Origin of the sequence: Pelorhabdus rhamnosifermentans (genome assembly GCF_018835585.1) — a bacterium.
Classification (GTDB): Bacteria; Bacillota; Negativicutes; order UMGS1260; family UMGS1260; genus Pelorhabdus; species Pelorhabdus rhamnosifermentans.
On sequence record NZ_JAHGVE010000018.1, the window covers coordinates 1 to 57,671 of the forward strand.

A 57,671-nucleotide genomic window follows, 5' to 3' on the forward strand; every position below is an offset into this window, starting at 1 on the left:
ACTATGTTGACAGCGGGAACTGTCAATTCAACCGGAACTTTAGGTGCCGGGGTTAAGTCAGACGGCAGTCTGGGAACCACTGGCGACTTAACGGTGAACGTGACTGGCGCTACTCGTGCCACAGGCCAAAACATGGCAGCAGGTAATCTTACTGTCAAGGGCGGAGCAGTTGATTTAAGTGGCAGCAAGACCTATGCAGGCAGTAATGCTAACTTAACGTCAGTATCCGGCGACCTGAATACAACCGGAGCAGCCGTGCAAGCTGTTGGAATACTGACGGCGAAAGTTCAAGGCGCTTTGCACAACGATCAGGATGCCAAGGGAACAGCCGGACAGATTCAAGCCGGTAAGCTTACTGTTACGGCTGATGCCATCAGCAACCGGGGCGGCAAACTTGTTCAGACCGGTTCGGACAATACAGTTATCCAGGCAATTCAAGGCATTGATAATACACAAGGCCAAATCGCTACTAACGCAACAGATGTTGCGATTAACGGCAATGCCTTGAATAACAGCCAAGGCCAAATTGAGCAGGCCGGAACAGGTAACTTGAATGTGAAGTTAGCAGGCGATGCGAATAATAACGGCGGTAAAATCGGAACGAACGGGGAACTGAATGTTCAGGGTCAAAACATCGCGAATAGTCAAGGCCAGATTGTCGCACAAAAGGGTGTCAACCTTACGGTGCAGTCCGGGCTTAGTAACCGTAACGGACTGGTGTCCGGCGGAGACAAGGTCACGATAACGGTCCTAGGAACGGTAGATAACAGTCAAGGCAGTATCGAAGCCGGAAAGGGGCTGACGCTTGGCGCCCAGTCTGTCAATAATCAAAACGGACGGATAGTGAACCTCGACGGCAGTGATTTACATGTAAACGCCAGTCAGGATATTCAGAACCAGTCCGGTTTAATGGGCGGTAACGGCAATGTCGTGATTGCCAGTCAAATACTGAGCAATCAGGGCGGCAAAGTGACAAGCCAGGGCAATCTAACGATTACGGCAACTGACGGTATCGACAGCAACCTGAGCAGTAATGAAGTCAAAACTACCGGAGCCATCGCCAGCGGGAAGGATCTAACTATTACCAGCGGCGGACAAGTCGTTCTGACAGGTAGTACTACGGCTAACGGGAATATCGCCATTCAGGCGACAAGCGGCTTAAATAATCAAAGTATGCTGCTGGCAGGCGGAAATACGAACGTTGCCACGTCAGGCGAATTGGATAATAGCGGCGTATTAGCGGCAGGTCAGCAAACGACGCTGACAGCAGGAAATGTGAATTCCACAGGAACGTTGGGTGCCGGGGTCAAGGCTGACGGCAGCTTGGGAACGACTGGCAACTTAATGGTAAACGCGACTGGCGCAACTCGTGCCATCGGCCAGAACATGGCGGCAGGCAATCTTACTGTCAAGGGCGGAACAGTTGATTTAAGTGGCAGCAAGACCTATGCAGGCAGTAATGCTAGCTTAACGTCAGTATCCGGCGACCTGAATACAACCGGAGCAGCCGTGCAAGCTGTTGGAACACTTACAGCGAATGTTCAAGGCGCTTTACACAACGATCAGGACGCCAAGGGAACAGCCGGACAGATTCAAGCCGATAAGCTTATTGTTACGGCTGATTCCATCAGCAACCGTGGCGGCAAACTTGTTCAGACCGGTTCGGACAATACAGTCATCCAGGCAACCCAAGGCATTGATAATACACAAGGCCAAATCGCTACCAACGCAGCAAATGCTGCGATTAACGGCAATGCCTTGAATAACAGCCAAGGCCAAATCGTCCAGGCTGGAACGGGCATGCTGTCTGTGCACATGGCTGGCGATGTCCAAAATAGCGACGGTAAAATCGGAACGAATGGTCAACTGGAACTCAAAGGCCAAAATGTCACCAATATTCAAGGCCAGATTGTAGCACAAAAGGATGTAACCCTTCATATGCAGTCCGGGCTGATTAATCAAACCGGACTGGTGTCAGGCGGAGAGGCGGTTACGGTTAAGGCTTCGGGAACGATAGACAATAGCCAAGGCAGTATTGAAGCCGGAAAAGGGCTGACGCTTGGCGCCCAGTCTGTCCATAACCAAAACGGGCGGATAGTGAATCTTGATGGCAGTGATTTCAATGTAAACGCGAGTCAAGATATTCAAAATCAGTCCGGCCTGCTGGGCGGTAACGGGAATGTCGTGATTGCCAGTCAGACACTGGGTAATCAGGGCGGTAAAGTGACAAGCCCGGGCAATCTAACGATTACGGCAACTGTCGGTATCGATAGCAACTTGAGCAGTAATGAAGTCAAAACTACCGGAGCCATCGCCAGTGGGAAGGATCTAACCATTACCAGCGGCGGACAAGTCGGTCTGACAGGTAGTACAACGGCTAACGGGAATATCACCATTCAGGCGACAAGCGGCTTAAATAATCAAAGCCTGCTGCTGGCAGGCGGAAATACCCGTGTTGCCACGTCAGGCGAATTGGATAATAGCGGCGTATTAGCGGCGGGTCAGCAAACGACGCTGACCGCGGGCAGCGTACATTCCACAGGAACGTTGGGTGCCGGAGTGAAGGCTGACGGCAGCTTGGGAGCGACTGGCGACTTAACGGTGAACACGACGGGCATCGCGAGTGCCAACGGCCAAAACATGGCGGCAGGCAATCTGAGTGTCACCGGCGGAACAGTTGATTTAAGTGGCAGCAAGACCTATTCCGGCAGTAATGCTAACTTAACGTCAGTATCCGGCGATCTGAATACAACCGGAGCAGCCGTGCAAGCTGTTGGAACACTGACGGCGAATGCTCAGGGAACTTTGCATAACGATCAAGATATGAAGGGAACAGCCGGACAGATTCAAGCCGGTAAGTTTACTGTTACGGCTGACTCCATCAGCAACCGGGGCGGCAGCCTTGTTCAGACCGGTTCGGATAATACCGTCATCCAGGCAACCCACGACATCGACAATACACAAGGCCAAATCGCTACCAACGCAGCAAATGTTGAGATTAACGGCAATGCCTTGAATAATAGTCAGGGCCAAATCGCCCAGGCCGGAACAGGCATGCTGTCCGTGCACATGGCTGGCGATGTGAATAATAACAGCGGTAAAATCGGAACGAACGGTCAACTGGAACTCCAGGGACAGAATGTCACAAATAGTCAAGGCCAAATAGCTGCGCAAAAAGGTCTTAACCTTACCGTGCAGTCCGGGCTGAGTAACCAACACGGACTAGTGTCCGGCGGAGACAAGGTCACTATCACGGCCCAGGGAACAGTAGACAATAGTCAAGGCAGTATTGAAGCCGGAAAAGGGCTGACGTTTGGCGCCCAGTCTGTCAATAATCAAAACGGACGCATCGTGAACCTTGACGGTAATGAAATGAAAGTAACCGCTAGCCAAGATATCCAGAACCAGTCCGGTCTGATAGGCGGTAACGGCAATGTAGTCGTTGCCAGCCAGACGCTAAGCAATCAGGGCGGCAAGATTACCAGTCCAGGCAATCTAACTATTACAGCAACAGACGGCATCGACAGTAAGCTTAGCAGCCATGACGTTCAAACTACTGGAGCCATCGCAAGTGGTAAGGATCTTAATATTACCAGCGGTGGACAAGTCGTACTGACAGGCAGTACAACTGCGGGCGGGAATATCGATATTCAGGCGACAAGTGGTTTGAACAATCAAAGCATGTTGTTGGCAGGTGGCCATACGAGTGTTACCACGCAAGGCGAACTGGCGAATAGCGGCGTATTGGCAGCTGGCCAGCAAACAACGCTGACAGCAGGAACTGTAAGTTCCACCGGGACCTTGGGTGCCGGAGTCAAAGCAGACGGCAGTTTGGGAACGACTGGTGACTTAACGATAAACACGACTGACGCAACTTATGCCACAGGCCAAAACATGGCGGCAGGTAATCTGACTATTCAGGGCGGAACCGTTGATCTTAGCGGCAGCAAGACCTATGCAGGTAGTAATGCCAACCTTACGGCGGTATCAGGCGGTATCAGTACAGCCGGAGGAGTCGTACAAGTTGCCGGAACACTCACAGCCAAGGCTCAAGGCACCTTCCATAACGAAGGCGGAGCGGTTACGTCAGGCCAAATCGCCCTGACGATTGATTCCATCAGCAATGTAAGTGGCAAACTGACGCAGCTAGGTACTGAAAAAACTAAAATCTCAGCAGTTCATGATATTGATAATACACAGGGCCAAATCGCTAGTAATGGAACAGATGTAGAGATTAACGGCAGTGCTTTAAATAACAGTCAAGGCCAAATCGTTCAGGCCGGAACAGGTATGCTGTCCGTGCACATGGCTGGCGATGTGAATAATAATAGCGGTAAAATCGGAACGAACGGTCAATTGGAACTCCAGGGGCAAAATGTCACCAATAGTCAAGGCCAAATAGCTGCGCAAAAAGGTCTTAACCTTACGGTTGAGTCCGGGCTGAGTAACCAACACGGACTAGTGTCCGGCGGAGACAAGGTCACTATCACGGCCCAGGGAACAGTAGACAATAGCCAAGGCAGCATCGAAGCCGGAAAAGGGCTGATGTTTGGCGCTCAGTCTGTCAATAATCAAAACGGACGCATCGTGAACCTTGACAGCAGTGAAATGAAAGTAACCGCTAGCCAAGACATTCAGAATCAGTCCGGTCTGATAGGCGGTAACGGCAATGTAGTCGTTGCCAGTCAGACACTGAGCAATCAGGGCGGCAAGATTACCAGTCCAGGCAATCTAACTATTACGGCAACAGAAGGTATCGACAGTAAGCTTAGCAGCCATGACGTTCAAAATACCGGAGCCATCGCAAGTGGTAGGGATCTAACCATTACCAGCGGCGGACAAGTCGTACTGACAGGCAGTACAACGGCTAATGAGAATATCGATATTCAGGCGACAAGCGGCTTAAACAATCAAAGCATGTTGTTGGCGGGCGGCAACACCCATGTTACCACGCAAGGCGAATTGGATAATAGCGGCGTATTGGCGGCTGGCCAGCAAACAACGCTGACAGCAGGAACTGTGAGTTCCACCGGGACCTTGGGTGCTGGAGTCAAAGCAGACGGCAGTTTGGGAACGACTGGTGACTTAACGATAAACACGACTGACGCAACTTATGCCACAGGCCAAAACATGGCCGCAGGTAATCTGACTATTCAGGGTGGAACCGTTGATCTTAGCGGCAGCAAGACCTATGCAGGTAGTAATGCCAACCTTACGGCGGTATCAGGCGATATCAGTACAGCCGGAGGAGTCGTACAAGTTGCCGGGACACTCAACTCGAATGTTCAAGGCGCTTTTCATAATGAAGGCGGAGCGGTTACAGCAGGCCAAGTGGCCTTGACGGCGGACTCCATCAGTAACGTCAATGGCAAAATGACTCAGTTAGGTACTGAAATAACCAAAATTTCAGCAGTTCACAACATCGACAATACACAGGGACAAATCGCGACAAATGCAGCAGATGCTGAGATTAACGGCAAGGATCTGAATAACAGTCAGGGACAAATCGTCCAGGCCGGAACAGGCAACTTGAATGTGAAGTTAGTAGGCGATGTGAACAATAACGGCGGCAAGATTGGTACGAACGGTCAACTGGAACTCAAAGGACAGAATGTCACAAATAATCAGGGCCAGATTGCCGCGCAAAAAGGTGTTAACCTTACAGTGCAGTCCGGGCTGAGTAACCATAACGGACTAGTGTCCAGCGGTGAAACAGTAAATATTACGGCTCAGGGAACAGTAGACAACAGCCAAGGCAGCATCGAAGCTGGCAAAGGACTGATGCTTGGCGCTCAGTCAGTCCAGAATCAGAACGGACGCATCGTGAACCTTGACGGCAGTGATTTACATGTAACCGCCAGCCAGGATATTCAGAACCAGTCCGGTCTGATAGGCGGTAACGGCAATGTCGTGATGACCAGTCAGACACTGGGCAATCAGGGCGGCAAGGTGACGAGTCAGGGCAATACAACCATTACGGCAGCTTCAGGAATCGATAATACAGCAGGTAAAATTTTTGCTCAACAGGATCTGGCTGTTTGGCAAAAAGGTGCGGATCTTAATAATACCCAAGGACTATTGGGTGCAAGCGGAAACGTTACAGTACAAGCCGCTGATGTGAACAATCAGCAAGGCAAGTTAGTTTCTGACCATGACCTTACGCTTGTTGCGAAGAGCTTGACTGGTCTTGGTCAAACATTTGCCGGGCAAGATTTATCCATTACGTTACACGACGATTACACGCAGCAAACAGGGAATGATGTCAAGGCCAATGGTAATTTTAAGTTTATAACGGCGGGTTCCCTTATCAATCAGGGTACATTGGAAGCTGGCGGAAATATGTCAGTGTCTGCCAATAGCATTACCAATCATACGGGAGCCACGATCGCAGGCGGGTCCGGTCTCACTTTAACAACGCCAGGCCAGGTTGTCAATGACGGCCAGATGTCCGGGAGTCAGGTGGATGTTCACGCCAGCCAGCTCATCAATACCAATGCCATTATGGGCGATCATCTGACCGTTACAGCGGGTAGCATCAGCAATACGGGAGCCTCAGCCATCATTGCCGGGACACAGAATATTCAGCTCTATGCCGGAAATGTTCTTGAAAATAAAGACGGTGCTACGATTTATAGTGCGGGCAATCTGGTCTTGGCCGGTAGTGCCAAACAAGACGGCAGCGGGAATTATACAGATCGAATTGGTAATTTCCTGAATCAGTCAGCAACAGTTGAAGCCGATCAAAATATGGGGATTTTTGCAAATCAGATAACAAATAGGAAACGGGAATTTGCTACCCAACAAAAAGTAGTATTGGATGAATGGGCACCAGGTGTATCCTATCATTGTGACAATGTTCCTGGCGAGGGAATACACTCACATCTGCGGCGCGGAGGAATCAGAGTATCGCCGGATGGCGAATATCCGCCTAAATATTTGATAAAACAAACCATAACCGATACCATCATCACGAAAGATTCATCCGAAGGGAAGATTCTTGCCGGCGGCAATATGATTGTGCGAGCGGGTACGGTTGACAACAATATGAGTAAGATAATGGCAGCCGGTACACTGGACATAACTGCCGGCACCATCGATAATACGACACTGGCCTATACCCGTGTGAATAATCGTTTATTAGGAATACAGGCGCAATGGCGGGATCATCCCGACAATCTTTATGATTTTCATGATGTCGTTTATGAACAGCCTATTTCGGGGTATACCGCGATTTTAGGCGGCGGTAAGCAGGTCGTTATCAACGCCGGAAGTGTGAACAATATTAAAGTTGCTCCAAGCGATGCTTTTCAAAGTACACCCGATGGGCTAACTGCTTCCGTCTCTAATGGTGTTGCTTATTTCGAGAAAACTGCACAAGGGTATAATAAAGTAGCTGAAACAGCGGCGTTAGCCAAACAATTTGGCGTGTCAGGCGGATCAAATGTTAACAGTATTGGTTCAGCTCAACAAACCGGACAATTGAATACGAAAGTAGCGGATGGCTTGTCTTCCGGACCAACAGGCGTGTCAGGTGGATTAGCTTCTAACGGCATTAGCTCAACACAGGAAATGGGGCCAACGAATCACAGGGTGACTGACGGCTTGATCTTCGGACACACGGGAGTTGCTTCGAATCAGAATACGGATACGATTACGCAAGTTCCGATGGAAGATACTGCCGTAAAAATAACCGGTGTAGCTGCGGAAAATATGGCAGCTCTTATGCCGACGGCTTCATCGGCGGAATCGAATATACCGCGGCAGACGACAAATGGCAGTGGCCTCACATTGCCGCAGAACAGTTTGTTCAAGCTGCATCAAGAACCAAGCGCACAGTATTTAGTTGAAACAGATTCCCGGTTTACAAACTACAAAAACTTTATATCAAGCGACTATATGTTGCAACAGATATCCTCCGATCCTTCGAAAATTCAAAAACGGCTTGGCGATGGGTTCTATGAACAGCAACTAATTCGTGACCAGGTTGGTCAGCTCACGGGACGCTACTATCTCGATGGATATAGCTCAGACCAAGAAGAATATAAACAATTGATGACGAACGGTGTCGTGTATGCCAAACAATATCATCTGGATGTCGGCGTGGCCCTGACGTCAGAACAAATGGCGACCCTGACGTCAGACATGGTGTGGATGGTTGAGAAAGAAGTCCAGGGCCAGAAAGTCTTGGTGCCTGTCGTCTATCTGGCTCATACCAAAGATACGAACCTGACGCCGAGCGGGTCCATTATCGCGGCAGACAATGTTACCATTCACACCAGCGGTGACTTGAAAAATTCCGGTACGATTCAAGCCAAAGAGGGCTTGCAGGTCGATGCGCTGGATATCAACAACTATGGTGGGAAACTGGACGGTGGCCAAGGGACCCTCCTTACAGCCACCCAGGATATCGCCAATATCAGCGGGTCTATTAGTGGACAACAAATTCAGATTCAGGCCGGGCACGACTTTAAAAACGAGACAGCCAGCTTTAACGTCGAAACAGCCACAGGCACCAAAACCACAGTCGGAAATATTGCCAGTGTGAGCGCCGGACAAAATCTCGTTGTACAGGCAGGACATGATGTGAGCGTTAATGGAGCCAACCTGAAAGCCGGGGGAGATCTTTCCTTACAGGCGGGTCATAACCTTGCTATCGGAGCGGTTGAACAAAATGATCAAAGTGCCATGTCCAGAGGCAAATTTAATTTCAATACAAGTACAACGAAAAACGTGACAAGTACCCTTCAAGCCGCAGGCACTATCAATCTAGTCGCGCAAAATGATGCGACATTGCGCGGTGTACAAGTGGATGCAGGAAAAGACCTCAATCTCATCGCACTAAGTGGCAATACAACCATTGCCGCAGTCAAAGACCATACGCAAACCGAATATCAGACAAACGACAGCAAAGGCCGTGAAAAGATCTACCGACACACAGCCAATGACGATGAAACCGTCATCGGCAGCGGACTTACCGCAGGTAACAACATCAATATCGGCGCCTTTGGCCAGACAAACGGCACGGGAAATATCCTTGTTTCAGGCAGTAACATCATCAGCCAAACAGGAACCATTCAATTACAAGGAACGCATAATGTCACCATTGAAGCCGTCAATGAACATCATGAATCACTTGACGAATCGCGAATTACCAAAAAAGGATTTTTGTCATCCAAGACTACCGAAACACGCGACTACCAACTGAATAATGATGTCAAAGGCAGCACACTCTCCGGTAATGCTATTGCCATCGTATCCGGCCAAGACCTGACAGTCAAAGGCAGTAACATTGTCGGTACGAATGACGTTACCTTAGGAGCCAAAGACAACATCAACATCAGCAGTGCCGAAGAAAGCAGTGCGTCCGAACATTATCATTATGAGAAAAAATCCGGCATCTTTGGCGGCGGAAGCTTCGGCATCACCATCGGCAGCCGCAGCCAAAAAACAGACAACACCGTACTTAACATCAACCAAGTCAGCAGTACTATCGGCTCAACCAATGGCAACGTGACACTCCAAGCAGGCAAGAATGTGGATATCGCCGCATCCAACTTGATTAGCGGCAAAGATCTAAATATCGCCGGACAAAACGTCACCATTGAAACAGCCGATAATGTGACAAAGCAAAAACAAGTCTATGAATTCAAACAAAGCGGTCTGAGCTTCAGTGTAGGAAGCCCGGCGCTAAATGTGATCGGCAGCGCCGTAAACAACATCCAACGCAGCACCGAAGTCAGTGATTCTCGTCTCAAGGCACTCTACGATTACCGGGCAGCCGAAACATTAACCAAAGATGACACACTGAAAAACATCAGCAAAAATGGTGTCAAAGCCATCACAAGCGGCGGCAGTATCAGTGTTAGCCTCGGTACCAGCCAGACGCGCAGCGAAACCAACAGTGAAATCGTCACAGCGCAGTCCAGCCAGCTTACGGCAGGCCAGAACCTGAATATCGCAGCCTTCGGCGGGGACATTACCATCAAGGGTTCCCAGCTGGACGGGAAAAATATCAATCTGACAGCAGCCAAAGACGTAAACCTGGAAGCTGCACAAAACACCACGCATAACCAAACAACCACAAGCGGCAGTTCGTCTGGGATTGGCGTAGACATTAGCGCAAAAGGAGCAGGCGCATTCGTACAAGGGTCCAAAAACAAGGGCAATGAAAATGGTGACACCATTACCCACGTGGATACTAAGATTACAGCGGGTGATACACTCACCATCCATTCCGGTCAGGACGTAAACCTTGCGGGCGCCAAAACCCAAGGCGAAACAATCAAAATCGACGCCGGACGCGATTTGAATCTCAAGAGTCTGCAAGACAGTGATAACTATCATGAAACAAATAGTTCAGTCGGTGGCAAGATGGGAATTGGCACAGGAATCGATCTATCCGCAGGCAAAGGAAAAATCAACTCTAATTACAATAGCGTAACAGAACAAACCGGCATCTATGCAGGAAAAGGCGGCTTCGATATCCAAGTAGGCATGAACACCGACCTGAAGGGTGCGGTCATTGCCAGTGACGCTACGCCGGATAAGAATAAGCTGAGTACGGATACGCTGACACACTCGGATATACAGAATAAGGCGGATTACAGCGCAAGCAGTTCGGGGTATAATCTGGATACAGTTACCAATATTAAAGATGGTGGTAAAGACGTAAATGGCAAACAAGTATTGGTTGCTGAAAAGGGCCTTTCTGGTTCACCAGACATCAGTGTACCTGTTAATGGTAGTGCTAGTAGTACTACGAAATCAGCCATTGCACAAGGTACAATTATAGTTCGTTCAGGTAATACAGATTTAAGTAGCTTAAATCGTAATACTACTGATTCCCTGAACGCTTTAGGTAAGATATTCGATAAGAAAAAGGTTCAAGAACAGCAAGAATTAACGAAAGTATTTGGACAGGAAGCTTATAAAGCCATTGGTGATTTGGCTTTAAATCAATACCAAAAAGCACTTGATGATGCGGATAAAGCACAAAAAGCTGGTAATACAACAGCTTACAAAGAAGCTATGGCAAGAGCCGATTCCTGGCATGATGGCGGAGCTAATAAAATTCTCCTTCATGCAGTAGCTGGCGGTATTATGTCAGACCTTGGTGGAAGTAGTTTCACATCTGGAGCAGCCAGTGCCGGATTAAATGAAGCTGTACAGAATGAATTAGCCAAGATCAAAGACCCGGGAATTCATCAGTTAGTTAGTGCTGCTATTGGAGCTGTTGCTTCGAAGTTAGCAGGTGGTAATGCACAAGCAGGTGCTAGTATAGCAGTAAATGCTACGAAGTATAACTGGCTAGATCATTACCAGCAACAAGCAATGGCTGAGGCATTGAAAGCTGCAGGAGATGATTCGGGAAAGAGATTAGAAATTTATTCATTTTATGCAGCACTAAGTCAGTATAATGAAGATCACTATTTGACAAGGGATGAAGCAATTGAACAGTCTCTTTTAGATCAGTTACATTATGATACAGCAGATACAAAGGGCGGATTAAATCTAACCTTGAATCAAATAACTGGTTATTATCAAGGATATGATTTAGCAGGTTATTATAGGGGAATGTTGGAAGGAAATAAAGATTATCTGCCATCTTTTTTGGACCATTTTGACTATAGTCAGGGTCAACGGCAAGATATGCAAGATAATTACAAGCCAGCCCCTGCACCGGCTCCAGAAACAGTTGATAGTGTGATGAATAATGGCGGCTCATGGAACAGCGATGGACAAGCAGTAAGATCTGATGGAAAAGTATGTGATAATCTACCTAGTAGGGGAGAATATGAGTATAGTAAAACGGGAAGAATCGATGATTATTACCCGGACGGAACTGCTGCCATAAATATCGATGGCAAGAGTTATCCTATTGATTCTGCACCTAAAAAAACGGTTAGCGATGAAACTACAACACAGTCTACGACGGGACAGAATACATCCGAGCCGAAAAGCGAACAAGATTCGATGGCTGTATATTTTGCGAAAGGTTCTTTGAAGGCACAAGGTTTTGATCCAAATGATCCAACTAATGCAAAATTATTGGCAGCTGAAGTAGAAAAACAGATACAAGTAAGTAAAGAAGTCAATGATAGTGTCATGGGTTCTATCGGTGGCGGTGGTTTCAAGACGTTTAAGGAATTAAAAGCTTTCCTTGGTTCTCCTGGAGAAGGAAATCAGTGGCATCACATAGTGGAACAAGCTCAACAGAATGCATGTAGGGCTGGATTCGCGGCAGAAGAGATAAATACTGTAGAAAACATAATTGCTTTGCAATCTGGCAAGGGAAGCGTCCATAGTGAAATCAGCGGATTTTATTCAAGTAAACCCGACTTTACACATGGATTGACAGTAAGAGATTGGCTTGCGAGTCAGAGCTTTGAGGAACAGTTTAAGTTTGGAATGAATTATTTAAGGAAATTTGGAGATGTCGTTAAGGAAAATGGTAGTTGGGTTTTTAAACCGTTTGAATAATTTCGGAGGGTGAATTAATTATGAGAGCATTAGAAAAGATACTTGAAGAGTTTGTAGAGGCGTGCTTGAAGCAGGAAGACTCTATTAAACGGGGGGATTCTAAAACAGGAAATAAACAATATCGAATAATTCAGGGAATTAGACGTGATTTGAAGGAAAATCCTAATTATGGACTTGAAAAATTAATTCCTTTTCTAGAACATTCAAGTGCAAATGTTAGGTTGACTGCAGCATTTACTTTAATTCCAATATTGCCAGAACAAGCGAAAACGGTTTTGAAAGCATTGGCAATAGGCAGAGGAACAATTGCATTTAATGCAGAGATGACCTTGGCCGAATGGGAAAAAGGAAATCTAAAGTTTGATTAAAGTAATTAATGGAAATAGGCTAGTGGACGTAAAGATCCGCTGACCTAAACAAAATCAAACTAAAATCAGAAATGAGGAACATTCAATGCTAAAATTTAAAACTATCTTACTCTCAGCCTTCATGCTCTTCAGTATAGTAGCCATTACTCAGCCAACTACTACCTATGCTGCTGATGCATCACCAGTCGGAGTAGTAAACTATCAACAATTAATTAATCAGCATCCTGATATGGCTCAAGCGAATGAAACCTACAAAGTAGCAGTCAAAGTGTGTCCTGAGGAGACGATTGCGACGAGGGGAGAGTGAAAACTAGCAATCAATTCATGCTTTGTGAGAGATGATGGTAGGTCCATATCGAAATCGGCATTCAGGTGCAGGTTTCAAACCGCCTTTGGGTGCTGCAGCCAAAAGTTGTGGTGCTGAGCGCAAATGGAAAAGGCTAATACATTAGTCAGGTGAGTGCTATGAAGCTGAACGAGAGTGAAGAATTGAAGAAGCGTCGTTACTGCTTAAAATGCAGTCAAAACCAGAGGCTTTTGACACCGCTGGGATTAATCTGACGGAAACCTGATTACTGGTCAGATGGCTGTCGGCGTTGAGGTTACAGGAGCATAGCACAGGCTCTTATAAGGAACAGGAGAAATCTGGACTAACTGATGTAAAACGAAAAGTCCAAGCGATACAATGACAAGGATGAAAGTAGTGATGCAGGGTGCAGATGCGGAAGAATTCATAGTAGTGAGGAATCTGCTGTAATGGCGGAGGAGCGAAGGGATTCTGTTATCTATACTTCGGAAATTAAACAACCAGAAGTGGGAGGATTTGATGAAAGAAGGAAAGTCGTTTGAGATTTCAAAGTATCAAGTGTTAGAAGCGTACAAACGTGTAAAAGCGAATCATGGCGCTGGAGGCATTGATGAAATGGACTTTACAGAATTTGAGAAAGATTTTAAAAACAATTTATATAAGCTGTGGAATAGGATGTCATCAGGCAGTTATTTTCCTTTGCCAGTAAGAGGAGTAGAAATACCTAAGAGAAATGGAAAGAAAAGACTTCTTGGTATCCCCACTATAACGGACAGAGTGGCTCAAATGGTAGTACGAATGAATTTTGAACCGTTGGTGGAACCGAAATTTTGCTCGAATTCATATGGGTATAGGCCGGGACGTTCAGCCATAGATGCAGTAGGAATCACTCGAAAGCGATGCTGGAAAATGGCATGGGTCATTGAATTTGATATCAAGGGAATGTTTGATAATATTGACCATGAACTGATGATGAAGGCCATACAAGCGCATACAGATTGTAAATGGATACTCCTATATATTGAGAGATTATTGAAAGCCCCTATTATGATGGCGGATGGTAGTAGTGAAGAAAGAAATTCTGGTATTCCTCAAGGTGGCGTCATAAGTCCGGTACTGGCAAATCTCTTTATGCATTATACATTTGACTTATGGATGGAGAGGCAATATACGCAAAATCACGGGGTCAGATATGCAGATGATGGAGTGATACATTGCCGGACAAAAGAGACAGCAGAAAGACTTTTGGAAGCCCTAAAGAAACGAATGGTGACGTGTAAACTGGAAATACATCCAGATAAAACCCGCATCGTATATTGCAGAAGCGATCGCTATCCAGGACGACATGAACATGAATCATTTGACTTCTTAGGATATACTTTTCGTAGACGGCTTGTGAAAAGCGAGAATGGGAAATTTTTCAACAGCTTTACACCCGCAGTTAGCAAAAGTGCGGGACAAAATCTTAAAAACAAGATTCGGGACATCCGGCAAAGTAATAAAATACTGTCTCTGGAAAAACTGGCGGGAATCATGAATCCAATACTTAGAGGATGGTCAAATTACTTCTCAAAATTCTGTGCAAGTGAAGCAAGAAAAGTCCTTAACTATGTAAATCACACATTAATCAGATGTATCAGGTTCAAGTATAAGACCATAAAAAGAAGCAAAGCGAAAGCGTATCGATATTTAATACGAATAGCTAAAGCACAACCGAACCTGTTTTATCACTGGAAAATGGGGATACGTCCAACGGTTGGATAACAAGAGCCGAATGAAGGGAGACTTTCACGTTCGGTTGTGTGTCCAGATAAGGCTGGCGTGTTCAGCAGGAGTTAATCTTGCCGGGGTAAAAGTCAGAACCCCTGTAGCTTGGATAGCAGGGTGGCGGGAAACCAAGACTCTGAAGCCTATCGACAACCGTTTCTAATGGAAACGTGCGAGTGATATGGCGTAACATTTGAGGCTATTGAAGCGCAAGGCGTAGAGGTTTTTCTTGAGGAAATACAGGACGAACTTATCGAGCGAACCTATCGGCCACTACGAGCGAGACGGCAGGAAATACCAAAAGACGGAGGAAAAGTACGCGTCCTGTCAATACCTGCAATCCGAGACCGAGTGGTCCAAGGAGCACTCAAACTTATAATGGAACCGATCTTCGAGGCGGATTTCCAACCGGGGTCGTATGGTTATCGACCGAAACGTACTGCGCATGAAGCGGTACATCGGGTAGCAACAGCGATTGTCCAGAGGAAAACTCGGGTTATAGATTTGGATTTAAGTGCCTATTTTGATACTGTGCGGCATCATTTGCTTCTCGACAAAATAGCGCGCCGAATCAATGACCGAGATGTCATGCATCTAATGAAATTGGTGTTGACGGCAGCGGGTAAGCAAGGAGTACCACAGGGCGGGGTGATTTCACCGTTGCTCAGTAACATCTATCTCACAGAAGTAGATCGGATGCTAGAAAGAGCTAAAGAAGTCACACGCAATGGGCGATACACCTACGTTGAATATGCAAGATTTGCTGACGATCTGGTGGTGCTGATCGATGAGTATCCACGCCATAACTGGTTGCTGAAAGCAGTAAGTAAGCGACTACGGGAAGAGTTTGCCAAACTACAAGTCCAAGTAAATGAAGAAAAGAGTCGCACTGTAGATTTGAGATGCAAGGAAAGCTTTGGCTTTCTGGGATTTGACTTTCGTCAGATTCGGAGCATCAAGAACAAGGTATGGCGAGCGCACTATATGCCAAAGCTGAAAAAGCGAACGGCGCTGTTACAGAAATTAAAGGATGTGTTTCGGCGATACCAGTCGCAACCAGTAAGTCGGGTGGTACAGTTGATAAATCCGATACTGCGGGGCTGGGTGAATTATTTTGCTGTGGGACACTCCAGTGAGTGCTTCAGCTTCATCAAGGACTGGGTAGAAAAGAAGATACGTCGCCATATGGGGAGGGCTCGGAATCGGCGGGGCTTCGGTTGGAAGAGGTGGAGTAGACAATGGCTTTACGATGAACTCAAGCTATTTAATGGCTATCGAGTTCATCGCATGTTAGAGACGAAAGCGTCACCAACATGATAGGTCTCATAAACCTTAACGAGAAACAAACCGGAGAGCGTAGTGCGGGAAATCCGCACGCTGCGTTCGACGTGGCGGAGGCTGGAAACGTGACTAGGGCAGACCAGACTGAGGTCCACCGTGAAAGCGTTGGAATTATCACTGGAGTCTAATGGGATGCGCGCTAGTTTTCGACCCTACCCGTGAGAAGCTCAGGATGAGATTTCCTGGGCTTACTCGACCAAGCACAAGATGATTTTAATGCCAAATCAGCCAAAATGAACGATCAGGATAAAAAAGCCTTATCCCAACAGTTAGAACAAGGTTTACAACAAAAACAACAGGAACTAATAAATGCTATACGTGATAAAGTAAATGCTGCTGTCAAGGCGGTAGCTGATGACAAAGGATTAACCGTTGTTGTGGATAAAAGCGTTATCGCTTATGGTGGACAAGATATAACAGATGACGTAATGAAGAAGATTACGGGTAAATAAGTAAAAGAGATGTCAGCGGACGTAAAAATCCGCTGACATCTCTTTTCTTCTCAGTGTCTTCTAGTGGCACTCAATCATTAGGTAATAAATTCCTATTAAGTCACCATTTACAATGATTCTAGCAATATCTGAGTGAATCAGAGCCTAGTCAGAATTTTGACTAGGCTATTAAAATGACTTTGACTCGTTACTATTGCAAAAAGGACAAGTACCCCCATATCCAGTACCAGAGCAATTGGAACAATAAATACCACCGCAGTCTTGGCATTTAATAAGTTGTCCACCACAAGGTGCATCAGCACCACAATTCGGACATTTTCTCACAGTATCATACATTTTAATAAAACCTCCTCGTGACCAATATGTCACTGCCGCCGCAGGAACTAATAAAGTTTTACTGTAATCGTGGTCGGATGGAAAATTTTATCAAGAAATCCAAAAATGAATTCGGCTTTGCTACGATGAGCAGTCATTCTATGCTTGTTAATGCGAATCGCTTACAGATTTGTATGCTGGAATACAATCTTTTTAACTGGTTTCGTCGGTTATGTCTGCCTGACAAAATGAAAAAGTTTCGTGCAGATACCTGGCGTTTTTAACTCGCCATGAATAATTCAGGTTTAATTAAAGCCCGGATAGAGGATTTTCGCCGTTTTTAAGTCTTATAATTTCATCAACAGCTCCGATCCCCATGCGTATCAACGCATCAGTCGTATTAGCACCGTTATGGGGTGTTGCAATAAAATTGTCGCAGGATAGTAATGGATGATTTTTACGGACAGGTTCTTGGACAAAAACGTCTAACGCAGCACCGAAGATTTTGTGATTTTTCAAAGCCTTATATAAGTCATCTTCATTTACAATGCCACCTCTGGATGTATTGATAAGAACGGCAGTTTCCTTCATTAAGGAAATTTCACGGCTGGCAATCATATTTCTTGTCTCTTTCGTAAGGGGAACGGAGACAGAAATAATATCTCCTTTGCTGCACAATTCATCCAGGCTTTCTGTTTTGGCAAAACCGAGGGAATTACAGTAATCCGTTGTAGCAAAGGGATCATAGGCAATAATCTTCATGTCAAAGGCATCATGCAGTTTCTTACCAACAGACATACCGATTTTACCTATCCCAATCAATCCCAGCGTTTTTTCCGCTAACTCATAGCCGCTTAAATACATGGGTGAATTTTTTTCCAGTCCGTTTAAAACGGCCATTTGGCTTTGCGTAATTCTGCGCACACAGTTGAAGGCTAACCCGATAATTAATTCTGCCACGGAGTTCATATTCGCAGTAGGTGTATTGGTCACTCGAATACCTTTACTTTTCGCATAAGGGATATCGATATTGTCTACTCCTACGCCATGTTTTGCAATTATTTTCAGGTTCGGCATTTGATCGATCATCATTGGCGTCATCTTAAAAGTCCGTACTATAACCGCTTCTGCATTCGCATAATTGACAATTTCCGAACTGTCCCAACACACCACATCAAGATAACTTCGTGCGTATGCTAAGGCTTCAGGGGAAATAGGATCAAAAATATAAGTTTTCATAACATACCCTCCATGACTTCCTCATTTTATAATGTCTTATAATACCGCCTTATTAGCTTTTTGGGCTGCGATCCGGGATTGGCTCAATCATTGTTAATAATAGCATGAGTGTAAGTAATGAAGTTCCAGACAAGAATACAAATACCATATTCCAACTAAAAACATCGAGAATTACACCAACCGCAAAAGGGGCAAAGGCACCGCCGAGAGAACCGGAAGTATTGATAATAGCTGCGGCAAACGGACATTTCTCTTTCGTTGTAATTCCCATTGGATATGCTAAAAATGTTGAATATCCTAGATTTAAGAAAATACCTGCAGTTAGAAGTAAAAATCCTAAAATAGTCGGATCATTGGGAGCGTATAAAAGAGAATACATTAATACTACAGTACTAGCGGCTGTTATCATCATATTGGGTTTACGCTTGCTGGCGAATACTTTATCGGATATAATTCCGCCAATAATATTTCCCAGCACGGCACCGACCCAAGGTGCTGCAGCAACAAGCCCGACTTTTACAATAGAAAAGTGCTTAACATTAATGAGATAGCTGGGTATCCATGTCATGATAGTATAAGTAATACCTACTAAGAAAAAGTAACCAAGAGCACATGCCCAGACATTCCATGAGCGTAATATTTCACTGTTTGTTGCTAAGGGCTTTATCATTTTAGTTCGAATCAATTGATCAACCAATCCACGAGAATTTTCAGTATCAACCTGATCATCTGATTGATTTTTTTTATGAATCTCTATGGTAGAGTTATTAATATAATCAACTTCTGCTTGATTACAAAATTTGCTGTCTTCCGGTTTGTCGTTTACAAATATCCACCATAATACTGCTAATAAAAATCCAGGCACAGCAAAAGCATAAAAAACTTCTCGCCAGCCAAACGTTAGAATAATCCATGCACAAAGCGGCGGAACAAAAGCCGGAGCAAATTTAATAGAAGACATAAACACACCAGTAGCTATACCTTTTTCTTGGGTTGGAAACCATCTATTGATACTTGTGATACACCCAATATTTAAAGGCCCTTCCGCAAAACCTAATAAAGCTCTGGCCATTTTTAAATGTACCCCTGAATTCGCTACCCCCATAATGAATGTAGCCATTGAAGTCAAAATAACTGAAATGGGCAGAAACTTGCGGACACCCTTTTTACTAAACAAATGACCTGCCGGTATTTGAACGCAGGCATAGGTAAGATAGAAAAAGCTCGCCATTGCTCCGATATCTGTATTGGATAAACTAAAAGTTTTTTTAATAAAGGGTACGACCATTCCAATATTAGAACGATCCGCACCGGCAACCATATAAATTAGAAAGATCAAGGCTAATACCCACCATCTATGCCCTGTTTTCTTTTCCCCCATCATGATCCCCCTCCTCAATCAGTAGTGCATACACATGGTCAAGACAAGTACTATTTACTTGTAAGTAACCTATCTGCTGTGCTTTCCATAAGCTCTTTGGTTGGGCATTTCCTATTTTTAATGGATGTTGCCACAATTAATTTATATAGATTAACTCCTTTGGCCGTAGACACATCTTTAAATAATGGAACAAAGCTCGAATGGCAGCCTGAATAACCAAGCACCAAATCTAAAGGAGGAATAGGGTCATGATATCCATATTCAATCATTTTGGGTCTCAGCTCATTTTCTATAAATGACAGTAAGTCATACAGCGCATACTCTTTAGCTTTTCCCAGCCTTTGAAACGCAGCTATAACGGCTTCAGTCGAAATATTTCCCGCACTGCGCGCCATTCCCATCAAGCCGCAATCAATGAACTCTGCACCGGCTTCTTCCGCAGCAATGGCGTTGGCAACTGCCAATCCCAAATTGTTATGCCCATGAAATCCCACAGGAACTTTTACAGCTTCTACAGCCTGTTTGGTATACGCAAAAGCTTGCTGTGGCAACATATAGCCGGCAGAATCCATGATCGTTATGGCTTGCACACCAAAGATTTCCAATTTGGCAGCTTCTTCCGCCAATTCTGCCGGAGATAAAACATAAGCTTTCATTATGCTATACTTGGCAGACAATCCGGCATCCCTAACCATTTTTATTGCCGCTTCTGCCTGGTCAGCATCACCGGCGTTGGCGCCGACACGTAAAAAACAAAGCTTTTTATCTGCTGCCATCTTTATACTTTTAGGAGTTGCATTCTTAGCCAGTAAGAACATCCCAAGCTCTGCCTTTTTTGCATATGGTGCGACTAAATCAAGATATTCCTCATCGGATAAAGGCGCTTCTCCTGCGCCGTTTTCTGTAGCTCCAAGCCCTGTTGCATGGCCAAACTCAATCGTTTTAACATGACTGGCGATTAATCCTTTGATTATTAAGGTGGTTAATTCACCGGGAAAACCTTTTCCAACCACATTTGCCCCATCTCGTAAAGTACAATCCATAATTTTCATACTTGTTATCCCTCCTGTAATTAAGCCAACTTAAATTTGGCCATTTTCTTTCCAAGAATACGTTCGCATTCCTTTTTGGTCATATTTTCTACCGGGTCGATTTACCTTTTACAGTAGATACAGTATAATAAAATTACTTGATTTTGGAATCGCCCACTGCTGCCTGATTGCACGCCAATGCATTACAGGTGCGACAAATAAACAGCGTTGAAGAAAATACATCACCTGCTGTATTGTTGGGTATTTCAATAAATTTTGTGTCAATTTCAATCTAAAGAGTCAATTTGACACTTTCAAGAGCAGACTTTCCCCTTGATAGCAGCTTAAACAAACCAATCGGTATCTGTTATCGACAGTATCATTTCTGCAGGATACTGCTGTGTCTCTAGGTCATCTCCTTTTGCAGGTTAAACAAAAACATACCTGTTTTATTGAACTCTCCCATAGTACACAATGGTTTCTCATTACCACCTTCTTTTGGCTACTTTTAGTAGTCACCTTGTTTATAGTATACGACTACTCAAAGTAGTCGTCAAGAGGTGTTTTTATGATATCAAGAGAAAAATTTTCAGAACGGCTGAAGGCATTACGTACTGCCAAAAACTTAAGTCACGCTGCTTTAGGCAATAAATTAGGCGTATCAAAGGCATTAATCGGTCATTGGGAAACCGGTTTTCGCTTGCCGAGTTTGGAAGTTGCCAATGCTTTAGCTGACTATTTTGACGTGTCAATAGATTATCTTGTTGGCAAGTCGGACAAGCCAGAAAGGAAATGATTCGGCAAAAAAGTAACAAAAAAACACCTACTACAAAATAAATGCAGTAGGTTCCCGGAATTGAAATAACAACTATATAGTTGTTTAAAATCATGCCCATAAATCCTCGAGAGTATTTGCTTCTAGGAGTTTCGCATAGGAAGTATACCTCGGTGACTGTGGGGCTTTCGTTTTTGATTGTCCTGACAGCGATACTTTTTTGATTTGCTTAGCGTCACCTTTGAAATACAATATATATTTAGCAGTATCCTTGTATTTTTCAATTCGCTCGACTTCTGCTACATGTGTTATTGCAGATATCGGAGCAACTTGATAGGCTGCTATGTATTTAATCTTACTTATCATCGATGCCGAAATTCTAATTGAATACCAGCATTTTTCTCCGATAAAAGTTTCTTTAAACCCTTCTTCTTGGGCAGGAACCACTATTGTATCCAATTCATCTAAATCCGTAGACGGAAGCGCAGCCTCCAGCACATTATCTTGTAAGACAAGGGGACGGTGGTTTTGTCTTGAGATAAAATAAATAAAATGATATGATTAATCTGAGGTGTTAAATAGTGGTAAGAGCAGCCCGATTAAAAAGTGATAGCGGCATATATCATATAATGCTGAGAGGTATAAATAGGCAGCTAATTTTAGAAGATGAATACGATAAGCAAAAACTTAAAGAAGTGTTGCAGCAATGTAAAGAAATATGTGGATATGAAATATATGCGTATTGTTTTTTAGGCAATCATATTCATCTATTAATGAAAGAGGGTAAAGAAAGTTTAGAGCAAATTTTTAAGAGAATAGGTGCTAGGTATGTATACTATTTCAATCAGAAATATAAGAGAGTAGGGCATTTATTTCAGGATAGATTTAAAAGCGAGCCAATCAATGATGATAGCTATTTATTAACGGTATTAAGCTACATTCATAATAATCCAGTCCAAGCCGGACTGAGTAAAACACCATCTGAGTATCAATGGAGTAGCTACAGAGAATATATAGGAAAAAGTAGCCTCGTCGATGTTGAAATTGTGTTAGGAATGATAACGAAAGGACAATTTGTAGATTTGCATAAACAGGTAAGTCAAGATAATATTTTAGATATCAGTGAAGATAACTTTAGAATAACAGATGCCGAAGCGGTACGAATGATAAAAGAAGTATGTGGAGTAAATAGTAGTGAAATTGTCGGAATGGATATAACCAAAAGAAATCAATATATTAAAAAGCTGAAGGAAAGGGGGTTATCAATACGGCAAATTTCCAGAGTAACAGGAGTTAGTAAAGGAAGTATTGAAAAAATCAAGTAGGACAATACCACCGTCCCTTTGTCTTTTTTTATGGGAAAGGCAAAGGAGTGCCTGGCTGATGCACAGGACGCTTTTGAAGAGAGCCGGTTGGCAAATTCGATTAATCGGTCTTATTATGCTATGTTCCATGCCACAAGGGCGTTATTGGCTATTGATAGCTTTGACTCTAAAAAGCATTCGAGCATCCTTGGCTATTTTAACCAATATTATATTGCTAGTAAAAAAATTGAGGTTAGTTACTATAAGATGGTTACTAATGCTTTTCGGGTCCGTAATAAAACGGACTACGATGATTTTTATATCGTAAGCAAAGAGGAAGCGCAGCAACAGTTAGAAAATTCTCAGGCTTTTACTGACTTTATGGATGGCTATATTGCTGGTTTGATAAAGCAGGAGTGACATGTTCTAGTGGGGTAGGATGTATATGAGCCTTATTTAATGCAACTGGGATTGTTAAACCGGACCCTCGGGGACGGGTGGTTACGCCAGCTGCATTGTGCGGATAAATGATTTAGTTATTAGATACCAATATAGAGCATAAGTTTCATTTGCCGGAAATCCGGTTGATGGAGCTTATCTTTTTTTGAGGGGATTTTGGCAGATCGAAAGATAGGACCATAGCTAGGAGAAGATAGGACTTTAGAAGGAATATTGATACTATTATGGTATTTTTAGCTATTTTAGGAAGGAGTATGTCAAACATCTCTAGTAGGTATTAAATTATTAAAAATAAATTAAATAATTATAAATTTCATTATATTTACTTTGGCGTATTGATGGTTTTCACAGATAAGATCTCAATACAAGAAAGTAGGTTTCGAGGAGATGAAAATTTGGTAATTCGATGACTTAACTGTCTTTAGCAAAGCAATGCAATCAATTAAAGAAGGGGTTACAAATTTGGAACTTAAAAGTAATATAAAACTTCTAGTAGTAGTGATGAGTATGAGTATCATATCACTGGCGTGTTTAGCAAATGTATCGGCCGAAGCGTTGATAGCACAACAAGAGGTAATAAACATTAACTCTGATTTGAATAATTCAGAAACAACCTTGGTTCAGAAAGCAAGTCCGATACCTCAAAAGGAAATAGATGTAATTTTAGCGCCGGTCAAAATTGATGGCAAGTGGGGATTTATTGATGAGACTGGAACGTTTATAATACCTCCTATCTTTGATGAAGTGAAAACTTTTCAAGATGGACTGGTAGCAGTCAAAAACCGAGGTAAATGGGGCTATTATAATAAATACGGTAAAAATATTGTGCCTGTTCAATTTAAAGAAGTAAGTGAGTATAAAGAAGGTTATACCGCGGTAAAGAATGATAATGACAAATGGGGATTCTATGATAAAAGTGGCAACGTTATTATACCGATACAGTTTAGCGAGGTAAAAGGATTTAAAGACGGTGTAGCTCTCGTAAAAGATAATAAAAAATGGGGCTTTTATGATAATAATGGGAAGCCGATAATTCCGGCACAGTTTACCGAAGAACAATTTTTTTCAGAAGAACTAGCGCCGGTGAAAACTGATGATAAATGGGGCTTTATTGATCGAAGCGGGAAAATAGTAATACCATGCCAATACCAAGAAGCGATGGGGTATAGTGAAGGTTTAGCTGCTGTGAAAATTAATGACAAGTGGGGTTATATTGATAAAAATGGCGGTTTAATAATAGGTGCACAATTTAAAGGTGTCGCACACGGATTTAATGAAGGTTTGTCAGCAGTAAATATTGATGGGAAATGGAAGTATATTGATAAAACGGGTAATGTTTTATTCACGGCACCGTTTGATACTGTTCTACCCTTTCAGGATGGTCTGGCTGAAGTTCGGGTAACAAAAAAAAGTGTGGGATTTTTTGACGTATTGGCATTTGCCGTTGGGGCTAGCGTCAATTATTATGAAATAGATACTAGAGACATAAAGAGCAATGAAAAACGCGGTTATATTGATCGGAGTGGAAAAGTTATTGTGCCGACAAAATATGATTGTGTGAATACATATAATGATGGTTTGGCAATTGTAAAGATTGACGATAAATGGGGCTGTGTTGATAAAAAGGGCACATTTGTCATTACGCCTCAATATGAAGAAATGTCACAATTCCAAGATGGTATAGCTAAGGTAAAGGTTAATGGCAAGTGGGGGGTTGTAAATAAAAGTGGAAAGCTTTTATCGAATTATCAGTTTGATGAGGTTTATCCATTTTCGGATGGTTTGGCTGCAGTGAACCAGGATAGAAAGTGGGGATTTCTTTCAAAAGAGGGAAAGGTTACAATTTTACCGCAGTTTGATGAAGTTCATAACTTTAATGAAGACTTAGCAGTAGTTAAGTATAATGATATGTGGTGTGTAATCAATATTGATGGAAAAGTTGTGATTAAGTCATGGCACGGCGTCTCAAAATTATCGGATTTTTCTAATGGTCTAGTTGCAGTAAAGGTTGATGGAAAATGGGGATATATGAATAAAAGTGGAAAATTGGTTATCCAGCCAAGCTTTAATGATGCGGGGCTATTTTTAGTAATGTAGTAAACTATTCTAATAAGCGATAGTTAGTAAATAGTAATAACATATAATTTAATCAAAGGTTCGCGGACATAAAAAAAATCATCCCGAGCAAATGTTGTGGGGTGACTCGTATTGAAAATTCAGAAAAAAATACTGACTTCGTCGGTCTATTTGCTTGCAATCTTTGGACAAAGGACTATAATAAAAATAGGCGGAAATTAAAAAGTCGCCGTGTCCTGAAAGTGTTGGAACCACTTTCAGGCACGAGCAGGTGGCTGAGCACCTACACGTAACAGCGAACTGTCCACGACGATACTTACTATTATACCGTGTGGCCTTGTTTGATACAAGCGATGGTATGTTCGGTATCATAAGTGTGGGGCGTGCTGACAGAGCTTAGCGGCTGCATGCAAGAACTATGCAAACGATAGAGCAAAGCGCATGTGTAGGTCAGAAAGAGACCTCGCGTGCGCCTTTTAATTTCCTCCTTAGACGGGCGGTATGGCAGCCTGAATTTGGAGGAGGATAATAGTATTATGAGTGATGGGATGCGCATTTTTGAAACGGTGACAAGGGAATTGCGGGCTATGCATAATGAGGGTAATCTGAGGGACTTAGGACAGGTATCGGGTGATTGCTATTGGGCCGAGCGGGGAAGTGAACAATTATTGAAAGAGTTAGCCGCAACATTGTCGAAAGAGGATTTAAAAAAACTAAATAAATGGCAGGACTATTTTACGCATCATGAAGCTACCGTCAGTGAGATATTTTATAATCAAGGATTTGCTGATGGCATAAGCCTTATTATGCAGTCGTCAATGTGGGAATCGGTCCGGAGGTAGGGAAAGATAGTAAGGGACTCATAATGACGGGTACGCTGGAAAACAAACTGTTACATTGACAGAGCTTAAGCAAGTTTTTATAATGAATAGAGAGTATAGTTACGGAGGCGCACATGGTTTATCGACATGAACGGGAAGCGGCAGAAGACATGCGTACGAAGCGTGAGCAAATTTTGGATGCAGCGTATGTTATATTTTCCCAAAAAGGTTATCATCGGGCTACGATTGATGAGATTATTGACTTGGCTGCGACAGGCAAAGGTACGGTGTACAATTATTTTCATAATAAAGAAGAGCTCTTTTACATCCTTGTGAAAGAACGAAGCGATCCCTTTGAATTGGCTATTCAGGATGTTGTGGAAAGTTTACAGCCGCCAATGCAAAAAATTCAATTGCTTATTCGCATGTATTTGCAGTTTTATGTTACAAATGCTGACTTATGGCGCGTGTTGATGCATGAAATGCGTGGCTTTTCCGGTAGTAGTGGTTTAACGGAAAAACAACGTGATAAGTATCGCAGTGCTTTTCATGCTACCATTGCGTTGTTAGAAGAAGTCATCCGTGAAGGCATAGAACAGCAAGTGATTCGTCCGTGTAATGCCAATCAGGCTGCTTACGGACTTTTTAGTGTCATTATGATGATGGTCTTTCAAAAATTTGCCGGTACGACACCGGAAAGTTTTGAAAAATCGGCCATACAAATAGCGGATATTTTTTTTCACGGTGTGGCTTGGCGAGAATAAGAAACAGGACCCGTTCGTTATGAACGGGTCCTATCTTTATATTACCAGCCGGCAATGACGGAGCCTTTGAAGTGTTCTTGAATAAAGGCTTTTATTTGATCAGAGTGATAAATTTCAACAAGTTTTAAATAAGCCGGATTGTCTTTATCTTGGCCACGGGCAGCAATGATATTGGCATAAGGTGATTCACCGCTTTCTAAAGCAATCGAATCTTTTACAGGGTTTAAACCAGCTGTAAGGGCGTAATTGGTGTTAATGGCAGCGGCATCAATGTCATCAAGTGAACGAGGAATTTGAGCGGCATCCAGTTCTTTTATGTTCAAATGTTTTGGATTTTCAGCAATATCGTCGGCAGAGGCTGTGAGACCCGCACCTTCTTTTAATTTCAACAGTCCTTTTTGCTGTAACAGTAAAAGTGCGCGCCCCCCGTTTGTTGGGTCGTTTGGAATGGCGATGGTTCCGCCATCAGCCACTTGATTTAAGTCTTTTACTTTCTTCGAGTAAATTCCCATGGGGAAAATAACGCCTTTGCCAATGGATACAATATCAAAACCACGGTCTTTGACAATATTTTTTAGGTAGGGTTCATGTTGAAAACTGTTGAGATCAATATCCCCTTGATTGAGGGCGACATTGGGTTGAATATAATCGTTAAATTCAACGACTTCGATTTTGAGTCCCTGCTTTTCAGCCAACTTTTTCACTTCATCCATAATTTCGGCATGGGGACCAGCAGTGACGCCGACTTTAATGACTTTATTTTCCGGGGCAGTGCTTTGACTGCCGCAGCCTGCGAGCAAGGTCAAAGAGAAGACCACAAGCAGGCTGGTAGTTAAGAATTGAATCAGCTTTTTCATGTGAATTCCTCCAATAAATTAGCGTTTATTTAAGCGATGCGCAACATAATCGCCTAGGCCCTGTACAACTTGAACCATAATAATGAGAATAATCACTGTCATGAGCATAATATCGCCGCGAAACCGCTGATAGCCGTAGCGAATGGCAAGGTCGCCCAGACCGCCGCCGCCGATGGCACCTGCCATGGCAGAATAACCAATGAGATTAATGACTGTAATGGTCAGTCCCAGCGCAATACCCGACATGGCTTCAGGAATTAATACTTTCCAAATAATTTGAAGCGGTGAGGCACCGAGTGACTGAGCGGCTTCAATGAGTCCGTGATCCACTTCTTTTAAGGCGGATTCGATAATACGACCGACAAAAGGAATGGCGGCAATGCTTAGCGGAACCATAGCAGCACTTGTGCCAATCGAGGTACCGGCAATGATTCGTGTGAGAGGAATAATGGCCACCATTAAAATGATAAATGGCACGGAACGTGTGGCATTGACAATGATGGCTAAAAATTTATTTAAGGCCGGCTTTTCAAGAATATGTCCTTTACTTGTTGTTACAAGTGTGACACCAAGGGGGATACCGATGAACGTAGCAATAAGTGCAGAAATCGTTACCATATAGATCGTTTGACCTAAGGCGGTTGTAAGTAAATTAACAATTTCTTGCGACATAACCAATCACCTCAATTCTTAAATCTTTGGCTTGTAAGAAGGTAAATGCTGCTTGAATTTTGGGCTGCTCGCCTGATAGCTCTAGAACAAGTGTACCATAGGGGGTACCATTAATATGATCAATGTTACCATAGAGGATGTTCGCTTCAACATTAAACTGACGAATGAGACTTGCAATGACGGGTTCATCTGCTGAGGTACCGAAAAAGGTTAATTTAATCAGCAAATTGTTGCTTGCTGTGGCGTCTTTGGTGATGACGCGATTACCAAGGAGTTCTTCGATATTATTTTTAGCCAGCGTATTAATGAAGTCTTGTGTTGTTGCTGATTGGGGGGTTGTGAAAATATCGAGTACAGGTCCTTCTTCAACAATCCGTCCATCTTCAATTACAGCGACTTTGTTGCAAATTTCTTTAATGACTTGCATTTCATGCGTTATGAGTACAATGGTTAACTGAAATTTTTTATTAATGTCCTTGAGTAAATTCAAAATGGAATGGGTTGTCTGAGGATCAAGGGCGGATGTGGCCTCATCACACAACAATACTTTGGGATGACTGGCTAAGGCCCGGGCGATACCCACGCGCTGTTTTTGTCCACCACTGAGCTGAGCAGGATAGTGATTCTGTTTGTCAGATAGTTCCACGAGTTCCAGAAGAGGTTGGATTTCCGCTTGAATTTCGGCTTTGCTTTTGCCAGCCAGTTCTAAGGGGAAGGCCACATTGTCAAAAACTGTTCGCGACGATAGCAAATTAAAGTGCTGGAAAATCATACTGATTTTTTTACGTGCTTCTCTGAGATCTTTTTCTTTTAAGTTCGACAGTGCTTGACCGTCAACGGTAACGGTTCCTGTTGTGGGCCGTTCAAGCATATTAATGCAGCGAATGAGCGTACTTTTGCCTGCACCACTTTTGCCGATAATACCAAAAATATCTCCTTTGGCCACATGAAGATTAATATCGGTTAAGGCCGGGACAGGGCCAGATGAGCCTTGATAAGTTTTTGAGATTTGCTGTAAAGTAATCAAAGTATCTTTCCTCCTTAATAAAAATAGAAAACCTCTTCCACATACAGAGGAAGAGGTCAAGTTGAAACCTTGTTCTTCATCTGCCAGGATTTTTCTCCTGTCGGAATTGGCACCGTTCGTTTACACGATGGTTGCCGTAGCTTCATTGGGCCAGTCCCTCAGCCAACTCTTGATGAAAGGATGTGAAGTTGTTAAGAAATATGATAGCAAAGAGTAAAAATCCTGTCAAGAAAAATTTTATTCAAGTAGTTTTGTTAAATTATTAATTTTATTAATTAAAGTGGGAAAGAATGAAAGCAATAAGAAGGAAGTTGATTCCTTTATAGCGAAATGATTTAAAAAAGCGAAAGAACGGAGGGATTCTATGTCAATCAATCCAAAATTACAAGACCCTCACACCGATCAATTATTTCGGGCTGTGTTGGCTATTGAAAATTTAGAAGAATGCTATCAGTTTTTTGAAGATATTTGTACCATTAGTGAACTAAAGGCCATGGCGCAGCGCTTGGAAGTGGCCAGAATGCTTAAAAATGGTACCATTTATGATGATATTGTGACTGAGACGGGGGCGAGTACAGCCACAATCAGCCGCGTAAAACGCTGCCTTTATTATGGGGCTGATGGTTACAAGATGATTTTGCCGAGGTTGGAAACAACAAAGAAAGAGGAGAAGCCTGAATGAAAAACAACCAATTTTTGCCGCAAATAGCTTATGGAACACGTGATTTCTTGCCACAGGAAGCGAAACGAAAAAGAGTGATTGAAAATCGTTTGGCTAATCTTTTCGCTGCCTGGGATTACGATGAAGTCATTACCCCGACTTTTGAATATTTGGAAACGGTCGCAGTGGCATCTGAAAGCACGGGTTATGCACAAAATATGTTTAAATTTTTTGACCAGACCAATCGGCTCCTCGTATTGCGTCCTGAGATGACGACACCGATTGCGCGTGTGGCGTCAACTCGTCTTCATGAAGTAGACCGTCCACTTCGCTTGTCTTATTTGGCCAGTGTTTTTCGCCAAGAGGAATACCAGGCAGGCAGGCAGTGTGAATTTCATCAGGCAGGTGTCGAACTTATGGGGGTTCCCGGCCCGGCAGCTGATGCAGAAGTCATTGCTTTGGCAGTAGAAACTATGGCCGCTTGCGGGTTGAAAGATTTTCAAATTAGTTTAGGACATATGCAGTTTATTAGCGGGCTCATGGAAGAAAGTCACTTATCAGTCATTGAGCGCCAGCAAATCAAACAGCTTCTGATGGCGCGGGATTTGGTGGCGCTAAAAGAGGCTGTGGCAGCCTCGGGCCTGTCGTCTGAAGCCCAACAGGTATTATTAGAACTGCCACTGCTGCATGGTAAGGAAGAACTGCTTGTAGCGGCCCGGAAGTTTGCTCAGCATGATGTTTCGCGGCAGGCTTTGGATGATCTTGCCCAGGTTTTTGAACTATTGAAAAATTATGGCGTGGCTGATCATGTGGAATTTGATCTTGGCATGATTCGCGATTTTGATTATTATACAGGAATTGTATTTGAAGGCTATACGCCGGGACTTGGGTTTCCTGTTTGCGGTGGTGGTCGTTATGATCAATTATTGGCTTCTTTTGGTGCCGATTCTCCTGCTACAGGTTTTGCCTTAGGAATGGAACGCATATTATTGGCTTTAGAACGGCAGCATATTGAACTGCCTATTGTTGAAAAAAGTCTCTATGTAGCTTGGACGGAAAATAAAGCTCAGGAGGCGATTCAAACGGCTACTGAGCTTCGAAAAAAGGGTGCGCGCGTGGCTTTGGCTTTTTTGCCGCAAAGTCGACAAGAAGCAGCAGAATTTGTTCGTGACAAAGGGTATGAAGAACTGATTTATTGTGGAGACTAAGCGATGTTTAAACGAGTAAAACAATTTTTGCGCGCCCTAACAGCCAAAATAGACCAAGCTGACGAAGACTTTCTGAGTCACTATTTAACAACAACTGAACAGGCGTTATTTCAACAAATGACCTTGCCTGATAGGCGTCATTCTTTGAATGTTGCCTATTGTGCACAGCAACTAATGAAGCCGATGATGCACAGTAAACAGAGGTTACTGGTGCGTTCGGCTTTGCTTCATGACATAGGGCGTGCCGAAAAGAATTTAAGCACAGCCATGAAGGTCATGGCTGTGCTTTTTTCAGCGGCTTTTCCGAACTTTTCGCGTCGTTGGTCCGAAACAAAAGGAACAAAGTATATAAAATATGACCTAGCAAATTTTCGCCAGGTCTTGTTTGTTTATTATCATCATGGTGAAATGGGTGCTTGCCGTTTACAAAAATTGGGCGCGGAGCCGGAAATTATTGAACTTGTTGCCAAGCATCATGATCTTCCAGCTGCCGATGATTCACCTGAACTCGTTATTTTACGTCAGGCTGATCAAATGAATTAATAGCCTTTGTATTTATCAATCACATTGTGCATATCTGTTTTTTCTATAAAGCGTGATAGATTGTCAGCAAATAGCTTCATGGCTCGATCCATATAATAAGGCGACATGGCTGCACTATGGGGTGTAATAATGACATTGGGCATTTCCCATAAGGGGCTTGTTTTTGGCAAAGGTTCATTCATAAATACATCCAGTCCGGCTCCCTGAATTTCTTCTGCTTGTAAGGCGGCAATGAGGTCTGCTTCTACTACAACATCCCCTCGGGCGATATTGATGAAGTAGGCCGTTTTTTTCATGGCAGTAAAGTGCTGCCGTTGAATATAGTTATGTGTTTCTGGCGTGAGCGGCAAAGCGACGACAACGACATCGGAGATGGCAAGCATGTCATCTAATTCAGCTGGATTATAGAGACGGTCAATAAAAATTTCTGCTGTCACTTCTCGTTTGGTTGCTACGACATTCATGCCAAAGGCTTTGGCTTTCTTGGCAACCTCCCGGCCAATACTTCCTAAACCGATAATGGCTAAGGTTTTTTCATACAGTTCATCTGTGTAAACACGTTTCCATACTTTGGCTTGCTGATTTTTAGCACATAAGTGCAGGCCACGCGTAAAGGAAAGAAGCAAGGCAAAGACATGCTCGGATACGGGAATTCCGTGAATGCCTTTCGAATTCGTTAAGATAATATGTTGATCAATGAGCGGGGCGATATTTAAGTTTTCCACGCCGGCACTTAAGGCATGAATCCATTTTAATTGTTTGGCCTTGGCAAAGAGATTTTCAATATGAGTAGACCCCCAGGCAACGAGAATATCTGTATCAGCAATATGTTGCTCAGCTTCTTTAAGTGTACAACTGACAATTTCGCTTGCAGGATCAACTCGTAACAGCTGATCCATATGGCGTGAGGATAGCTGATTGAGGACAAGAATTTTCAAGATGAGAACCTCCCTTTCAGGCTTCAGTTTGATCTATCTCAGATACTTCTACATAACAAGGTAAAAATCCTATGGAAATCATTTAAATAACTCTGCTTTTTATTGACGATCTTAGAAAATGATGTTATCATATTATTAATCTAATGCTTTAAAGAGATAAAGGATTGGCTATTTTACTTAAGAAATTATAGGAGGATTTATGACTTCCAGTGATATGGATTATTTAACAATTGCCTTACCCAAAGGTAAACTCTTTGATCACTCTGTACGGCGCTTAGCGGCGCTTGGCTACAGTGCTAAGGGACTTAGCGAAGATTCCCGAAAATTAGTGATTGCTAATGAAGAAAAAAAATTACGATTTATTATTACGAAGACAGCTGATTTGCCAACTTATGTAGAATACGGAGCGGCGGATATTGGTATTATCGGTAAAGATGTACTACTTGAAGAAAATCGCGATGTTTATGAACTGCTTGACTTAAAATTTGGCTTGTGCCGGTTAATGGCGGCTGTGCCTGAGCAATTTTTAAAGCCCAAGCTGAGTGATTATGCTCATATGCGTGTGGCAACCAAGTATCCTCATGTAGCGGAACGTTTTTTTCATGATATGGGGATTCAAATGGAATTTATTAAACTCAATGGCTCTATCGAACTGGCACCTATGGTTGGTCTTGCTGAGCTTATTGTGGATATTGTTGAAACAGGTCGTACGCTCAAAGAAAACAGGTTGATTGAGGTGGCGCAAATTGCTCCGGCTACAGCTCGGTTTATTGCTAATCGCGTGAGTTTTAAAATGAAATTTAATCGCATTCATCAATTAGTCGAAGATTTGAAGGTCTTGACAGAAAGTGAGGAATTGAAATGCTCAAAATAACGGATGTCAAGCAGTTTAGTGATGAAGAATTAAAACAGCTCATGACGAAGCCAAGTTTTGATCAGGTTGTACTTGGCGAAAAGGCTCAGGCAAGTATTCGGCGAAATTTTGGTCGTGATTTAACGGCGCTGCAGGTTGTGGATCAAATTGTTACGGCTGTCCGGCGTGATGGTGATGGCGCCCTGTTTCATTATACGCAGCTCATTGATGGAGTGACCATTACGAAAGAAACTTTTGAAGTATCTTCTGATGAGATGGACGAGGCTTTAGATAAGGCTGATAAAGCGGTTCTTGCTTCTATTGACAAGGCTGTACAAAATGTACGCGCTTTTCATGCTGAACAGCTGCCAAAGTCATGGATTACTTATCGTGAGCAAGGCAGTATATTAGGACAAAATGTTCGGCCTCTCGACTGTGTGGGTATCTATGTACCCGGTGGGACGGCATCTTATCCTTCCTCAGTCATTATGAATGCCGTGCCGGCTTCGGTGGCGGGTGTGAAGGAAATCATTATGACTGTGCCGCCAACAAAAGATGGCAAGGTTAATCCTTATGTTTTAGCAGCAGCCAAGGCAGCGGGTGTCAGCCGGATTTTCAAAATAGGTGGTGCTCAGGCGATTGCTGGTTTGGCTTTTGGAACAAAGTTACTGCCACGGGTGGATAAAATTACCGGTCCTGGCAACATTTTTGTTACGTTAGCTAAAAAAGCCGTTTATGGGTACTGTGATATTGATATGCTGGCAGGTCCGAGTGAGATACTTATTATTGCTGATCAAACAGCGAAGCCTGCCTATGTTGCTGCCGATTTACTTAGTCAGGCTGAACATGATCCTTTGGCTTCTAGTATTTTAATCACCGATTCGAGAAAATTAGCTGAAGACGTTTGTAAGGAAGTGACTATGCAATTAAGTAAGCTTTCCAGGCAAGAAATTGCACAAGCCGCGCTACAGAAAAACGGTAAAATCATTCTTGTCGGCCAATTGAAGGACGCTATCAAAATTGCTAATTTTGCAGCTCCGGAGCACTTGGAAATTTTGACTGCCCAGCCTTTTGAACTGTTGCCGTTTATTCGTCATGCCGGAGCAATTTTTCTTGGACCTTATTCGCCTGAACCTCTTGGCGACTATTTAGCTGGACCTAACCATATTTTGCCGACTGGCGGTACGGCACGATTTTATTCGGTGCTTAATGTTGATTCATTCATGAAAAAAACGAGTCTTATTGCTTATACGAAGCAGGGGTTGCGCTCTGTCAGTTCCGATGTCATTTGTCTGGCAACAGCTGAGGGCCTTGGGGCTCATGCCAATGCGATTCGTTTGAGGGAGGAGTAACTTATGACGATGATTATACGAGATAGTTTAGCCAATTTAGCGCCTTATCATGTAGAAGATGAGGTTTGGAATATTAAGCTGGATGCGAATGAAAAAACCAGTCCTTTGCCGCCGGTTGTAGCGGAGCAGATTGAAGCAGCGTTACAGAAGGTTTGTTTACAGCGATATCCAGCGTCAGATGAAAAACTTCGTCAACTTATTGCTTCAAGACTGGGTGTTACTGCAGAGCAGATCGCGCTTGGTTGTGGTTCCAGTGAGGTATTATTGGCTCTTTGTCAGGCTTTTGGCGGAGCAGGAAGAAAAATTGTTTTTCCTAGCCCTTCTTTTTCGATGTATGGTATTTATACGCAGATTACGGATAGTATCGTTTGTGCAGTGCCTTTAAATAAAGATTTTTCGCTGCCTGTCGATGATTTTATTGCAGCGGCTCAGGCGGCTTCGTTGGCGATTCTCTGTAATCCCAATAATCCAACAGGTAATATTCTTGGCAGGGAATCCATTGAAAAAGTTCTGTCTTCTCTTACGTGTCCGGTTATTGTTGATGAAGCCTATGTGGAATTTTACGGTCCGTCGACAGTGGAATTGCTGACAAAATATCCGCAGCTCATTGTGGCGCGGACTTTTTCCAAGGCCTATGGACTAGCTGCAACGCGTGTTGGTTATATGGTGGCATCACCAAAGCTTATTGAGCTTATCAATAAAGTACTACTTCCTTATCATGTCAACGCCTTGTCACTTGCGGCAGCCGAAGTGGTGTGCCAGAATCAGGAGTTGTTTGAGGATTCTATTCAAGCCACTATGCGTGAGCGGGAACGTTTGAGTGTGAGGCTTGCGACTCTGGCAGGTATGACTGTTTATCCATCACAGACGAATTTTATTATGATTCGCTTGAAACAGGCCGCACAGCTTGCCGAAAGTCTGGCAAATCAGGGAACGGCTATTCGTAGTTTTGCCGGGGCCCCGGGACTTGAGGGCTGTTTGCGCATTACCGTCGGAACGCAAGAAGAAAATGATACACTCTTTAAGCAAATTGAAAAATTTTTAAAGTGTGAGGTGAAATAAAGATGCGAGAGGCTGCAGTGACACGAAAAACAGCTGAAACAGATATTGCCGCAACGTTAATTCTCGATGGGCAGGGGCAGGCAACGATTGCTACAGGTATTGGTTTTTTTGATCATATGCTGACTTTATTCACAAAGCATGGACTCTGTGATCTTTCGCTCAAAGCCAAGGGCGATTTAGAGGTAGATGGCCATCATACTGTAGAAGATGTGGGAATTGTTCTGGGGCAGCTGCTAAAAGACTGCTTGGGTGATAAGCAGGGTATTCGGCGTTATGGTACAGCTTATGTGCCCATGGATGAGGCTTTGGTACTTGTATCGCTGGATATCTCCGGGCGTCCTTATCTGGCTTATGACCTTCCTGTACAAGCGGAGCAAATTGGGTCTTTTGCTACTGAACTGACAGAGGAATTTTTTCGTGCCGTAGCCGCTCATGCCGGTCTGACCTTGCATATTCGTTTACTGGCAGGAACGAATAGTCATCATATCGTTGAAGCCGTGTTTAAAGCTTTTGGACGCGCCATAGATGAAGCAACAAGGCAAGACGCGCGTATTCAAGGCGTGTTGTCTACAAAAGGCATGTTAGAGTGAGGAGGGATCACGATGATTGCAATCATGGATTATGGTATGGGCAATTTATATAGTGTAGAAAAGGCTTTTGTCAAGCTCGGGGCCGCGGTGACTGTGACACGTGATGGCGATGTGATTCGTAAAGCCGATCAAGTTGTTTTGCCTGGTGTCGGTGCTTTTGGTGATTGCATGGAGAATATAAGAAGTTTCGGGCTAGAAGCTGTTATTCAGGAAGTCGTTCAGTCTGGCAAACCTTTTTTGGGTATTTGCCTGGGACTTCAGCTGATGTTTGAAGGAAGCGAAGAAACACCCGGCGTTGCAGGTCTGGGGATTTTTTCTGGTATGAACCGTAAAATTGTAGCCCCTGGGTTAAAAGTGCCTCACATGGGGTGGAATGATCTTGCTTTCAGAAAGTCTAGCTCTTTGTTTAAGGATTTATCTGCTCCTTATGTTTATTTTGTGCATAGTTATCATGCCGTTCCAACGGATGATACACTGATTACAGCTGTGACAGATTATGGCAGTCCCATTACGGCTTCTGTAGGCCAAGGCAATATTCAAGCTGTGCAGTTCCATCCGGAAAAATCCGGCCAAGCGGGTCTTAAAATACTGGAAAACTTTAAGGAGATGGCCTAATGATTTTATTTCCTGCCATTGATATTCGCGGTGGTAAATGCGTACGGTTAGTGAAGGGGGACTTCGCCCGCGAGACTGTTTTTTCCGAGCGTCCGGCTGATATGGCTCGTCGCTGGCAAAATGAAGGAGCCCAGTATCTGCATGTTGTCGATTTGGATGGGGCGCGTTCAGGAAAACCTGTCAATTTAGCTGCCATAGAAGATATTTTGCAGCAAGTGGAGCTTCCGGTACAGCTTGGCGGCGGTATTCGCGATTTGGAGACCATTGATATGTTGCTAGAAATGGGCGTAAGCCGCGTGATACTTGGTTCGATTGCGGTGAAGAATCCGGCTTTAGTCAAAGAGGCTGTGGCAAAGTTCGGTGAAAAAATTGTTGTCGGGATTGACGCTAAAGATGGCATTGTGGCTGTAGAAGGCTGGGGAAAAAGTAGCCCTGTTGCTGTTCGTGATTTAGCTTTAGACATGGCGGAGTGCGGCGTAAAACGGATTGTTTATACGGATATTTCTCGCGACGGCATGCTTTCAGGTGTTAATGTCGAGGCTACGGCACGCCTAGCCAAAGTGTCGGGCCTTTCTGTGATTGCATCAGGCGGCGTGAGAGATTTGACGGATATTGAAGCACTATTGGCTTGTGGTGAAGCGAAGGTGGAAGGGGTCATTATGGGGAAATCCATTTATACGGGAACACTGGATCTTAAGCAGGCACTTGAACTTGTAAAAAAGGGGCGATGATGCCATGTATACGAAGCGAATTATCCCTTGTCTCGATGTAAAAGACGGCAGGGTTGTAAAGGGAACGAATTTTGTGGGACTGCGTGATGCCGGAGACCCTGTAGAGCTTGCCAAAGTATATGACAAAGAAGGCGCTGATGAACTGATCTTTCTTGATATTACGGCATCATCTGATCACAGAGAAACGATTGTGGAAGTTGCCAAAAAGACGGCGGCTGAAGTGTTCATTCCTTTTACTATTGGTGGAGGAATTCGTACGAATCAGGACATTCGTAAGATGCTTAAAGCGGGTGCCGATAAGGTTTCTTTGAATACGGCGGCTGTCAGTCATCCTGAACTGATCGTTGAAGGGGCCAAGCGATTTGGCTCTCAATGTATTGTTTTAGCGGTAGATGCGCGTCAGACAGCACCCGACAAATGGGAAGTAACTATTCATGGCGGACGGACGTCAACGGGGCTGGATGTCGTGGAATGGGTAAAAAAAGCCGTGAATTTGGGTGCGGGTGAGATACTTCTTACAAGTATGGATAAAGATGGTACGAAAGATGGCTATGATATTCCTTTGACGCGGGCTGTTGCTGAAAGTGTTTCTGTCCCTGTGATCGCATCAGGCGGCGCAGGGAAGCTGGAACATTTTTATGATGTAGTGACCCTAGGCAAAGCCGATGCCGTACTCGCTGCTTCTGTTTTTCATTACGGACAATTTTCAGTGCAAGAGGTAAAATCTTATTTAAAAAGTCGACACGTGGAGGTTCGGTTATGATGGGAAAAATCACTGGGGATTTACTCAATAAAGTAAAATTTGATGGGCAGGGACTTGTTCCGGCAATTATTCAAGATGCTGAAACGAAAACGGTGCTCATGCTTGCTTATATGAATCAAGAATCTTTGACAAAAACGCTGCAATCAGGGTTCACCTGGTTTTACAGCCGTAGTCGCAAATGTTTGTGGCAAAAAGGTGAATCTTCCGGTCATGTCCAGCAGGTTGAGTCCATTCATTATGATTGTGACGGTGACACCTTGCTTGTTACTGTTAAGCAAACAGGTGCAGCTTGTCATGAGGGAACCTTTTCCTGCTTTAGTCGTCGCTTAGATGAAGAAGTGGTACAGGACGCTGCGATTGTGGAATCCACGGAAGTGTATGGGCAAGTTGCGACGATTTTGAATGACTTGTATGAAGTGATTCAGGACCGGAAGCACAATCGTCAGGAAGGATCGTATACATGTTATCTTTTTGACAAGGGACAGGATAAGATTCTGAAAAAAGTGGGCGAAGAAAGTGCCGAGACGATTATCGCCTCAAAAAATAATAGTAAAGAAGAAATTCTGTATGAAATGTCTGATTTGTGGTATCACTGTCTTGTACTTTTAAGTTATCACAACATCACACCGACAGAATTGCTTGCTGAACTTTATGGTCGGAGAAAATAGCAGGCTGGTTTTTCTTGGTTTATTTGTTATAATGATAATTGTGACAAATGAATCGCAGAAGGGACTGGCACTATGGAATTCATTTCAATGGGTATGGTAATCTTTTTATTTATAACAGGCTTTGTGGCTTCCTTTATTGATTCCGTTGTTGGTGGCGGGGGCCTAGTTACCTTGCCAGCCTTACTTATGACGGGACTTCCAATTACGCATGTACTGGGTACGAATAAGCTTTCTGCTTCGCTGGGCTCAGTAACGAGTATGATTACCTTTATCCGTTCAGGGAAAATAAATCTTTCATTAGTCAAATGGCTTGTTCCCCTGTCGTTTATCGGCTCCATGAGTGGTGCCTATTTGGTACGCTATATTCCTTCGGAGTTTATGAAGCCACTAGTGGTCATTTTACTTGTTGTTGTTGCTTTCTATACAGTCTTTAAAAAGGACTGGGGTGATATTTCCACTTATGGCGGTCTTAGTAAAAAGACAGGCATGATCAGCGGCCTCGTGGCTCTTATCATTGGTTTTTATGATGGCTTCTTTGGTCCTGGTACAGGTTCGTTTTTGATTTTTGCGTTTCTACTACTGGGATTTGATTTTGTGTCCTCATCAGGGAATGCCAAGGCGTTGAACTTTGCCAGTAATATTGCGGCCATGATTACTTTTCTATGGCTCGGTTATGTCCATATTGAGTATAGCTTGATCCTGGGATTTGGCATGATTTTAGGGGCGATAGCTGGGACGCGTGTAGCCATCCGCAAAGGTGCGGCTTACGTAAAGCCTCTCTTTGTTTCTGTAACAATCATCTTAGTCGGAAAACAGCTATGGGACTTATTTTTAAAGTAAACAAACATTTGGGCTCAGGCTGCCGAACAGGTAGCCTTTTTTATCATGAAAAGATATAATGAAAAGAGTGATTTTAGCACACTAAAAAAGATAGGAATGAGCGATGCGAAAAAAGCGAAACTTTCATTGGCTATGGATAGGTGGAATTTTTTTGCTGCTGAGTTTGGCTGTTGGCTATAGTATTTGGCATCAGGACGCTTCACAAAACTCTCATTATCAGCTGCAAAAAACAGGTGCTGGCGTGGTTGTTGATTTTACGGATACTTCACAGAAAATTCATCAAGTCCTTGATCAAACTTTGGCGGAAAATCATTTAGTCCTCCAGCAGGGAGAAGCAGGGCCGAAGGAACAGCCAAGAACGACAGTGGAAGGTAAGATTGTTTGGCATTACCGGAGTGAATCCACTCGGCTTTCTGGTGATGTTACGTTTGATGGCTTGAGTCAGCTCTTGAACCAAGCCCTGAAAAAAGTAGGTGGCGAAATCTTAGCCAGTCAGCCTGATTCCTATCAGGGAAAGCCTGTTATGCGGCTTGATGTGGGATGTCGCGATGTGCTTGACGGGGAACCTGTTTCAGTTGTGACAGACAGGCTTTATCTCTTTGCAGAAGGGAAGGCCGGGGCTGTACCTGGCGGTAAGGGCGAGCTGGCGATTATTATTGATGATTTTGGCTATAACAGTGAGCCAATCAACGCTTTTGTGAGTATTGACAGGCCTTTAACCTTTTCTGTGCTTCCCAATCGTCCCTATACTTTGCAGGCCGCTTCACGCGGTGTAAGCTCCGGACATCAGGTTATGTTGCATCTGCCAATGGAACCACAAGATAGTAAACAGCAATCTGAGGCGCAGACAGTCACGGTCAGTATGTCTGATCGTGAAGCCGGAGAGCTTGTTCGTCAAGATATAGGAGCCATACCGGGTCTGATCGGTGTGAATAATCATCAGGGATCACGGGCAACAAGTGATAAACGTATTATGAAGTCTGTACTGTCCATAGTAAAAGCCAAGCAATTGTTTTTTGTGGACAGTCGCACAAGCAGTCAGTCTGTTGCTTATGATATGGCCAGGCAACTGGGGGTCCGGACGATTGCCAATGACTTGTTTATTGATAATCAGTCGAATGTGGATTACATAAAAGGTCAATTGCGTCAGGCCATGGGTATTGCGACGAAAAAGGGTCATGCTGTGATTATTGGCCATGCTAGATTGAGTACGGCCATGGCTTTGCGTGAAATGATTCCTGAAATTGAATCAAATGGCATTCGACTTGTCTTTGTTTCGCAGCTTGTACAGTAATGACGCATAGTATAAAGGATAATTGGTTTACAATAGAGCAAATAAGAAAGGGGAAGGACGATGAAAAGCGTTTTTGATATTATTGGTCCCATTATGATTGGTCCCTCTAGTTCTCATACGGCAGGCGCGGCCCGCATCGGCAAACTGGCGCGGGCCATTTTAGGTGAAGCTCCAACACAAGCCACAGTCAAATTGCATGGATCGTTTGCGCAAACTTATCTTGGCCATGGTACTGATAAGGCTATTGTAGCAGGCTTGCTTGGATTTTCTGCTGATGATGAGCGGATACCTGAGGCTTTGACTTTAGCTGCCCAAGCGGGACTGGCAATTGAATTTGTCAAAGCAGATCTTGGCGATGTTCATCCGAATACAGCTTGTATTGAGATGGTAGGACAGTCAGGTAGAAAAGCCCAGGTGATGGGTTCTTCCATTGGTGGCGGCAGTGTCCTTATTACAAAAATTAATGGTTATGATGTAGAGCTTACTGGTGAGTATGCAACGCTTATTACGATTCATGAAGATAAGCCCGGTATTGTGGCGCTTGTTACCCATATTCTTGCGCAAGAGGCTGTGAATGTTGCTTTTATGCGTGTTTCGCGCCAAGAACGCGGGGCCGAGGCTTTGTTGATTTTAGAAGCTGATGAGCCCATATCCCACCATGCCTATGAACTTGTTGCTCATTTGCCCAAGGTGAAGGTGGCTATGTTAGTATCCCCAATTTAGGAGGTGACACAGGGATGAATTCTTTTTCTACATTTTCTGATCTTATTGCAGTGGCTGAGCAGCAACAAAAATCTGTGGCTGATATGATGGTCGACTATGAAGTGCAAAAACAACAAATGAATAAAGAACAAGTGTGGCAGGGAATGGATGGCTGCCTGACAGTCATGATGGAAGCCGTTCAAAAAGGGAAAAACAGTCGGGAAAAATCAGTCAGCGGTATGGTTGGCGGTAATGCAGCCCGCTTTGGTGATTATATGAAAGGCAGTGGTATTTTAGGTCCTACCGCGCAAAAGGCCATGTGTTATGCTTTAGCTGTCAGTGAAGTGAATGCAGCTATGGGCCGGATTGTGGCTAGTCCAACAGCGGGATCTTGCGGTATTTTGCCAGGTGCGATTCTTGCGGCAGGCGAGGCTTTAAGCTGTACACGCGAGCAACTTGTGGCTGGCCTTTTCACGGCAGCAGGCGTGGGCCTTGTGATCAATGAACATGCGTCTCTTGCCGGTGCTCTCGGTGGGTGCCAGGCTGAATGTGGTTCAGCGGCAGCCATGGCTGCCGCTGCTGTGGTAGAAATGGCTGGGGGAACGCCAAGGCAGGCGGGACAAGCATTGGCTTTGGCATTTAAAAATCTATTGGGTCTTGTTTGCGATCCTGTAGCTGGTTTAGTTGAAGTGCCTTGTGTGAAGCGAAATGCTTTTGGTGCTGTTCATGCTCTTGTGGCAGCCGAGATGGCTCTTTCTGGTATTGAAAGTGTGATTCCGCCTGATGAAGTGATTACAGCCTCTTATGAAATTGGCTGTCTGCTGCCGAAAAGTTTGCGTGAAACATCAGAGGCTGGTTTGGCTAAAACGCCGACAGGCCAGGCTATTGAGGCCAAATTGCATGGTCAAAATTCACTGTGAGACAGACGATCTTTTTATAATAACATTACATTTTAAACTTTCAGTAAGGGGAATCATTCATGAATAAACCTATTTATGTTATTGGACATCGTAATCCAGATACAGACTCTATTTGTTCTGCTATTGCCTATGCGCATTTAAAGCAGTCCCTTGGCATTTCAGCCATTGCTGCACGGGCAGGCAAAATAAACAATGAAACAAAATATATCCTTGATACGTTGAAAGTTCCGGCACCTATGATTGTTAATTATTTATATCCCCAGGTAAAAGATATTATGAAACCTGCGCAATTAACGATTCATGCTAATCAGACGTTGAAGGAATTGGGCCGTCTCTTGGCCAGTCATCATACCAAGTCCATTCCTGTTGTAGATGATAAACAGCATTTATGCGGTATTGTATCAGTTAGTGATTTAGCCCGGCGTTATTTTGATGAACTGGGTATGCCAGATCTTGCTGAGAGCAATGTAGAGTATGCGTCTATTATTAAAGTTCTTGATGGTACACTTGTGCAAGGCGATATTGTAGGCCGTAAAATTACCGGTCGTGTCAAGATTGCGGCTGCCAAGGTCGATACCATGTTAAATACAATTTCTGCTGGTGACATTGTGCTTGTTGGTGACAGATTAAATGTTCAATTGGCTTGTATTAAATTAGGTGTCGCTTGTTTAATTGTGACAGTGGGGGCCAAGGTTCAAGAAAGAGTCTGTGAGGCTGCGGCAAAAGCGGGTGTTATTATTATTACAGCCCCTTATGATACTTATATTTGCGGGCGATTGATTAACCAATCTGTACCTGTAAGTATTGTCATGCAAAAGGAGGTTGTTACATTTAAACCGAGTCAGCTTGCGATGGATATTAAGAAAACCATTGCTGAGACACGCTTTCGCAATTATCCTATTGTTGAAAATGACCGTTTTATTGGCGTTATTGACAGAGACAGCTTTATTATGCCGGAACGGGAAAAAATAATTTTAGTTGATCATAATGAAGTGAGTCAGGCTGTTGAAGGCATTGAAGAGGCCGATATTATTGAAGTTGTTGATCACCATCGTTTAGGAGGGATGGAAACAAATAGTCCTATTTCCGTTCACTTTGAGCCTGTTGGCTGCACAGCAACTATTATCGCTGGTTTGTATTGGCAAAATCAGATTACCATTCCGCAAGAGATTGCTGGATTATTGCTATCAGCCATTCTATCAGATACGGTACTATTTAAGTCACCTACTTGTACTGAGCGGGATAAGACAGTAGCCAAGCAATTGGCAGAAATAGCGAATCTTGATATTGAAGCCCATGGCATGGCTTTGCTCAAAGCGGGTTCTGATATTGGCAGCATGTCGGCAACAGATATTTTGCGTAATGATTTGAAGGAATTCCAATTAGGCGACTACCGTTTGGCTATCGGTCAAATCTCTGTTCTTGATGGTGAAAGTATCTTGGCGATGAGAGCCGGTATTCAGGCTGAAATGCGGCAGATGTGCTTACGTGATGGCTATGATATGGTGTTGCTCATGGATACGGATATTCTAAATGAATGTACGCATTTGCTATTTGAGGGACATCCGATTTCTTTAATCGAAGATGCTTTTGGTGAGAAGGGTGAAGAAGGCGTTATTTATCTGCCGAATGTTTTATCACGTAAAAAACAAATTGTTCCGCCCTTAAGTGATGCGGCTCGCAAAGAAAAATAGTTGTTTTACTCCACTTGACATTTTTTTGGCATGATTATTGCTATATATTTTATTGTGATAATCAGGATGTTGAGAGGAGCTAAATGATGACGACTCAGGTTAAGTGGAGTTTGAATCCTTTGAAACAGGGACAATCCTCCATCGAATTTCTCAGTAAGTCAGCAATCGATAAAGCGCGAAATTTTCATAAAAGTTTGCCTGGCTATAAAGAAACACCATTAAGAAGCCTGGACAATTTGGCTAAATATTTGGGCGTTGCCAAGGTATGTGTCAAAGATGAATCTTATCGGTTTGGTCTGAATGCATTTAAAGTACTCGGTGGGTCCTATGCGATAGGGTGCTATTTGGCTAGTTTGCTTAACAAGGATATCGGTGAGCTTCCTTTTTCAGTTTTGACCTCGCCTGAAGTTCACCGTATGTTAGGTGATATTACTTTTACAACGGCGACAGATGGGAACCATGGGCGGGGCGTTGCTTGGACAGCAAACAAGCTACAGCAGAAATCAGTGATTTATATGCCCAAGGGGTCAGCGAAAAGTCGGTTGGAGAATATCCAGTCGGAAGGTGCTAAAGCGTCGATTACAGATGTTAATTATGATGAAGTTGTACGCTTAGTAGCTGAAGATGCCAAAAGGCATGGTTGGGTAATGATTCAGGATACAGCCTGGGAAGGCTATGAGGATATTCCGACCTGGATTATGCAGGGCTACGGCACCATGGCTGCTGAAGCACTCGAACAGATGCTCATTAGCAAGGGAGAGCCGCCTACGCATATTTTTATTCAGGCCGGAGTCGGTTCACTCGCGGGAGCTGTCCAAGGCTATTTTGCTTCTGTTTTAAAAGAGGCTTGTCCAAGGGTGGTGATTGTAGAATCGAATCAAGCCAACTGTTTGTTCCAATCCGTACAAGCGGGCGATGGAAAGCCTCATTTTGTAACAGGCGAGTTGAATACAATTATGGCGGGGTTAGCCTGTGGTGAGCCTAACACAATTAGTTGGGAAGTATTACGGGACTATAGTGACATGTTTATTTCCTGTCCGGATATTGTGGCTGCGCTAGGAATGCGGATGTTGGGCAATCCCCTTGGAAATGATTCGCCGATTATTTCCGGCGAATCAGGTGCTGTTACACTCGGATTGTTTGCTCTTCTTATGCAGGATGAGCAATTATTAGCAGTGAAGCAGCAATTACATTTGGATGAAAATTCGCGCGTGCTGTTATTTAGTACGGAGGGCGATACCGATCCGGCTCAATATCGCAACATTGTTTGGCAGGGTGAATTTTCTTATAAATAAGGAGGCGTTTTAGTTGAAAGCAATCGTAAATACTGATAAGGCACCATCTGCAATTGGACCTTATTCACAGGCAGTAAAAGCAGGGGGATTTTTATTCGTTTCGGGACAGATCCCCGTTGTTCCAGCGACAGGTGAGGTTGTAGCAGGTGGCGTAAAAGAACAGACTAAACAGTCGTTAGAAAATCTCATGGCTATTTTAAATAACCAAGGACTTACGGCGGAAAATGTGATCAAGACAACTGTTTTTATTAAGGATATGAATGATTTTGGAAAAATTAACGCGATTTATGGTCAGTATTTTATGAAAGATGCACCTGCGCGGGCTTGCGTAGAAGTTGCTAGATTACCTAAAGATGTACTTGTCGAAATTGAAGCGGTCGCAGTCTTATCATAAAAACACGTATTAAAATGATACAAATGTCTTCATTTGATAGGAAAAAAATTTCTTATTAATCATCAGAATGAGATTATTTGATGCTTGTGTGTTTCATCACAAGCAATATAATCTCATTCTGAATTTTTTTGTTTTATAGCAGGGATAGGCTGTTCAGACTTGAACTATAACAGTAAATAAAAGGAAAAAAATATGATCCGAAGTCATTTCTAAAAAACATAATTGATGTTAGGTCTGACAAGTATAGGAGGATCACAATGTATGATTTACATAATATTCAGGCCACTGTTCAACAGACAGCTGAAGCTATTGCTGAAGTGTTAAAAATTGAAGTCGAAATTGCTGATGAAAAACTAGTGAGAGTGGCAGGCACAGGACAGTGCGCCGACAAATGCGGGCAGAGGATGGATGAAGGTTTTGTTTATCATCATGTCCTCACATCAGGTGAGGCCATGATAATTGATCATCCGGGATTTCATCCGCTTTGTAAGCCTTGTCGGTATTACCAGAATTGCTCGGAAAAAGCGGAAGTAGCCATGCCGATAAAAGTGGACGAACAGATTATTGGCATTATTGGTTTAATCTGTTTCGACGCTGAACAAGGGCGGCGTCTGATGAGCCAGACCGATTCGCTGCTTCGATTTCTTGGCAAGATGGCTGAGCTAGTTGCCGGGAAAATTGTGGAGAATTATCAAAAACGACAACAAGAAGTTGTGATGAATGAATTAATGACGATACTCAATTTGTTGCATGATGGCATTTTGGTGGTAAATGAAGAACAGCTCGTAAATAACATGAATAAATCAGCCTTAAAAATGCTCAATATTTCAGAGAAAATACCTTTCCATCTGGATCATATCATCGAATGTCAACGTATTTGGAAGGGAATTCTAAAAAATGGCTGTTTCTCCGGACAAATTAGTCCGAAAAAAGGGCATAGTCAACTATTTTGCGATGCTGTCGCAATTAAAACCATGGGAAATTTGGAAGGCGCCGTGATTATGCTGAAAGATTTTCAGCAGGTGCAGAAGCTTGTCAAGGAAGCGACAGTAAGTGGAATTGCTACGGAATTCCCCCAAATTATTGGGGAAAGTTCGAAGATGAGGGAGCTGAAAGAGGTCGCGCAGCGGGTGGCACCAAGCAATGCTACGCTGATTATTGAGGGAGCCAGCGGTACAGGCAAGGAATTGTTTGCACGAGCCATTCATCAGAGCAGTAACCGCAAAAATTACGCATTTATTGCCATTAATTGTGGTGCTATTCCGGAAAACCTATTGGAAAGCGAGTTATTTGGTTATGAAGAAGGCGCTTTTACTGGGGCACAGCGGGGCGGGAAGTTGGGAAAATTTGAATTGGCACACAAGGGGACAATTTTTTTAGATGAAATTGGCGACATGCCTTTGCATCTGCAAGTGAAGTTGCTGCGCGTATTGCAGGAACGTTGTGTGGAACGCGTTGGAGGTTCACGTCTGATTCCCATTGATGTGAGAGTGATTGCGGCTACTCACCAGAATTTAGAGAAACTAGTTGTGACAGGGGAATTTCGCGAGGATCTTTATTATCGGCTTCATGTTATTCCCTTGATGATTCCGCCGCTCTGTGAGCGTAAAGACGATATTCCCTTATTAGCACAGTCTTTTCTCAACCATTATTGCCGTTTACTTGGTAAAGCGGTTTTGTCCATGACACCGGATGTTTATGATTGTTTGAAAAAATATACTTGGCCAGGGAATGTTAGGGAACTTGGTAACGTAATTGAGTATGTATCAACTATGGCTGTCGGTGACGTGGTTACTTTAGATATGTTACCACGAAGAATTGGCAATCCAATGCCATTACATAATAAAATACAGTCGCTGAAAATAGTGGATTTAGAACGTGAGGCCATTACGAAGGCACTTGCCATCGCTTCAGAAATGGGGCATAAAGATGAAGCAGCTAAATTGCTTGGTATCAGCCGGGCGACTTTGTATCGGAAAATCAGGGAATATCATGTCGTTGAGATAAAGAAATTTGACTAATGATTTGTATCGTTATGCATACCGGAATATCAAAATGAGATGACGGTGGAGAACGATAATAAGAAGGTTAGCTAATAGGGGCAAACAATTTACTTACTTTTTAATTGGCATGATTATTGCAATAAATTGAATTAGAGAGGTGTTTCTATGCTTCAATGAAAATAGGCGCTACACTGCTGAGACAGTGTGAACGTTGGGGTGGGTGGAAAAAAGATGCAAAAATTGGTTGTCATTGCAATAGGAGGAAATTCATTGATTATGGATCCGAGCCGGCAGCGAGTAGAGGATCAATATCAAGCTGTCTGTGAGACGGCTCGGCATATTGCTGGCATGGTCGCTCAAGGCTATGATGTTATCGTTACGCATGGTAATGGGCCGCAAGTTGGGTTTATTATGCAGCGCGCCGAAATTGCTCGGGAAGTAGCGAAAATGCATAGTGTACCTTTAGTGAATTGCGGAGCTGATACGCAAGGCGCGATTGGCTATCAAATTCAACAGGCTTTAGATAATGAATTCAAGCGGCGAAATATTGCGAAAACCGCCGTAACTGTCGTAACTCAGGTAGTCGTTGATGAATCAGACTCGGCATTTAAGCATCCTAGTAAACCCATTGGTTCCTTTTATACTTTAGAGCAATCGGCCTTTATTCAGCAAGAACATCCGGAGTGGGCCATGGTTTATCATTCAGGGCAGGGGTATCGTCGGGTAGTGGCTTCACCACAGCCCAAAGAAATTATCGAAAAACAAGTGATTTTTGAATTGATGCGCAGCGGCTATTGTGTGATCGGTGTAGGTGGTGGCGGGATTCCCGTGGTTCGTAACGCTGACGGTGATTTGCGGGGCATCGATGCGGTGATTGATAAAGATTTTGCCTCGAGTCTGTTAGCCTCGGAACTAGCAGCCGATATTCTTATTATTTCTACAGGCGTGGAAAAAGTATATCTTAATTTTGGTCAACCGAGTGCTCAGGCACTGGATGTTGTGGATTTGCAGCAAATGAAACAGTATGCTACAGAAAATCATTTTGCTCCTGGCAGTATGCTGCCAAAGATTCAGTCTGTCATTCAGTTTTTAGAACAGGGTGGTAAAAAGGCCATTATTACGAATCCCCAATCGCTTGAGCGGGCTATTGCCGGTGAAACGGGTACCCATATTCAAGCATAATCATCTTTGCGAGAAATTGTGAAGAATAACAAGCTGTTGTTCAGTAGTAGAGGTGGCGAGTCATGTCTACGTTCAACTTAAATGGCAACTTTGTGACGGTCAGCGGGGAAAAAAACTTATTAGAATATTTGCGCGATACTGCCTGGATTACTTCGGTGAAAAACGGTTGCGGTGAAGGGGCATGTGGTGCGTGCATGGTTTTGGTAGACGGCAAGCCGACGAAAGCTTGTATTTTGACGGCTGATCGGTTGGAGGGAAAACACGTTTTGACTGTGGAAGGGCTGTCTGATTTGGAAAAGGAAATTTATAGCTGGGCCTTTGCCGCTGCCGGGGCCGTGCAGTGCGGCTTTTGCATTCCTGGTATGGTTATGAGTGCCAAAGGACTTATCGATAAAAACCCGCATCCAACGCGCAGCGAGGTTAAGCAGGCTCTCAAGGGCAATATTTGTCGATGTACCGGTTATGTTAAAATCGAACAAGCCGTATTGTTAGCAGCTAAGGCGCTAAAGGAAAAAATTGAATTGCCTGAGACAGGTATGCGGCAGATTAAAGTCGGTGACAGGATGCCGCGGGTAGATGCCAGAGCAAAAGTATTGGGAACGGCTGAGTATGTTGACGACATGTACGTTGAAGGCATGCTTCATGCCGCTGTCTTGCGATCGCCAAGTGCCCGTGCGCTCATTAAGCATATTGATACGGCAGCGGCTCAAGCTTTGTCTGGTGTAGCGGCTGTCATCACTGCCGCTGATATTCCCGGTTGCCGTTATCAAGGTCATATTATCCCCGATTGGCCGGCCTTTATTGCTGAAGGTGAATGTACCCGCTATATCGGCGATGCTTTGGCAGCTGTTGCGGCTCTGTCTAAAGAAGTAGCCCAAGCTGCAGTAAAGCTTATTCAAGTCGAGTATGAAGTATTGCCGCCGCTCATTTCACCGCAGTCGGCACTGGCCCCGGATGCTCCGAAGCTTCATCCCAAAGGCAATGTGCTGGCGAAGACAGTGCTCAAACGCGGCGCTGCCGACCAAGCCATTGCGGCTTCCCGCTATGTTGTGACCCAGCATTATACAACACCTGCGACAGAGCATGCTTTTTTAGAACCGGAAAGCGCATTGGCTGTTCCTAACCGCGATGGCACGTTAACGGTGTATACAGGGACGCAAAATATTTATGATGATCATCGCGGTATTGTGTCTTTGCTTGGAGTAGCAGATGATAAGGTTCGTGTGATTAGTAAAATGGTTGGGGGTGGATTTGGCGGCAAAGAGGACTTGATTGCGCAACATCATGCGGCACTGCTGGCCTGGCGCATCAAGAAAGCAGTCAAACTTACGCTCAGTCGTCAGGAGAGCATTTATGTTCATCCTAAGCGGCACGCCATGGAGATGGATTTTACAACGGCTTGTGATGAAAATGGGATAATTACGGCCATGAAAGCCGAATTGATTGCGGATACTGGCGCTTATGCTTCTTTAGGGGGGCCGGTTTTGCAGCGGGCGTGTACACATGCTGCCGGACCGTATCAAATTCCCAATGTTGATATCGTCGGAATCGGTGTATATACGAACAATCCACCTGCCGGTGCTTTTCGCGGTTTCGGTGTTACACAATCGTGCTTTGCTATGGAAAGTAATATGAACATACTAGCGGAAAAAACCGGGCTTTCTCCCTGGGAAATCCGGTTCCGCAATGCTATTGAGCCGGGAAAGGTGCTGCCAAATGGCCAGATTGCCGACGCTGGAACGGCGTTTAAGGAAACGCTGCTTGCTGTGCGTGATGTTTTTGACGCCCATCCCGGCGCTGGATTGGCCTGCGCCATGAAAAATGCTGGTATTGGCGTTGGTCTGCCTGATATTGGCCGCGTTAAGCTCAAGATTGAGGGCGGAAAGGTTGTTATGCTGACTGGTGCGGCTTGTATTGGCCAGGGGCTTGTTACGACAATGACGCAGATTTTATGTGAAACAACGGGGCTCGCTGCTTCCCTGGTGACAGCTGTTACGCCCGATACCTTCGTTACGCCTGACTCGGGTACGACGACGGCATCACGTCAAACCGTATTTACTGGCGAAGCCGTCAGGCAAGCTGGCTTGAAACTAAAAGCGGCGTTGGCCTCTGCTCCTTTATCAGCGCTGACAGGCAGTGAATTTGATGGTGAGTACCTTGGTGTAACCGATCCGATGGGGTCGGATAAGCCGAATCCAGTCAGCCATGTCGCTTACGGTTACGCCAGTCATGTCGTTCTTCTTGATGAACTGGGCAAAGTTACAAAGGTGGTGGCGGCTCATGATGTGGGAAAGGCCATTAACCCGAATGGTGTGGAAGGGCAGATTGAAGGCGGCGTGGTTATGGGCATGGGTTATGCGCTGACGGAGAATTTTTTATTGCAAGACGGTGTGCCGAAGGTGAAGTTTGGTACGCTGGGACTGCTTCGTGTCAGTGCCGTTCCTGATATCGAGACGATCATTGTAGAGAAAAATCGTAGTGAACTGGCTTATGGCGCCAAAGGCGTAGGGGAAATTACGAGCATTCCGATTGCTCCAGCCATTGCTGGCGCTTATCTGCGGCGTGACGGCAAAGTGCGGTGGAAATTACCGCTGGAGGGTACTCCTTACAGCCGAAAAAAATAGGTAACATACGTATTTTGGGAGGGGAAAACCATGGGAGATAAGATGCGACCTATTCCGTTTACGGAATTAATCCGACGTATTTTTGAGGAATATGCCAGAGAAAGATCAATTTTTTCCCTCGGGGAAAGCGGATTTTTTCGCAAAAAAGGCAGCAAGAAGGTAGTCCTTGCCGGGGAGTGGAGTGAAACACCCATTGGGCCGGCGGCAGGTCCCCATACCCAATTGGCGCAAAACATTATTACTTCTTATCTGGCTGGCAGCCGGTTTATTGAATTGAAAACGGTGCAGGAGCAAGAGCCGCCCGTGGATAAACCATGTATTGACGCAACAGATGAGTGTTTTAATACGGAGTGGTCCAGTGAATTTACCGTGGAAAAAGCTTATGAGGAATATGTGAAGGCCTGGATTATTCTGCATCTTCTTGAAGAGATGTTTGCTCTTCGTAACGGCAAAGATCGTTCGTTTATCTTTAATATGAGCGTGGGGTATGATCTGGCGGGAATTCAATCTCCGCGCATGGACAGCTATATGAATGGGTTGATGGATGCAACGAAGCAACCGTTTTTTAGGACTTGTCTAGAGGATCTCAAGGCACTTTTGGCGGATGGAATTTTTTTGCGTGGCACAGGCCTGGAGGCAAGGCGGACAGCACTTACCGATCTGCCGCAGCGAATTTCAGGTAAGATTTGTAGCTCTGTAACGTTGTCAACAATGCATGGCTGTCCGCCAGCAGAAATTGAAAAAATCTGCTCCTATTTGCTTACTGAAAAAAAATTGGCGACTTATGTCAAACTCAATCCTACATTGCTTTCATTTTCTGTTGTACGGAAAATACTCAATAGTCTTGGTTTTGATTACGTGGAATTGGATCAGACATCATTTGATCATGATTTAGAGTACGGTGATGCCATTCCCATGCTGCATCGCTTGCAAAAACTGGCGACAGAGAATGAGCGCTTTTTCGGTGTGAAATTGACCAATACGCTGGGGACGGTTAATTTTAAACAGAAGTTGCCTGGCTGTGCCATGTATTTGTCCGGACGAGCTTTGTTTCCTCTGTCTATTCAGTTGGCTGCCAAAATCTGTCGGGAATTTACTGGCACACTGCCTATTTCTTTTTCTGGCGGCATTAGTGAGCACAATGTGGCTGCGGTTTTTGCGACAGGTATCCGACCCATTACGCTCGCTACAGAAATTCTCAAACCCGGCGGCTATAACCGGATGTCTTCCATTGCCGCCAAACTGGAAGCGGCAGAAGGCTGGGAAAAAAGTGACATTGATGTTGAAATGGTGAAAGAGCTGGCGAGTCAAGCGCTCGAAGCAGATTTTTCTCACAAAGACTATCGGGGCAATGATCCCGTGTCTATAACGGGTGTGTTGCCGCAGTTCGATTGTGCCGAGGCGCCGTGTAAAACAGCCTGCCCGATTCACCAGGATATTCCGGAATATATCCGTCTGGTAGGTAAGAAAAGGTACGTGGAAGCGCTGGCGCTTATCTATGAAAAAAATGCTCTGCCTTCGATTACTGCCCACATTTGTAATCATGTTTGTCAGTATCATTGTACGCGAATGGATTATGAAGGCTGTGTTCTGATTCGGGAAGTGAAGCGGATTGCCGTCAAGATGGGGTTTGAAGATTACCTGAAAGAATGGGGCGGTGTGGCAAGCGTTAATGGTGTAAAAGTTGCAGTTATGGGGGCTGGGCCTGCAGGACTAGCAATCGCTTATTTCTTGGCGCGAGAAGGGTTTGCTGTAACTGTGTTTGATTCGCGGGCTGCTGCGGGCGGCACTGTCAGACATATCATTCCTCGATTTCGCATTAGTGACGAAGCCATTGACAGTGACGTGAACTTTATCAAAAAGCATGGTGTGAAATTTGTATTTAAGGCCGATCCGATGCTTACACCGAAAATTTTGCAGGCAGAACAAGGTTTTCGTTATGTCGTTGTGGCAGTAGGAGCCAGTGCGGAAAAGCCTTTTGATATCAAGAATGAAAGCAAAGCAAAGATCCTTTCTGCTCTCACTTTTCTTGAAGCCTATCATCAGAATTCCGCAAGTCTCGATTTAGGGAGGCACGTTGTTGTCGTTGGTGCGGGAAATACGGCCATGGATACCGCCCGGACGGCACTGAAAATTGCTGGCGTCGAGAGCGCTTGTATTATTTATCGCCGTACGGAAAAGGAAATGCCGGCGTACCGTGAAGAGTATGCCCAGGCATTAGCAGATAATGTTACCTTCCGTTTTCTCTTAAATCCTGAAAAAATAACAGCTGCCGGCAAGCTAATCTGCCGGGTTATGCGGCTAGGCGAGATGGATGCCAGTGGCCGCCCCAAACCAGAGCCCACTGACGCCGTAGAAGTCATGGCTGTGGATACACTCATTGTGGCCATTGGTGAGGGAGTCGATCAGACGCTGCTAAAGCGTCTGGGCATGGCAGAAACAAAGGGAATCTATCTTATTGGAGATGTTCGTACTGGGCCTTCGTCCATCGTCCAGTCTATCGCCGATGCGCGCCAGGCGGCTGACGACATTTGTCGGAAAGTAACTGCTAAGTGGCAGAGGCAAGAAGTAAGGCCGCTCAAGGCTGACGACAGACAAGTGCAGGAAATTTCCGACAAAAAAATCGGCCTGATTAGACAGTCGAAAGCGCCTGCAGAAGGTTCTGATGAACTGAATTTGGAGGTGGGCAGTAGCGAATTCCGGCGCTGCCTGGAATGCAATGTTGTTTGCAATAAGTGTGTTGAAGTTTGTCCCAATCGGGCGAATATTGCTGTGGATATGGCTGATGACGGCGATTTTGTCAACCGTTTTCAAATTGTTCATCTTGACGCCTATTGTAATGAGTGCGCAAATTGCGCTACTTTTTGCCCCTGGGATGGCAAGCCTTACCTGGATAAGACGACCCTCTTCAGTCGGCGTGACGATTTCTTGAGCAGCAACAATCCGGGATTTTTTGTTGAAAGCGATACGTTATTGATTCGCTGTGAAGGCAAGGTACAGTCCTTTGAACGTCAGGGAGGCAGCTTTGCTATTGGTGGGAGCGGTGCTCTAGGCAAGCTGGGGCGGCTCTTTAATAAAATTTATGTTGAACGTAAATCTCTCTTTGGGGCTGTTGAAAAATAGGGGGGAAGAGTAATGATAATTTTAAAAAATGCAACAGTCGTCGAATTCCAGCCTGCAGACGTGAAACCGAATCAGGACATCATTATTGAAGGTACGAAGATTGTTGCTGTCGGCGTGGGTATCGCTGGGAATTACCGAGCAGACAAGGTGTTTGATCTCGACGGTGCGTTCGTCATACCCGGGCTCGTCTGTAGTCATAATCATTTTTACTCCGGCTTGTCACGAGGCATCCTGACCAATATCAGACCCAGCCCTGATTTTATTTCTGTGTTGCAGAACCTCTGGTGGCAGCTGGATCGGGCCATTGATGAAGAAATTCTTTATTACAGTGCCATGGTCTGCTCGTTGGAAGCCATCCGTAGCGGCACCACGGCGGTTATCGATCATCATGCTTCGCCTAACTTTATCACGGGCTCGCTGAAAGTGTTGAAAAAGGCTTTTGAAGAGGTCGGGCTCAGAGGGATTACTTGTTATGAGACGACTGACAGGAATGGCGGGTTGACGGAAGTGGAAAAATGCGTGGAGGAGAATGTTGCTTTTGCCAGGCAGTGTGAAAGTGACAAACGATCTGACAAAGAGGGGTATTTGGTGGAAGCCATGCTTGGCGGACACGCACCGCTAACAATGCCGGAAAGCGCCCTTCAGTTGCTGAGCGAAGCGGTGCAAGAGACAGGTCGAGGCGTGCACATCCATGTTGCTGAGGATAAGTATGACGTTTCATATTCCCACCATATTTACGGCAAAGATATTATGGCTCGTCTGGACGAATATGGGCTTGTCACAGATAAATCCCTGTTTGGTCATGGCGTGTATCTTTCTGATCAGGACATCGAAATAGTCAATGCTCATGATGCTTATTTGGTGCATAATGCCCGCTCCAATATGAATAATGGTGTTGGTTACAACAAGAAGATTGTCAAATACAAAAACTTCGCCCTGGGAACGGATGGAATGGGCAGTGATATGTTCGAAGAGCTGAAGTTTGCTTATTTCAGGCATAAGGATAGCAAAGGCCCGCTTTGGCCAGATAGTTACTTGAAATTCCTCGATAATGGTAATGATATTTTGGAACGCTATTTTGATGCTCAATTCGGCAAAGTGAGCAAGGGGTATAAAGCGGATCTTACCATTCTTGATTATCAGCCTCCAACACCGCTTGTGTCCGCTAATATTGGCGGACACATGGCTTTCGGTATGGGATCGAATACCGTCAAGACAGTGATTGTCAATGGCAAGGTCGTACTGGAAGACCGTAAGTTTCCCTTTGACGTAAAACCTATTTACGAGAATGCCCGGCGGGCGGCGCAGCGTCTATGGAGTAAGATGGATAGACTAGGGAAGAATCCCTGATTGCAGGACCTTTTCCGCCGCTTTTACGATGTTCTGGTAGCCGGTGCAGCGGCACATGTTGCCAGAAAGTTCTTTTTTGATTTCTTCCCGGGTGTATTCTTTGCCGCTTTCAAGCATGGATGTAATAGACATGACAAAGCCGGGAGTGCAAAATCCGCATTGTACAGCACCTTCGTCAAGCATGGCCTGCTGGACGGCGGATAACTGACCGTCGATTGTTTGGCCTTCAATGGTGTGAATGACTTTGCCGTCGGCCCAGGTAGCTAAAAAGATGCAGGTGTCTACGGTTTCACCGTTCATGATTACGGTACAGGCGCCGCATTCGCCGACGCCGCAGCCTTTTTTCGTTCCTGTTAGGTGAAACTTTTGGCGCAACACATCAAGCAATGATTCGCGAACATCGACTTCTACGCTGACATTTTTGTCATTGAGACTAAATTGGATTTTTTTTGTTTTCATACCCCTTTTCCTCCTGTTTTGCTCATGGCTTTTCGGAAGGCTCGTTTGCTTAGCTCTCCTACTAGTTGCAGCCGATATTCCTTGGATGCCCGCCAGGACGTTCGGGGGTTCACCTCGCTAACGGCCAACTCGCCGACCCTTTCCACAAGGTCTTCACTGAAGTGGTGTCCCTTGACTGCCGCTTCTGTTCGCAAGCAGCGCATGGGGGTAGGTGCCGCTACGCCAAAGGCCAGACGAAAATCTGCTACGCTGTGGTCTATGCCAAGTTTTACAGTGACGGAGCAACCCAGCATGGCAATATCCATGGCGTTACGCAGGGTGTACTTGATATAATGCCCGCTGAAACCGAGGTAATCTTTCGGTGAGATTAA

At 44.3% G+C, this 57,671-nt stretch carries 45 protein-coding genes, 2 pseudogenes and 1 riboswitch (1 of these 48 running past the window's edge); of the genes and pseudogenes, 36 read left to right on the forward strand and 11 right to left on the reverse strand.

The genetic code is table 11. The features are described 5' to 3' along the window. Positions 1-93: 93 nt before the first annotated feature. The 6 genes and pseudogenes from Ga0466249_RS18105 (at position 94) to Ga0466249_RS18130 (ending at position 16,715) form a co-directional block, all read left to right on the forward strand. Entirely contained in the window at positions 94-12,480 is a 12,387-nt protein-coding gene (locus Ga0466249_RS18105) for a hemagglutinin repeat-containing protein (RefSeq protein ID WP_215830891.1), read from the forward strand. Positions 12,481-12,500: 20 nt separating this feature from the next. After that, entirely contained in the window at positions 12,501-12,848 is a 348-nt protein-coding gene (locus Ga0466249_RS18110) for a DUF2019 domain-containing protein (RefSeq protein ID WP_215830892.1), read from the forward strand. 85 nt (positions 12,849-12,933) lie between these two features. Beyond that, positions 12,934-13,155 carry a hypothetical protein gene (locus tag Ga0466249_RS18115; protein WP_215830893.1) on the forward strand — a complete coding sequence of 74 codons (222 nt, stop codon included), beginning with the start codon at positions 12,934-12,936 and terminating at the stop codon, positions 13,153-13,155. Between the two features lie 519 nt (positions 13,156-13,674). Next, entirely contained in the window at positions 13,675-14,919 is a 1,245-nt protein-coding gene (gene ltrA / locus Ga0466249_RS18120) for a group II intron reverse transcriptase/maturase (protein WP_215830894.1), read from the forward strand. Positions 14,920-15,117: 198 nt separating this feature from the next. Further along, a pseudogene (ltrA, locus tag Ga0466249_RS18125) lies at positions 15,118-16,239 on the forward strand (group II intron reverse transcriptase/maturase); the annotation flags it as partial. Between the two features lie 206 nt (positions 16,240-16,445). Beyond that, the gene (locus tag Ga0466249_RS18130) at positions 16,446-16,715 is read left to right on the forward strand and encodes an OmpH/Skp family outer membrane protein (RefSeq protein WP_281422672.1); all 270 of its coding nucleotides are present in this window, start codon (positions 16,446-16,448) and stop codon (positions 16,713-16,715) included. Positions 16,716-16,883: 168 nt separating this feature from the next. Here the strand turns inward: Ga0466249_RS18130 and Ga0466249_RS18135 are convergent, their stop codons facing one another. Then, entirely contained in the window at positions 16,884-17,051 is a 168-nt protein-coding gene (locus Ga0466249_RS18135; protein WP_215830896.1) for a hypothetical protein, read from the reverse strand. Between the two features lie 14 nt (positions 17,052-17,065). Between Ga0466249_RS18135 and Ga0466249_RS18140 the strand changes: the two are divergent. Then, a pseudogene (locus tag Ga0466249_RS18140) lies at positions 17,066-17,308 on the forward strand (transposase); the annotation flags it as partial. A gap of 31 nt (positions 17,309-17,339) precedes the next feature. Here Ga0466249_RS18140 and Ga0466249_RS18145 read toward each other — a convergent pair. Genes Ga0466249_RS18145 through Ga0466249_RS18155 form a run of 3 tightly spaced genes read right to left on the reverse strand, consistent with a single transcriptional unit; the run spans position 17,340 to position 20,702 of the window. Next, entirely contained in the window at positions 17,340-18,269 is a 930-nt protein-coding gene (locus Ga0466249_RS18145) for a hydroxyacid dehydrogenase (RefSeq protein ID WP_215830898.1), read from the reverse strand. 52 nt (positions 18,270-18,321) lie between these two features. Then, positions 18,322-19,653, reverse strand: coding sequence for an MFS transporter (locus tag Ga0466249_RS18150; protein WP_215830899.1), 1,332 nt, complete (start codon positions 19,651-19,653; stop codon positions 18,322-18,324). 47 nt (positions 19,654-19,700) lie between these two features. Then, positions 19,701-20,702 (reverse strand): hydroxymethylglutaryl-CoA lyase-like TIM-barrel protein, encoded by a 1,002-nt coding sequence (locus tag Ga0466249_RS18155; protein WP_215830900.1) that lies wholly within the window; start codon positions 20,700-20,702, stop codon positions 19,701-19,703. A gap of 547 nt (positions 20,703-21,249) precedes the next feature. On the opposite strand from Ga0466249_RS18155, the gene Ga0466249_RS18160 reads away from it, so the two are divergent. Further along, positions 21,250-21,477, forward strand: coding sequence for a helix-turn-helix domain-containing protein (locus Ga0466249_RS18160; protein WP_215830901.1), 228 nt, complete (start codon positions 21,250-21,252; stop codon positions 21,475-21,477). A 90-nt stretch (positions 21,478-21,567) separates the two neighbouring features. On the opposite strand, the gene Ga0466249_RS18165 is transcribed toward Ga0466249_RS18160, so the two are convergent. Continuing rightward, positions 21,568-21,915 carry a DUF8743 domain-containing protein gene (locus tag Ga0466249_RS18165; RefSeq protein WP_215830902.1) on the reverse strand — a complete coding sequence of 116 codons (348 nt, stop codon included), beginning with the start codon at positions 21,913-21,915 and terminating at the stop codon, positions 21,568-21,570. A 122-nt stretch (positions 21,916-22,037) separates the two neighbouring features. On the opposite strand from Ga0466249_RS18165, the gene Ga0466249_RS18170 reads away from it, so the two are divergent. The 5 genes from Ga0466249_RS18170 (at position 22,038) to Ga0466249_RS18190 (ending at position 26,880) form a co-directional block, all read left to right on the forward strand. Next, positions 22,038-22,781 (forward strand): transposase, encoded by a 744-nt coding sequence (locus Ga0466249_RS18170; RefSeq protein ID WP_312889795.1) that lies wholly within the window; start codon positions 22,038-22,040, stop codon positions 22,779-22,781. A gap of 30 nt (positions 22,782-22,811) precedes the next feature. Further along, on the forward strand, positions 22,812-23,180 hold the full coding sequence (locus tag Ga0466249_RS18175; protein ID WP_215830903.1) for a HEPN domain-containing protein: 369 nt from the start codon (positions 22,812-22,814) through the stop codon (positions 23,178-23,180). Between the two features lie 501 nt (positions 23,181-23,681). Beyond that, positions 23,682-25,316 carry a WG repeat-containing protein gene (locus Ga0466249_RS18180; RefSeq protein ID WP_215830904.1) on the forward strand — a complete coding sequence of 545 codons (1,635 nt, stop codon included), beginning with the start codon at positions 23,682-23,684 and terminating at the stop codon, positions 25,314-25,316. 515 nt (positions 25,317-25,831) lie between these two features. Next, the gene (locus tag Ga0466249_RS18185; protein WP_215830905.1) at positions 25,832-26,137 is read left to right on the forward strand and encodes a hypothetical protein; all 306 of its coding nucleotides are present in this window, start codon (positions 25,832-25,834) and stop codon (positions 26,135-26,137) included. 113 nt (positions 26,138-26,250) lie between these two features. Continuing rightward, on the forward strand, positions 26,251-26,880 hold the full coding sequence (locus Ga0466249_RS18190) for a TetR/AcrR family transcriptional regulator (RefSeq protein ID WP_215830906.1): 630 nt from the start codon (positions 26,251-26,253) through the stop codon (positions 26,878-26,880). A gap of 41 nt (positions 26,881-26,921) precedes the next feature. Here the strand turns inward: Ga0466249_RS18190 and Ga0466249_RS18195 are convergent, their stop codons facing one another. From Ga0466249_RS18195 to Ga0466249_RS18205, 3 genes are read right to left on the reverse strand one after another with little or no spacing between them, the layout of a single operon-like run. Further along, on the reverse strand, positions 26,922-27,737 hold the full coding sequence (locus Ga0466249_RS18195; RefSeq protein ID WP_215830907.1) for a MetQ/NlpA family ABC transporter substrate-binding protein: 816 nt from the start codon (positions 27,735-27,737) through the stop codon (positions 26,922-26,924). 18 nt (positions 27,738-27,755) lie between these two features. After that, positions 27,756-28,409 carry a methionine ABC transporter permease gene (locus tag Ga0466249_RS18200; protein ID WP_215830908.1) on the reverse strand — a complete coding sequence of 218 codons (654 nt, stop codon included), beginning with the start codon at positions 28,407-28,409 and terminating at the stop codon, positions 27,756-27,758. Next, the gene (locus Ga0466249_RS18205) at positions 28,390-29,436 is read right to left on the reverse strand and encodes a methionine ABC transporter ATP-binding protein (RefSeq protein WP_215830909.1); all 1,047 of its coding nucleotides are present in this window, start codon (positions 29,434-29,436) and stop codon (positions 28,390-28,392) included. Before Ga0466249_RS18205 ends, Ga0466249_RS18200 begins: the two co-directional genes overlap by 20 nt. A gap of 73 nt (positions 29,437-29,509) precedes the next feature. After that, positions 29,510-29,615, reverse strand: a riboswitch (SAM riboswitch). A 185-nt stretch (positions 29,616-29,800) separates the two neighbouring features. Here Ga0466249_RS18205 and Ga0466249_RS18210 point away from each other — a divergent pair. Genes Ga0466249_RS18210 through Ga0466249_RS18220 form a run of 3 tightly spaced genes read left to right on the forward strand, consistent with a single transcriptional unit; the run spans position 29,801 to position 31,848 of the window. Continuing rightward, complete coding sequence (locus Ga0466249_RS18210; RefSeq protein ID WP_215830910.1) at positions 29,801-30,118, forward strand: YerC/YecD family TrpR-related protein; 318 nt, start codon at positions 29,801-29,803, stop codon at positions 30,116-30,118. After that, positions 30,115-31,305, forward strand: coding sequence for an ATP phosphoribosyltransferase regulatory subunit (gene hisZ / locus Ga0466249_RS18215; RefSeq protein ID WP_215830911.1), 1,191 nt, complete (start codon positions 30,115-30,117; stop codon positions 31,303-31,305). Before Ga0466249_RS18210 ends, hisZ begins: the two co-directional genes overlap by 4 nt. Before the next feature lie 3 nt (positions 31,306-31,308). Then, entirely contained in the window at positions 31,309-31,848 is a 540-nt protein-coding gene (locus tag Ga0466249_RS18220) for an HDIG domain-containing metalloprotein (RefSeq protein WP_215830912.1), read from the forward strand. Here Ga0466249_RS18220 and Ga0466249_RS18225 read toward each other — a convergent pair. Next, complete coding sequence (locus Ga0466249_RS18225; RefSeq protein WP_246588855.1) at positions 31,845-32,786, reverse strand: D-2-hydroxyacid dehydrogenase; 942 nt, start codon at positions 32,784-32,786, stop codon at positions 31,845-31,847. The two genes, Ga0466249_RS18220 and Ga0466249_RS18225, sit on opposite strands and share 4 nt — an antisense overlap. A gap of 199 nt (positions 32,787-32,985) precedes the next feature. Between Ga0466249_RS18225 and hisG the strand changes: the two genes are divergently transcribed. From hisG to ssnA, 20 genes are all read left to right on the forward strand, one after another. Then, entirely contained in the window at positions 32,986-33,660 is a 675-nt protein-coding gene (gene hisG, locus Ga0466249_RS18230; RefSeq protein ID WP_215830913.1) for an ATP phosphoribosyltransferase, read from the forward strand. Continuing rightward, positions 33,648-34,991, forward strand: a complete 1,344-nt coding sequence (gene hisD / locus Ga0466249_RS18235; protein ID WP_215830914.1) for a histidinol dehydrogenase — start codon at positions 33,648-33,650, stop codon at positions 34,989-34,991. The genes hisG and hisD overlap by 13 nt, the downstream gene beginning before the upstream one ends. Before the next feature lie 3 nt (positions 34,992-34,994). Beyond that, complete coding sequence (gene hisC, locus Ga0466249_RS18240) at positions 34,995-36,053, forward strand: histidinol-phosphate transaminase (RefSeq protein ID WP_246588856.1); 1,059 nt, start codon at positions 34,995-34,997, stop codon at positions 36,051-36,053. Positions 36,054-36,055: 2 nt separating this feature from the next. Beyond that, positions 36,056-36,643: an imidazoleglycerol-phosphate dehydratase HisB gene (hisB, locus tag Ga0466249_RS18245; RefSeq protein ID WP_215830915.1), complete on the forward strand. Its 588-nt coding sequence runs from the start codon at positions 36,056-36,058 to the stop codon at positions 36,641-36,643. Between the two features lie 12 nt (positions 36,644-36,655). Further along, on the forward strand, positions 36,656-37,258 hold the full coding sequence (gene hisH, locus Ga0466249_RS18250; protein WP_215830916.1) for an imidazole glycerol phosphate synthase subunit HisH: 603 nt from the start codon (positions 36,656-36,658) through the stop codon (positions 37,256-37,258). Further along, a complete protein-coding gene (gene hisA, locus Ga0466249_RS18255; RefSeq protein WP_215830917.1) occupies positions 37,258-37,989 on the forward strand; it encodes a 1-(5-phosphoribosyl)-5-[(5-phosphoribosylamino)methylideneamino]imidazole-4-carboxamide isomerase in 732 nt (243 codons plus the stop codon). The genes hisH and hisA overlap by 1 nt, the downstream gene beginning before the upstream one ends. Positions 37,990-37,993: 4 nt before the next feature. Then, a complete protein-coding gene (gene hisF, locus Ga0466249_RS18260) occupies positions 37,994-38,752 on the forward strand; it encodes an imidazole glycerol phosphate synthase subunit HisF (RefSeq protein ID WP_215830918.1) in 759 nt (252 codons plus the stop codon). Continuing rightward, on the forward strand, positions 38,749-39,420 hold the full coding sequence (hisIE, locus tag Ga0466249_RS18265; protein ID WP_376769309.1) for a bifunctional phosphoribosyl-AMP cyclohydrolase/phosphoribosyl-ATP diphosphatase HisIE: 672 nt from the start codon (positions 38,749-38,751) through the stop codon (positions 39,418-39,420). The genes hisF and hisIE overlap by 4 nt, the downstream gene beginning before the upstream one ends. A 72-nt stretch (positions 39,421-39,492) precedes the next feature. Next, on the forward strand, positions 39,493-40,260 hold the full coding sequence (locus Ga0466249_RS18270; RefSeq protein WP_215830919.1) for a TSUP family transporter: 768 nt from the start codon (positions 39,493-39,495) through the stop codon (positions 40,258-40,260). A gap of 151 nt (positions 40,261-40,411) precedes the next feature. Continuing rightward, complete coding sequence (locus tag Ga0466249_RS18275) at positions 40,412-41,554, forward strand: divergent polysaccharide deacetylase family protein (RefSeq protein WP_215830920.1); 1,143 nt, start codon at positions 40,412-40,414, stop codon at positions 41,552-41,554. A gap of 60 nt (positions 41,555-41,614) precedes the next feature. Next, entirely contained in the window at positions 41,615-42,277 is a 663-nt protein-coding gene (gene sdaAB / locus Ga0466249_RS18280; protein ID WP_215830921.1) for an L-serine ammonia-lyase, iron-sulfur-dependent subunit beta, read from the forward strand. A gap of 14 nt (positions 42,278-42,291) precedes the next feature. Continuing rightward, on the forward strand, positions 42,292-43,176 hold the full coding sequence (sdaAA, locus tag Ga0466249_RS18285; protein WP_215830922.1) for an L-serine ammonia-lyase, iron-sulfur-dependent, subunit alpha: 885 nt from the start codon (positions 42,292-42,294) through the stop codon (positions 43,174-43,176). Positions 43,177-43,235: 59 nt separating this feature from the next. Further along, positions 43,236-44,870 carry a putative manganese-dependent inorganic diphosphatase gene (locus tag Ga0466249_RS18290; RefSeq protein WP_215830923.1) on the forward strand — a complete coding sequence of 545 codons (1,635 nt, stop codon included), beginning with the start codon at positions 43,236-43,238 and terminating at the stop codon, positions 44,868-44,870. Between the two features lie 86 nt (positions 44,871-44,956). After that, the gene (gene dpaL, locus Ga0466249_RS18295) at positions 44,957-46,165 is read left to right on the forward strand and encodes a diaminopropionate ammonia-lyase (protein WP_215830973.1); all 1,209 of its coding nucleotides are present in this window, start codon (positions 44,957-44,959) and stop codon (positions 46,163-46,165) included. Positions 46,166-46,178: 13 nt separating this feature from the next. Continuing rightward, on the forward strand, positions 46,179-46,559 hold the full coding sequence (locus Ga0466249_RS18300) for a RidA family protein (protein WP_215830924.1): 381 nt from the start codon (positions 46,179-46,181) through the stop codon (positions 46,557-46,559). Between the two features lie 257 nt (positions 46,560-46,816). Next, the gene (locus Ga0466249_RS18305) at positions 46,817-48,580 is read left to right on the forward strand and encodes a sigma-54-dependent Fis family transcriptional regulator (protein ID WP_215830925.1); all 1,764 of its coding nucleotides are present in this window, start codon (positions 46,817-46,819) and stop codon (positions 48,578-48,580) included. Positions 48,581-48,793: 213 nt separating this feature from the next. After that, positions 48,794-49,744 carry a carbamate kinase gene (locus Ga0466249_RS18310; protein WP_215830926.1) on the forward strand — a complete coding sequence of 317 codons (951 nt, stop codon included), beginning with the start codon at positions 48,794-48,796 and terminating at the stop codon, positions 49,742-49,744. 62 nt (positions 49,745-49,806) lie between these two features. After that, on the forward strand, positions 49,807-52,368 hold the full coding sequence (xdh, locus tag Ga0466249_RS18315; RefSeq protein WP_215830927.1) for a selenium-dependent xanthine dehydrogenase: 2,562 nt from the start codon (positions 49,807-49,809) through the stop codon (positions 52,366-52,368). A 30-nt stretch (positions 52,369-52,398) separates the two neighbouring features. Beyond that, the gene (ygfK, locus tag Ga0466249_RS18320; RefSeq protein ID WP_215830928.1) at positions 52,399-55,491 is read left to right on the forward strand and encodes a putative selenate reductase subunit YgfK; all 3,093 of its coding nucleotides are present in this window, start codon (positions 52,399-52,401) and stop codon (positions 55,489-55,491) included. 12 nt (positions 55,492-55,503) lie between these two features. Then, complete coding sequence (ssnA, locus tag Ga0466249_RS18325; protein ID WP_215830929.1) at positions 55,504-56,841, forward strand: putative aminohydrolase SsnA; 1,338 nt, start codon at positions 55,504-55,506, stop codon at positions 56,839-56,841. Here the strand turns inward: ssnA and xdhC are convergent. Together xdhC and xdhB are read right to left on the reverse strand one after the other, a co-directional pair. After that, complete coding sequence (xdhC, locus tag Ga0466249_RS18330; protein WP_215830930.1) at positions 56,824-57,300, reverse strand: xanthine dehydrogenase subunit XdhC; 477 nt, start codon at positions 57,298-57,300, stop codon at positions 56,824-56,826. The genes ssnA and xdhC overlap by 18 nt on opposite strands. Continuing rightward, positions 57,297-57,671, reverse strand: partial view of a xanthine dehydrogenase subunit XdhB gene (gene xdhB, locus Ga0466249_RS18335; RefSeq protein ID WP_215830931.1) — the end only. It continues 507 nt past the right edge of the window; 375 of the gene's 882 nt are visible here — the last part of the coding sequence; its start codon lies beyond the right edge, outside the window; the stop codon is at positions 57,297-57,299. Before xdhB ends, xdhC begins: the two co-directional genes overlap by 4 nt.

Bases quoted from the DNA above. Each gene is read 5' to 3' on its own strand.
- Ga0466249_RS18110 (WP_215830892.1), top strand. From the start codon at position 12,501: ATGAGAGCATTAGAAAAGATACTTGAAGAGTTTGTAGAGGCGTGCTTG.
- Ga0466249_RS18305 (WP_215830925.1), top strand. From the start codon at position 46,817: ATGTATGATTTACATAATATTCAGGCCACTGTTCAACAGACAGCTGAA.
- hisD (WP_215830914.1), top strand. From the start codon at position 33,648: ATGCTCAAAATAACGGATGTCAAGCAGTTTAGTGATGAAGAATTAAAA.
- ssnA (WP_215830929.1), top strand. From the start codon at position 55,504: ATGATAATTTTAAAAAATGCAACAGTCGTCGAATTCCAGCCTGCAGAC.
- hisH (WP_215830916.1), top strand. From the start codon at position 36,656: ATGATTGCAATCATGGATTATGGTATGGGCAATTTATATAGTGTAGAA.
- Ga0466249_RS18290 (WP_215830923.1), top strand. From the start codon at position 43,236: ATGAATAAACCTATTTATGTTATTGGACATCGTAATCCAGATACAGAC.
- xdh (WP_215830927.1), top strand. From the start codon at position 49,807: ATGTCTACGTTCAACTTAAATGGCAACTTTGTGACGGTCAGCGGGGAA.
- hisG (WP_215830913.1), top strand. From the start codon at position 32,986: ATGACTTCCAGTGATATGGATTATTTAACAATTGCCTTACCCAAAGGT.
- Ga0466249_RS18155 (WP_215830900.1), bottom strand. From the start codon at position 20,702: ATGAAAATTATGGATTGTACTTTACGAGATGGGGCAAATGTGGTTGGA.
- Ga0466249_RS18115 (WP_215830893.1), top strand. From the start codon at position 12,934: ATGCTAAAATTTAAAACTATCTTACTCTCAGCCTTCATGCTCTTCAGT.
- Ga0466249_RS18310 (WP_215830926.1), top strand. From the start codon at position 48,794: ATGCAAAAATTGGTTGTCATTGCAATAGGAGGAAATTCATTGATTATG.
- Ga0466249_RS18195 (WP_215830907.1), bottom strand. From the start codon at position 27,737: ATGAAAAAGCTGATTCAATTCTTAACTACCAGCCTGCTTGTGGTCTTC.
- hisZ (WP_215830911.1), top strand. From the start codon at position 30,115: ATGAAAAACAACCAATTTTTGCCGCAAATAGCTTATGGAACACGTGAT.
- hisA (WP_215830917.1), top strand. From the start codon at position 37,258: ATGATTTTATTTCCTGCCATTGATATTCGCGGTGGTAAATGCGTACGG.
- Ga0466249_RS18145 (WP_215830898.1), bottom strand. From the start codon at position 18,269: ATGAAAACTTATATTTTTGATCCTATTTCCCCTGAAGCCTTAGCATAC.
- Ga0466249_RS18190 (WP_215830906.1), top strand. From the start codon at position 26,251: ATGGTTTATCGACATGAACGGGAAGCGGCAGAAGACATGCGTACGAAG.
- Ga0466249_RS18175 (WP_215830903.1), top strand. From the start codon at position 22,812: ATGGGAAAGGCAAAGGAGTGCCTGGCTGATGCACAGGACGCTTTTGAA.
- Ga0466249_RS18210 (WP_215830910.1), top strand. From the start codon at position 29,801: ATGTCAATCAATCCAAAATTACAAGACCCTCACACCGATCAATTATTT.
- Ga0466249_RS18200 (WP_215830908.1), bottom strand. From the start codon at position 28,409: ATGTCGCAAGAAATTGTTAATTTACTTACAACCGCCTTAGGTCAAACG.
- Ga0466249_RS18270 (WP_215830919.1), top strand. From the start codon at position 39,493: ATGGAATTCATTTCAATGGGTATGGTAATCTTTTTATTTATAACAGGC.
- hisF (WP_215830918.1), top strand. From the start codon at position 37,994: ATGTATACGAAGCGAATTATCCCTTGTCTCGATGTAAAAGACGGCAGG.
- hisIE (WP_376769309.1), top strand. From the start codon at position 38,749: ATGATGGGAAAAATCACTGGGGATTTACTCAATAAAGTAAAATTTGAT.
- ltrA (WP_215830894.1), top strand. From the start codon at position 13,675: ATGAAAGAAGGAAAGTCGTTTGAGATTTCAAAGTATCAAGTGTTAGAA.
- Ga0466249_RS18220 (WP_215830912.1), top strand. From the start codon at position 31,309: ATGTTTAAACGAGTAAAACAATTTTTGCGCGCCCTAACAGCCAAAATA.
- Ga0466249_RS18150 (WP_215830899.1), bottom strand. From the start codon at position 19,653: ATGATGGGGGAAAAGAAAACAGGGCATAGATGGTGGGTATTAGCCTTG.
- dpaL (WP_215830973.1), top strand. From the start codon at position 44,957: ATGACGACTCAGGTTAAGTGGAGTTTGAATCCTTTGAAACAGGGACAA.
- sdaAB (WP_215830921.1), top strand. From the start codon at position 41,615: ATGAAAAGCGTTTTTGATATTATTGGTCCCATTATGATTGGTCCCTCT.
- xdhC (WP_215830930.1), bottom strand. From the start codon at position 57,300: ATGAAAACAAAAAAAATCCAATTTAGTCTCAATGACAAAAATGTCAGC.
- hisC (WP_246588856.1), top strand. From the start codon at position 34,995: ATGACGATGATTATACGAGATAGTTTAGCCAATTTAGCGCCTTATCAT.
- sdaAA (WP_215830922.1), top strand. From the start codon at position 42,292: ATGAATTCTTTTTCTACATTTTCTGATCTTATTGCAGTGGCTGAGCAG.
- Ga0466249_RS18160 (WP_215830901.1), top strand. From the start codon at position 21,250: ATGATATCAAGAGAAAAATTTTCAGAACGGCTGAAGGCATTACGTACT.
- Ga0466249_RS18185 (WP_215830905.1), top strand. From the start codon at position 25,832: ATGAGTGATGGGATGCGCATTTTTGAAACGGTGACAAGGGAATTGCGG.
- hisB (WP_215830915.1), top strand. From the start codon at position 36,056: ATGCGAGAGGCTGCAGTGACACGAAAAACAGCTGAAACAGATATTGCC.
- Ga0466249_RS18135 (WP_215830896.1), bottom strand. From the start codon at position 17,051: ATGTATGATACTGTGAGAAAATGTCCGAATTGTGGTGCTGATGCACCT.
- ygfK (WP_215830928.1), top strand. From the start codon at position 52,399: ATGGGAGATAAGATGCGACCTATTCCGTTTACGGAATTAATCCGACGT.